General features: G+C 48.3%; 40 protein-coding genes and 1 tRNA gene (2 of these 41 cut by a window edge). 26 read left to right on the top strand and 15 right to left on the bottom strand.

Going from position 1 to position 57671, the window contains the following annotated elements; all coding sequences use genetic code 11:
- Positions 1 to 2712, bottom strand: the 5' portion of a protein-coding gene (locus A3193_RS05945; RefSeq protein ID WP_162272469.1) for an EAL domain-containing protein. Its footprint begins 153 nt before the window's first position; the window shows 2712 of its 2865 coding nt (coding positions 1-2712); the start codon lies at positions 2710 to 2712; the stop codon falls past the left edge of the window.
- A 204-nt stretch (positions 2713 to 2916) separates the two neighbouring features.
- Positions 2917 to 3954 (bottom strand): ABC transporter substrate-binding protein, encoded by a 1038-nt coding sequence (locus tag A3193_RS05940; RefSeq protein ID WP_069014308.1) that lies wholly within the window; start codon positions 3952 to 3954, stop codon positions 2917 to 2919.
- 560 nt (positions 3955 to 4514) lie between these two features.
- Here A3193_RS05940 and A3193_RS05930 point away from each other — a divergent pair.
- The 3 genes from A3193_RS05930 (at position 4515) to A3193_RS05920 (ending at position 7182) form a co-directional block, all read left to right on the top strand.
- The gene (locus A3193_RS05930; RefSeq protein WP_069014306.1) at positions 4515 to 4994 is read left to right on the top strand and encodes a hypothetical protein; all 480 of its coding nucleotides are present in this window, start codon (positions 4515 to 4517) and stop codon (positions 4992 to 4994) included.
- A 209-nt stretch (positions 4995 to 5203) separates the two neighbouring features.
- Complete coding sequence (locus A3193_RS05925; RefSeq protein WP_069005243.1) at positions 5204 to 5878, top strand: response regulator transcription factor; 675 nt, start codon at positions 5204 to 5206, stop codon at positions 5876 to 5878.
- 68 nt (positions 5879 to 5946) lie between these two features.
- Positions 5947 to 7182 carry a sensor histidine kinase gene (locus tag A3193_RS05920; RefSeq protein WP_162272468.1) on the top strand — a complete coding sequence of 412 codons (1236 nt, stop codon included), beginning with the start codon at positions 5947 to 5949 and terminating at the stop codon, positions 7180 to 7182.
- 9 nt (positions 7183 to 7191) lie between these two features.
- Here the strand turns inward: A3193_RS05920 and A3193_RS05915 are convergent, their stop codons facing one another.
- Together A3193_RS05915 and A3193_RS05910 are read right to left on the bottom strand one after the other, a co-directional pair.
- A complete protein-coding gene (locus A3193_RS05915; protein WP_235614911.1) occupies positions 7192 to 8553 on the bottom strand; it encodes a deoxyguanosinetriphosphate triphosphohydrolase in 1362 nt (453 codons plus the stop codon).
- Between the two features lie 235 nt (positions 8554 to 8788).
- On the bottom strand, positions 8789 to 9676 hold the full coding sequence (locus A3193_RS05910; RefSeq protein ID WP_069014305.1) for a DMT family transporter: 888 nt from the start codon (positions 9674 to 9676) through the stop codon (positions 8789 to 8791).
- Positions 9677 to 9829: 153 nt separating this feature from the next.
- Between A3193_RS05910 and A3193_RS05905 the strand changes: the two genes are divergently transcribed.
- The 5 genes from A3193_RS05905 (at position 9830) to A3193_RS05885 (ending at position 17608) form a co-directional block, all read left to right on the top strand.
- Entirely contained in the window at positions 9830 to 10483 is a 654-nt protein-coding gene (locus A3193_RS05905; protein ID WP_069005240.1) for a DUF2959 domain-containing protein, read from the top strand.
- Between the two features lie 126 nt (positions 10484 to 10609).
- Positions 10610 to 12181, top strand: coding sequence for an inorganic phosphate transporter (locus tag A3193_RS05900; protein ID WP_069014304.1), 1572 nt, complete (start codon positions 10610 to 10612; stop codon positions 12179 to 12181).
- 445 nt (positions 12182 to 12626) lie between these two features.
- Positions 12627 to 14558: a TonB-dependent receptor plug domain-containing protein gene (locus tag A3193_RS05895; protein ID WP_235614910.1), complete on the top strand. Its 1932-nt coding sequence runs from the start codon at positions 12627 to 12629 to the stop codon at positions 14556 to 14558.
- 217 nt (positions 14559 to 14775) lie between these two features.
- Positions 14776 to 15363: a YfiR family protein gene (locus A3193_RS05890; protein ID WP_069005238.1), complete on the top strand. Its 588-nt coding sequence runs from the start codon at positions 14776 to 14778 to the stop codon at positions 15361 to 15363.
- Positions 15353 to 17608 (top strand): putative bifunctional diguanylate cyclase/phosphodiesterase, encoded by a 2256-nt coding sequence (locus A3193_RS05885; protein WP_069014303.1) that lies wholly within the window; start codon positions 15353 to 15355, stop codon positions 17606 to 17608. Before A3193_RS05890 ends, A3193_RS05885 begins: the two co-directional genes overlap by 11 nt.
- Positions 17609 to 17729: 121 nt before the next feature.
- Here the strand turns inward: A3193_RS05885 and A3193_RS05880 are convergent, their stop codons facing one another.
- On the bottom strand, positions 17730 to 18263 hold the full coding sequence (locus A3193_RS05880; RefSeq protein ID WP_069005236.1) for a hypothetical protein: 534 nt from the start codon (positions 18261 to 18263) through the stop codon (positions 17730 to 17732).
- 662 nt (positions 18264 to 18925) lie between these two features.
- Here A3193_RS05880 and A3193_RS05875 point away from each other — a divergent pair.
- From A3193_RS05875 to A3193_RS05865, 3 genes are all read left to right on the top strand, one after another.
- Positions 18926 to 19002, top strand: a tRNA-Asp gene (locus tag A3193_RS05875).
- A gap of 481 nt (positions 19003 to 19483) precedes the next feature.
- The gene (locus tag A3193_RS05870; RefSeq protein ID WP_069014302.1) at positions 19484 to 22333 is read left to right on the top strand and encodes a DUF1800 family protein; all 2850 of its coding nucleotides are present in this window, start codon (positions 19484 to 19486) and stop codon (positions 22331 to 22333) included.
- A 25-nt stretch (positions 22334 to 22358) separates the two neighbouring features.
- Complete coding sequence (locus tag A3193_RS05865) at positions 22359 to 23990, top strand: DUF1501 domain-containing protein (protein WP_083218584.1); 1632 nt, start codon at positions 22359 to 22361, stop codon at positions 23988 to 23990.
- Positions 23991 to 24054: 64 nt separating this feature from the next.
- Here A3193_RS05865 and metA read toward each other — a convergent pair whose 3' ends face one another.
- Together metA and A3193_RS05855 are read right to left on the bottom strand one after the other, a co-directional pair.
- On the bottom strand, positions 24055 to 25122 hold the full coding sequence (gene metA, locus A3193_RS05860; protein ID WP_069005234.1) for a homoserine O-succinyltransferase MetA: 1068 nt from the start codon (positions 25120 to 25122) through the stop codon (positions 24055 to 24057).
- Between the two features lies 1 nt (position 25123).
- A complete protein-coding gene (locus A3193_RS05855) occupies positions 25124 to 25969 on the bottom strand; it encodes an ATPase (protein ID WP_069005233.1) in 846 nt (281 codons plus the stop codon).
- Positions 25970 to 27087: 1118 nt separating this feature from the next.
- Here A3193_RS05855 and A3193_RS05850 point away from each other — a divergent pair.
- Together A3193_RS05850 and A3193_RS05845 are read left to right on the top strand one after the other, a co-directional pair.
- Positions 27088 to 28146, top strand: a complete 1059-nt coding sequence (locus tag A3193_RS05850; RefSeq protein WP_071932404.1) for an HD domain-containing phosphohydrolase — start codon at positions 27088 to 27090, stop codon at positions 28144 to 28146.
- Positions 28147 to 28253: 107 nt separating this feature from the next.
- Positions 28254 to 30062, top strand: coding sequence for a response regulator (locus tag A3193_RS05845; RefSeq protein ID WP_141694591.1), 1809 nt, complete (start codon positions 28254 to 28256; stop codon positions 30060 to 30062).
- An 87-nt stretch (positions 30063 to 30149) separates the two neighbouring features.
- On the opposite strand, the gene A3193_RS05840 is transcribed toward A3193_RS05845, so the two are convergent.
- From A3193_RS05840 to A3193_RS05825, 4 genes are all read right to left on the bottom strand, one after another.
- Positions 30150 to 32576, bottom strand: coding sequence for an ATP-binding protein (locus A3193_RS05840; RefSeq protein WP_069005231.1), 2427 nt, complete (start codon positions 32574 to 32576; stop codon positions 30150 to 30152).
- 155 nt (positions 32577 to 32731) lie between these two features.
- Complete coding sequence (gene hrpB / locus A3193_RS05835) at positions 32732 to 35242, bottom strand: ATP-dependent helicase HrpB (RefSeq protein ID WP_069014300.1); 2511 nt, start codon at positions 35240 to 35242, stop codon at positions 32732 to 32734.
- Between the two features lie 6 nt (positions 35243 to 35248).
- Entirely contained in the window at positions 35249 to 37144 is a 1896-nt protein-coding gene (locus A3193_RS05830; RefSeq protein WP_069014299.1) for an AAA family ATPase, read from the bottom strand.
- Positions 37141 to 37338: a nodulation protein E gene (locus tag A3193_RS05825; protein WP_069005228.1), complete on the bottom strand. Its 198-nt coding sequence runs from the start codon at positions 37336 to 37338 to the stop codon at positions 37141 to 37143. Before A3193_RS05825 ends, A3193_RS05830 begins: the two co-directional genes overlap by 4 nt.
- 279 nt (positions 37339 to 37617) lie before the next feature.
- Here A3193_RS05825 and A3193_RS05820 point away from each other — a divergent pair, with 279 nt between their 5' ends.
- The 4 genes from A3193_RS05820 (at position 37618) to A3193_RS05805 (ending at position 42559) form a co-directional block, all read left to right on the top strand.
- Positions 37618 to 38211 carry a TetR/AcrR family transcriptional regulator gene (locus A3193_RS05820; protein ID WP_069005227.1) on the top strand — a complete coding sequence of 198 codons (594 nt, stop codon included), beginning with the start codon at positions 37618 to 37620 and terminating at the stop codon, positions 38209 to 38211.
- Positions 38212 to 38308: 97 nt separating this feature from the next.
- A complete protein-coding gene (locus A3193_RS05815) occupies positions 38309 to 40591 on the top strand; it encodes an efflux RND transporter permease subunit (protein ID WP_069014298.1) in 2283 nt (760 codons plus the stop codon).
- Positions 40588 to 41367 (top strand): outer membrane lipoprotein-sorting protein, encoded by a 780-nt coding sequence (locus tag A3193_RS05810; protein WP_069014297.1) that lies wholly within the window; start codon positions 40588 to 40590, stop codon positions 41365 to 41367. The genes A3193_RS05815 and A3193_RS05810 overlap by 4 nt, the downstream gene beginning before the upstream one ends.
- A 13-nt stretch (positions 41368 to 41380) precedes the next feature.
- Positions 41381 to 42559 carry a hypothetical protein gene (locus tag A3193_RS05805; protein ID WP_235614909.1) on the top strand — a complete coding sequence of 393 codons (1179 nt, stop codon included), beginning with the start codon at positions 41381 to 41383 and terminating at the stop codon, positions 42557 to 42559.
- Between the two features lie 21 nt (positions 42560 to 42580).
- Here A3193_RS05805 and A3193_RS05800 read toward each other — a convergent pair whose 3' ends face one another.
- On the bottom strand, positions 42581 to 42988 hold the full coding sequence (locus A3193_RS05800) for a GNAT family N-acetyltransferase (RefSeq protein ID WP_069014295.1): 408 nt from the start codon (positions 42986 to 42988) through the stop codon (positions 42581 to 42583).
- Positions 42989 to 43182: 194 nt separating this feature from the next.
- On the opposite strand from A3193_RS05800, the gene A3193_RS05795 reads away from it, so the two are divergent.
- Together A3193_RS05795 and A3193_RS05790 are read left to right on the top strand one after the other, a co-directional pair.
- Positions 43183 to 44820 (top strand): DUF1800 domain-containing protein, encoded by a 1638-nt coding sequence (locus A3193_RS05795; RefSeq protein WP_069014294.1) that lies wholly within the window; start codon positions 43183 to 43185, stop codon positions 44818 to 44820.
- Between the two features lie 11 nt (positions 44821 to 44831).
- Positions 44832 to 45989, top strand: a complete 1158-nt coding sequence (locus A3193_RS05790) for a DUF1501 domain-containing protein (RefSeq protein ID WP_069014293.1) — start codon at positions 44832 to 44834, stop codon at positions 45987 to 45989.
- 72 nt (positions 45990 to 46061) lie between these two features.
- Here the strand turns inward: A3193_RS05790 and A3193_RS05785 are convergent, their stop codons facing one another.
- From A3193_RS05785 to A3193_RS05775, 3 genes are all read right to left on the bottom strand, one after another.
- Positions 46062 to 48497: a putative bifunctional diguanylate cyclase/phosphodiesterase gene (locus A3193_RS05785; protein WP_069005220.1), complete on the bottom strand. Its 2436-nt coding sequence runs from the start codon at positions 48495 to 48497 to the stop codon at positions 46062 to 46064.
- A 467-nt stretch (positions 48498 to 48964) separates the two neighbouring features.
- Positions 48965 to 49498 (bottom strand): hypothetical protein, encoded by a 534-nt coding sequence (locus tag A3193_RS05780; protein ID WP_069005219.1) that lies wholly within the window; start codon positions 49496 to 49498, stop codon positions 48965 to 48967.
- Between the two features lie 82 nt (positions 49499 to 49580).
- Entirely contained in the window at positions 49581 to 51392 is a 1812-nt protein-coding gene (locus A3193_RS05775) for a ribonuclease catalytic domain-containing protein (protein ID WP_069014727.1), read from the bottom strand.
- A gap of 196 nt (positions 51393 to 51588) precedes the next feature.
- On the opposite strand from A3193_RS05775, the gene ygfZ reads away from it, so the two are divergent.
- The 7 genes from ygfZ to A3193_RS05740 all read left to right on the top strand — a co-directional run.
- A complete protein-coding gene (gene ygfZ, locus A3193_RS05770; protein ID WP_069005218.1) occupies positions 51589 to 52587 on the top strand; it encodes a CAF17-like 4Fe-4S cluster assembly/insertion protein YgfZ in 999 nt (332 codons plus the stop codon).
- 88 nt (positions 52588 to 52675) lie between these two features.
- The gene (locus A3193_RS05765; protein ID WP_069005217.1) at positions 52676 to 53506 is read left to right on the top strand and encodes an HDOD domain-containing protein; all 831 of its coding nucleotides are present in this window, start codon (positions 52676 to 52678) and stop codon (positions 53504 to 53506) included.
- Between the two features lie 24 nt (positions 53507 to 53530).
- On the top strand, positions 53531 to 54409 hold the full coding sequence (locus A3193_RS05760; RefSeq protein WP_069014292.1) for an ABC transporter ATP-binding protein: 879 nt from the start codon (positions 53531 to 53533) through the stop codon (positions 54407 to 54409).
- A gap of 320 nt (positions 54410 to 54729) precedes the next feature.
- The gene (locus tag A3193_RS05755; protein ID WP_069005215.1) at positions 54730 to 55728 is read left to right on the top strand and encodes an ABC transporter permease; all 999 of its coding nucleotides are present in this window, start codon (positions 54730 to 54732) and stop codon (positions 55726 to 55728) included.
- A 7-nt stretch (positions 55729 to 55735) separates the two neighbouring features.
- Complete coding sequence (locus tag A3193_RS05750; protein ID WP_268803171.1) at positions 55736 to 56209, top strand: nucleoside deaminase; 474 nt, start codon at positions 55736 to 55738, stop codon at positions 56207 to 56209.
- 42 nt (positions 56210 to 56251) lie between these two features.
- Positions 56252 to 56725: a (2Fe-2S)-binding protein gene (locus tag A3193_RS05745; protein ID WP_069014726.1), complete on the top strand. Its 474-nt coding sequence runs from the start codon at positions 56252 to 56254 to the stop codon at positions 56723 to 56725.
- Positions 56725 to 57671, top strand: partial view of a xanthine dehydrogenase family protein molybdopterin-binding subunit gene (locus A3193_RS05740; RefSeq protein WP_069014290.1) — the 5' portion only. It continues 1153 nt past the right edge of the window; only the first 947 of its 2100 coding nucleotides appear in the window; the start codon lies at positions 56725 to 56727; its stop codon lies beyond the right edge, outside the window. Before A3193_RS05745 ends, A3193_RS05740 begins: the two co-directional genes overlap by 1 nt.

The following is a 57671-nucleotide window of genomic DNA, read 5'->3' as shown; positions in this document are numbered from 1 at the left end:
CTTTCTGAGTTTTCCATACTGCTCTAAATGACCATACTTGAAATATCCAGCGCCGTGGAACCAACGACCAAAGGAACAACTGTTACTGTCCGAAAATATCCAATTGGAATGGGATTCAGTGTTGGTTATTGTTTCAATAGATTGTGATAACCACTGTTGATGGGAAGCAATTACTGTTTTGATATCAGTATTACTATCAATCTCAAGTCTCTTTTTTAAATTTTGCCAATCTGTGTCGTCATGCCATTGCTCTATCCAGTTCGCTACACTCTCGGCAGGCATGGGTCTTGCGATACCATAGCCCTGTCCCAACTGACATCCAAGCCGTAATAAGGCAGCTCCATGTTCAATACTTTCAACTCCTTCAGCAATTACCGGATGATGAAAGGCTAGTGCCAACCTAACGACACTCTCGACTATGGCCAAGTCTTGAGGATCCTCCAACATATCACACACAAAACTTTGATCAATCTTTAGCGTGTTAACAGGTAAACGATGAAAATAGGTCAGTGAGGAATAACCAGTACCAAAATCATCCAGGGTTATCTGAACACCCATTTCCTGACAATGTAACAAAGGTTGAATTATACGGCTTAAATCCTCGATGGAAGTTGTCTCCAAAATCTCAAGCTCTAATTTGTTCGCAGCCACAGAGTCGTAATTTATAAGCGCTTCCTTAACATGATGAACAAATCCGGAATGTTGAAGATGATGCGGGCCGATATTTACACTCACGCTTAAGTCCATTCCTTTGGATTGCCATACTTGCAATTGCTTCAGTGCCCTGTCTATTACCCATCTCCCCAACTCTATCTCCAGATCAGTATCCGTCAGGATGTGCAGGAATGACCCCGGTGCAAGCATACCCTGCTCTGGATGCATCCATCTCAATAAAGCCTCCATACCAATTACCTGACCATTGTACATATTAACTTTTGGCTGATAATAGAGGACAAATTCACCATTTAAAATGGCTTCTTGCAGACGTTCATAGTTTTCACGATAGGCTTTCACTTGTCGATCCTGTTCTGGATCGAACAGATGGATACAGCTCTTACCCCGTTCCTTTGCCACATACATGGCTTGATCAGCATGTCTTAGCAGCAAATCCGCATCTGAATCATCTGAAGGATAAAGTGTATAACCGATACTGGCGGATACAACTAATTCTACATCCTGAAGTATTATGGGCTCTTCAATCACCTGCATTACACGTTGCAGAATGAATTCACAACCGTCCTGGCTTTCAAGCTCCGTCAATATAATGACAAATTCATCACCACCTATTCTTGAGACAGTATCTCCGCCTCTGACGGTATGTTCCAATCGTTGGGCGACTTCAACAAGCACCAAATCTCCAGTGTCATGACCATATGTATCATTTATTGGTTTGAAGCCGTCGAGGTCCAGATAACAGACGGCCACCAGGCTCCCCCTTCTTTTCGCTCTTACAATGGCCTGATTCAATCGATCTGACTTCAAGAGGCGGTTTGGAAGTCCGGTCAAAGAGTCATAATGTGCGATTCTGTCTAACTCAGCTTCGGCCTTTTTTCTATCGGTAATATCGTGGATTATTGAGTAAAGTACTTGTTTGCCTCCCCAGTCTATCGGACCTGAGTGCACTTCAACGTCTCGAATCTCACCACTTGCCAATGCGTGTTGAAAGTAGAAATGATTTCTTTCTTCACGTTCTGCCAAATCCATCTCATGGGCTATTTCAGTATCGGTCAACACGTTGATATCACCGATATTCATCTTTAACAATTGCTCGATATAGTAACCGTAGTAGATTTCTGCAGCATGATTTGCGGCAAGAATTGCACCATTTCCTGGATCAATCGTTAACATGATCGCTTTGCTTTTTTCGAACAACATCCTGAAGCGCTCTTCACTGTTTCTAAGCGCATCGGATAGTTTTTTTTCTCTCTCTAGAGCTTCACTGAGTCCATCGTTACTCTTTTTCAGATCCTGATTGATATCGGCCAACTCTTGAGTTCGTACCTCAATACGTTGTTCCAGTTCACGCCCGGATTTTTTCAGTTCTTTTATCTGTTTTTGTAGAATTCCACCCATTTCATGCAATGAATACGACAGCCTTCCAACCTCATCTTTACTGCGAATTGTTGATTCAGAATCAAATTTTCCATTAGCAATGGATTCGGCATACCCAGAAAGCTGTTTAACTGGATCAATGACAGAACGTCGTAAAAACAGATTAAGCAAAATTGCTATAACAAGGAAGGTAACCAGAACATTGATTATTATTTGCGCGATCGCCTCTTCCACCTTTCGATCAACAATAGACGATAGAAACCCGAGCCTTACAACACCGACATAATTTTTATCATGATCAAACAGCGGTATTGAAACATCATAATATCTTTCACCATCAAATCGATCATAAATCTGCCATATTGGTCTCTTCTCGTTGAGAATTTTTCGTGCTACCGAATCCGCAAAGTGATGTCCGACTAAACTGTTATCGCTATGGAAAAGCACAATGCCCAGCTCATCTGTTACACCGGCATAAGCAATATGACTATTTTTCTCTACCACTTCCACCAGTTTATTATCCATACCTGAAAGCGAATCGAGCGGTAGCCCTAAAGCCAATAATTCTGTTAACAGGCTTTCAATACTATATCCGATGCCAAAACTGCCTGTTAACAATGCATCTGTATACTTACTTCGAAAGCTAATTACATTAAGCATGGAACTGACTAACAGTGATATAGCCAGTATACCGATTGTGATTATAAGAATTTTTCTACTTAGACCCATAACGAGTGACTTGACTATGCCCTGATATATGCCATAGAAAAACCCAACTCAGAGATCAAAGCGTCTACTCGTGGCAATCTATTGTATGAAGCAATCAAAATTTTCATGATTTTTAGATGCTCTCCTTAAAGATAGTCATCTAATAATATTTTTTCCTGCAAGTTGCAAAATACCTACCGGTACATTTATTCCAAATTGCTGTGTTTTATTTAAATCAACAGCATAACCAAAATGCGCAGGCCATTTAGGTTCGATAAATTCAATTGGGACACCATCAAACAGTTCATATACCATTTCGCCCAGTTGACGTCCCATACTCTCCAGACATGGAAATACAACGGCTGTCGCACCCCATTCAGAAACTACATCTTTCTTAACCAGACCAATCAACGGCTTTTTTCCGTATGTTTTGACAACCTCTGCAAAATGCTGTCTTGCCCCTAACTGGTCATTGGGCTTTAAAAAAGCATCCACCTGATTATTCATCTGCTTGATAATGGGGATTGCCAGCTTTGCCATCTGTTCATCTCCATCATCACCAGTTATCAACGGTAATGGATGAAAAATAACTTCAATGTCATGAAAGGCAGGATCATCCATCAGAAGCCTTTTTATCCATCTATTGTAACTTTGAGACTGAGGCATATCGGCATAGATCAAACCAACTCTGCGTAATTCAGGCATTAGTTGACGTAGGAACAAAAATCTTGACTTAACTGGAACAGGATAACTGACACCGGTGAAATTCACTTTTGGCGGTTGGTCAAAGCTGTCAATAACACCAATACCGATAGGATCTGTAGGTGCACCAAATACTACAGGCACATCACTTTCGAAGAGTGCGTTTTTAGCTGATATTGTGGCTACTGTTCCTCCGACATACACCACATCATAATTTTCCGTTATTTCACGCTTTAAAATATCCACACCCAAAGTCACACTGTTGTCGATATAGTGATGAGTGATCTCCAGGTTATCTCCTTGCCGATAACCTCTTTCCATCAGCGTCTCTATGAGTGAATTTCGAACATCCTCATAGGGACTTCCAGCCTGAGAATCCAGAATAAGCAGACGATAAACTTTATCTATCTCGGATGAAGGTATGGCGGCAACCGGGCTAAGACACCCTAGAATTGCTATCAAGACGACAAGAATGGATTTTTTATTACCCATCTACCTTCTACCAAGGCAGATGCCATTGCTGGACAGACGGGTACTGAACCTGGCAATCTCAAAATGGATCATCTCTATCTGCTCCAAGTATCTCTAACCAATCACAAGCACTTGCTGATAACAATTCTCAACAATTTTTCCTGCATGATCAGTAGGCTGGGCCAACCAGCAAGCTCCAGATACGACGGCATTCCTGATCCAATGGATTGCCAGTTAAAAAATGAGCAGCAAAAACAGGTTAAAGGCATACTCATGATGTGAATTATACCTCACCCTAGCGACTTTTCACCTGAGATAGCCAGCTAATTGATTCAATCCTAAGCATTTACTAGCTAAATATTCTACCAGGTCAGTTTCTTTGCATCTGGCAACAATCCTTTCATCATAAAATATTATTATAGACTAAGAATTTTATTCCTATTACAAATACGAATTTTTCACCCTCTAGACTAAATCTTCCGTTACAACTTGTTACATCGGGTTACATCTCAGATAGGATCTTTAACACGCCTTAAACCAGAATATTGACTGTAACTCATAACACCTATCTGGAGATTATCATGAGTAAAACAGTAATTATCATCATCAGCTTGCTTGTACTTTTACTGATCAGTGGAGTTGCAATTGCACGCTACAAGGGCTTTTGTAGTAACTCAGAGGCAAGAATTGGCTGGATGGCAGAGAGACTGGATAAACATTTGGAACTCTCCGATAACCAGAGAGTTCACCTGGACAAGTTTCGCGTAGAAATCATTTCAATGGCTGAAACTTTACGTAGCGACCGGGAGATGTACGCTAACGAGGCAGCCGACCTACTTAATCAATCAAGCCTCGACCGGGAACGAGCTCATACCCTGCTGATGCAAAAACAGGCTCAACTGGCCAGTATCAGCAGTGATTTCATCGATGCATTCGCTGACTTTAGCGACAATCTTGAACAGCATCAACGGGATAAATTACAAAGCATGATTCTACACCATAAAGCTCACCGGCATTGCGGACCCGGTTGTAATAGCCCTACAAAGTTAAATCAGGAATAGTTTGTCAGGACAATAACCACGGATTCAGTCGCCCTGCTCTATGCCTTTGTAGGGCGATTTGATCATCTATACGGCTGATAATTACTCCTGACAACCTGTCTTGAACTAGGGCCTGTTAACACTAATCCAATAGGCCCTAGGATAGAGAGTGTTTGGGCGGTCATTACCAATTAAGTTATGCTAAACCTTTCAGATACCAGGATCGCTTGATGCCTCAGATACTGCTTATTGATGATGACCAGGAGCTGGCAGCACCTCTCAGCGAGTATTTCTCCCGCTACGGATTGAGCCTGAAATCCGTAATCACCCCATCCCATGGCTTCGACTATCTCCGAACTTCCAAACCTGACCTGATCGTACTTGACATCATGCTTCCTGAAATGGATGGATTTGAGGTCTGTCGTCAGATTAGAAAAAGCAGTGATATCCCGATCCTCATGCTTACAGCCAGAGGAGAAGTGATGGATCGTGTTATCGGCCTTGAAATCGGTGCTGATGACTATCTGTCTAAACCCTTTGAGCCCAGAGAGCTGGTTGCCAGAATTCAGAATATTCTCAAGCGCAGTCTGTCTCACGCTACCACTTCAGAGATCCAGGAACTCGGCGACATTCAGCTAAACCAAGTGCAACAAAGTGCCTCGATTAACAACCGAAACTTAAATCTGACACATCTGGAGTATCTACTGCTTGAGCTATTTGTCTTACATCCAGGTCAAGTCTTCAGTCGAGATGAGATCTTAACTGCGATTAAGGGTGTCGAAGCAGATCTTTACACCAGGTCAGTTGACATACTGGTCAGCCGTCTACGACAAAAAATCCAGCCACTGGACTATATCAAGACAGTTTGGGGTTCCGGTTACCGTATGGTAGAACCTACACAATGAAATTTCGGCATAGACTCAGTATCCGCTTGATAATACTCTTTATTATAATCAGTATTCTGATTATTTTCGTGCTCAACACTGGCTTCCGCTATGGTATACGTGATGAGTTCAAGCGACTGGCGGAACCCCATCTGGTCGAGTATGTCGATCACCTGCAACAACAGATTGGAGCACCACCCGATATTCTTGCTGCTTCAGCATTGGCAGAAAGACTCAGCATCGATATACAGATTAATTCACCTGTAGACCGCTGGTCCAGTAGTGGTGTTATCCTCGATGAACAGAGCCTGGATTTTCATCAACACCAACTATCAAACGGACGTATTGTTGAGGTTAGTCATCAAGCCAGCCGTTTCATAATGCGACTGCAAGAAGGTAATGTCACAGCCTTGTATATTACCAAACAGAAGTTCACTAGTTCTCAAATACCATGGATTGCTTCTATCACAATTGCTGTCGTACTGCTTTTGATCGCACTGACCTATCTCTTTGTTCGACGTCTTTTTCTGCCAATCGAGACCATTCGTCAGGGTGTGGCAAATTTCGGTTCAGGAGACCTGAAATACCGCATCAAACTTCAGCGTAAGGATGAGTTGGGAGAGTTGGCGCACAGCGTCAACAATATGGCTGATGAAATACAGGGAATGCTGGAAGCAAAGCGCCAACTTTTACTCGCAATCAGCCATGAGTTGAGATCCCCTCTAACCAGGGTAAGGCTCAATGCTGAGCTTATTGACCATGGTGAGCCTAGGGAACGTATCATCCAGGACTTGAAACTGCTGGAACAACAGTTAAACGAACTGTTGGAGACCGAACGACTGGAGTCCAATCATACCAAACTGGATCTTCAGTTGGCTGATCCACGGCAATTGATCGATTCGGTTACAAAGGAACATTTTGCTGAAAGCCAGTGGCAAAGTCACATTGATGAGAGTGGCGGACTAATCCTGTTGGATATAGCACGTATCAAGCTTTTGATCAAAAACCTGCTGGACAACGCACAGCGCCATACAAACCTACGGCGAGGAGAGGTGGAGATCCATAGTCATCTGACCAATGATGGCTGGCATTTTCAAGTCACAGACTTTGGAGCAGGCATTGCTGAAGAACATCTGACACACTTGACTGAACCATTCTATCGAGTCGATAAGGCCCGCCAGAGATCCACCGGGGGATATGGACTGGGACTCTACTTATGCCGGGTGATCACTGAAGCCCATGGAGGAGAGTTGACGATTGAGAGTCAACTGGGCAAAGGTACTCAAGTCTCAGTTACCATACCCCATACTACGCCAACGAATTAACCAATACGCTTAACCGGGCAAGGAGATTCCGGTCACTTTTTTGTACAGTGAGACGGCATAAGAATCAGTCATCCCTGAAACAAAATCAGTCAATCGTAACAACCTGGTATAGTCATCCTGCACCGGAATGGCGTCATCTCCGATAAACTGTTCTGGTATCAACCGAATCATCATCTGACTTCTAGGCGTGGCGTTGGTGCCATGCTCGGCGACATCATCGATTATTGGAATAAACCGTTCAAGCAGTTCACTGATGACTTGAAAACCAGCAGTCTCTATCTCGATTACCTCAGGTGCGATATAGATTTTCTCCCCAGCAACCTGAATCAAACGATCCATCTCCTGGCGATGGGGAATAGAGCTCATCAATGGATCATCGAATTCACCTTTGAGAATTGCCGGCTCATGGTCCAGAAAACAGCTTAGAATCTCACTGATTGCTTTACTGATGACCTTCGCCCGTAAAAACTCAACTTTCTCCTTGTTGCCCCCAATACGTTTCAGTCTGGATGTTTGAATCGAAGAGTCAGCCAAAATATCACTGTAGAGATCAAGCGCCTGCTGATAACTGAGGTGCCCGAGACGAAAACCATCCTCAATATCTATTACCCGATAACAGATGTCATCGGCAGCTTCAACCAAATAGGAGAGCGGGTGACGATGCCAGATAGACAACACAGGGTCCCTTCTGATCAAGCCGACCGCCTTGGCTACGGTTTCGAAGTTTTCCTGATCCTCTGCTGTGAACCCTGGTTTTTTGGCACTGACCCCATCAAAACGTCCTTTACCGATACAGGACTCTCTTGGGTATTTGGTGAATGCCGCCAGGGTTGCACAGGTCAATTGCAGCCCCCCCGGGTTGTCACGATTCTGCAATCTGGTGATCACCCGAAAACCCTGAGCATTACCTTCAAAATTCAGAAAATCCTCCCGTTGACTGCCATTGAGCACCGCGACGCGCTGTCTGCCGTAGTCAGCGGTTTCCGCCCAATGACGAATTGCATCTTCACCTGAATGTCCGAACGGTGGATTACCGATGTCATGCGCCAGACAGGCTGCGGCACAGATATCCCCAAAATCCGATGCCTCGTATCCTTTCAGTTTGTGTCTGGCGATAATCTGTTCCCCGACCAAGGTACCCAGAGAACGACCAACGCTTGATGATTCGAGACTATGGGTTAGGCGGGTTCGGACATAGTCGATTTTAGAGAGGGGGAAGATCTGCGTTTTGTCCTGCATACGCCTGAAGGCGGATGAGAAGACAATACGATCGAAATCCCTTTGAAAATCTGTGCGGGATGTTGTACTGGTCGGTTGATCTTTCGATCCAAGACGTTGGCGGGATAAGAGTTGTGACCAATTCATCGACATGGGTCGATTCAATCCTTAAAAGTAATGCTAATTTGATTGTTATTTGGCTGTGAATGATAACCACAGCTTACGAGAGAATCACCCCAGTATATGGGATTTCCGCTGAAATAACCTGTTTCTGCGAATAAGCTTAAAAAAACGCCAGGCAACCCTCAAGATCTCAGCCGAAACAGTGTACCGGACACCAGGCACGTATATTCAAAACCTAAAAATAATCTATTATTTTCTATTTTATTCAATTACTTATCGCATCATTAGCCAATCTTTCATTGATTTCCCTGCCACCCTTAAGTGCGATAATTCCAGCCAATCCGATCAGTAATGCGCCAAATATAAACTGCAGACTCAGGGTTTCTCCCCAGAACAGATAGCCATAGGCGGCTCCAAACAGGACAGATGTATAGGTGAATGGGCTTACTCTGGCTGCTGTCGCTATAGCATATCCACGAGTCAATAACAGTTGGCCTAATGTGCCGAACACTCCCAGCAGTGCAAATAACCACCACTCAGTGACTGTAGGTTGTTGCCAATTCCAGCCCATCGGTATTGCGGAGATCAATGAACTCAACAGTGCGAAGTAGAAGACCACTCTGACTGAGGGCTCGGTTTTACCCAATCTACGCAGGCTGACTTTGGCCAATGAGGCGAAAACACCCCCTAAAAGTCCGATCAGGGCGATTTGATTGAACTCTCCACCTGGATTCAGAACCAGAATGACACCGACGAAGCCGATTCCAATCGCCAGCAGGACAGTGCGATACATAGGTTCACTCAGCCAATACCAGGCAATCAACGGCATGAATAGTGGTGACGTCATCTTCAGTAGCATGCCATCGGCCAGAGGTAGATTGGCCAGTGCATAAAAAAAGCAGTACATGGCGGAAACGCCAGCGACAGATCGCAGCAGATGAAGGTGAAACACCTGGGTTTTCAAGCTGACAAAGCCACTGCCCCAGACCAGAGGCAGCAGTAGCGCGACTCCAAAGAGATTTCTCATGAACACAGCCATTTCGCTAGGCAGGCTCTGTGTCAATTGCTTTACAACAGCTCCCATAGAGGCAAACATAAATTCAGAGAGCAGGATAAACAACGCCCCCAACAGTATATTTTGCTTATATATCATTGACTTATATAATTTGCAATTTAATCGCGGCTGGCCTGGCGCAGAGTATTAAATTTGTTTAAATTCCTGTAAATGAGTACAAGTGGCATCGCTTCAATCGTATAGTCTGTGGCAGAATTGCCAATCTAACAGATTCCGAGAGGATAAGTTCAAATGTTTGACCAATATCGCAGCCCGTATATCGCTCTGTTACTGATTCTGCTCACCGGCTGCTCCAGTGTCTATTACGATACGATGGAGAGCGTCGGCTATCACAAACGGGATATACTGGTTGATCGGGTTGAAGCTGCCAAAGATGCCCAAACTGATGCCCAGGAGCAATTCAAGTCAGCACTTGACCAGTTTGCATCGGTTATCCGGCTTGAAGAGAGCGATTTAAAACGGGCCTATGACGATCTAAACCACGAATTTGAATCGAGTGAGAGTGCGGCTCAAGAGGTCACTGACCGGATTGACAAGGTCGAATCTGTTGCAGAGGATCTGTTTGAAGAGTGGCAGGAAGAGTTAGAACTCTACGAAAATCAAAAATTAAAAGCCGCCAGTAAACAACAGCTGAGCAAAACCAAGAGCCGCTACAGGAGCATGCTCAAATCCATGCGTCAGGCTGAGAAGACCATGCAGCCCGTACTCAATAACTTCCGTGATAACGTACTCTATCTGAAACATAACCTGAATGCCCAGGCCATCGGCTCCCTACGTGGAGAGTTCGGCAATCTGAAAGCGGATATCACCAATCTGATCAATCGAATGAACCAATCGATAAAACGTTCAGACGAATTCATACGTGATATGCAGAGTGCAAACTAGCATATTGTCTTATCGCTTTAACAGTCAGCTGATCCGCAGTAACTGCTACAGCCAAGACATTCTCTTGCAGCTGACCCAAGTACCGATAATCCGCGATGTTAACAGGCTTTTACAATACCGATTAAGATGATGCAGTACTTTCGTGGCAAATCGCTCTCATCCTACCATCCGCTTTACTATCTGCATCATCTGATTGCGGTAGTTTTTTTTGTTGCGATTGCCTTCTCTTCCCACCTTTTTTTCAACGGCATGGGTGGACATGACCTGATACTGATGACCGCCATAATCTGTGGCTACATGGCACTCAATATTGGGGCTAACGATGCCGGAAACAATATCGGTCCGTTGGTTGGCTCTGCGGTAATCACTCTTTCCGGTGCTGTTGTATTAGCGGCCATATTTGAGTTTTTCGGAGCGTTCCTCGCGGGTAGTGAAGTTATCAGTACAATCAAGCACGGCATTGTAGAGCAACAGCAACTTGGAGGCGCCAGAGAGATTGTACTGGTGATGATCAGTGCTCTGCTTGCCAGTGGTCTCTGGCTGAATATTGCGACCGCAACAGGTACTCCGGTATCCACTACCCATACGATCGTTGGCGCTGTACTCGGTGCCGGCATTACTATTGGCGGAGCGGCCGTTGTCAACTGGCAAGCGCTGGGGACAATCACCATCAGCTGGATCCTCTCTCCCCTGCTGGGTAGTGCAATTGCTGCACTACTTCTCTATCTGATCAAGCGCAATATCACCTACCATACTGATATGTCGCGCGCTACAGAAAGGCTGGTTCCGGTGTTTGTGGGTTTAATGGCCTTCACGTTTACCACCTATCTACTTACCAAGGGATTGAAAAGTAGTTGGCGGACGGAGTTAGATATCGCTCTGCTTTGTGGTTTGAGTGTTGGCTTGGGTATTTTTTTGATTATCAAACCAATCATCAAACAACATGTAGCACTCCTACCCAATACAAAATCCGCTGTTAACCGTCACTTCAACATTCCACTTCTCATCGCTGCAGGATTATTGAGCTTTGCCCATGGTTCCAATGATGTTGCCAACGCAATAGGTCCTGTCATTGCCATAAAAGAGGCATTGGTTTCTGACCAGAGTATAAATCATTCAGCGTTACCTACCTGGGTGTTGCTGATTGGTGCAATCGGAATTCCCTTGGGAATCGTGTTGTATGGAAAACGTATGATCAAAACCATTGGTTTTGAAATTACTGAATTTGATCAAATCAGGGCATTCTGTGTTGTCACCTCTGTAACTATCACGGTTCTATTTGCCAGCCTCCTGGGTATCCCTGTGAGTAGCACCCATACTACCGTTGGTGCTATTTTCGGAATTGGCTTTCTGCGTGAAAATCTGAAAAAAAGATATGCAGTCTCCATGGAAATTTTAAGGCGCCATGCAACCAAACAAAATCAGCAGGAGATTGACAAGTTCATTCATCAGTTTAAAGAATCGTCATTTCACGAAAAGGGTAAGCTCCTCAAAGGACTCAATGAAAGTGACATAATCTCGAAAATCACTGAAAAAGACAGAAAGTCACTTAACAAACTCCATCGTAAAGAGCTGGTCAAACGATCGACATTTATACGCATCCTCATAGCATGGGTAATCACACTCCCTGTTGCCGGACTGCTTGCTTCACTCATCTACACACTATTGAACTCAACCAATCTACTTACTATCGGTTAATCACGTATCCATAACCAACTATTTTTGTACGAAATTGGTATCCAGAGTGACCGTCATGAATATTGCAAATACCCTACCACCTGGTTAACTATGGTTTCCTACCATCCTACTGTAGGAATTAAAGAAATTCCCATAGTAGCAGATTTCAATATCCCTCCTTTCGTGCCATAATCTGATTGAAATAGTGGAATTTACAGCACACCAATTTATAAACTGCGTTTATATCAGTACTGTTGCTGTCAGCAGGACGTGGTTAGTTGGTCTCTGAAGGTTATTTACCTGTTTCATGACTACTTCCTGCCCAAGCACTAAGACACAGTTTAAGTCAACATCCGCGCGAACGAGATTCATACATTTTCCATCCTTCCTACCTCGTTGTTTCAGCACTCTGCTCATTAGTTACTGCAGTCAGGCCAGCGGCTCTGATGCCAGTGAAGAACAGGAGATGCGTGATTTACTCTCCTTGCTGGACAGTCAGACCGAATTGGCTACCAAAAGTAGAATGAACACTGACTATATTCCCGGATTGGCGAGCATTCTCTATGGGGATGAACTTTTGGCTCGCGGAGCCAGAACTGTTTGGGAAGCGCTCGGACTAGTACCCGGTATCAGTTTAGGAATGGAATTCACAGGTGAGAAACAGATGCTCAGCAGAGGAGTTGGACATGGGTATGCTTCAGGAAATGTAAAAATACTCGTCGATGGAGTTTCGTTGAATTCCACTCTACTGGGAACGGCCAATCCGGCCCTCAACATACCGATTGAACAGATAGAGCGTATTGAAGTAATTCGCGGTGCTGGGGCATCCGTTTATGGTGAGTATGCCTATGCCGGTGTTGTCAATATCCTTACCAAGCAAGCCTCAACTGGTTTACATACTCATTATGAAGATGATTCTCACTCTGGTTTAGGTGGTTACTGGTACTGGCACGACAGCAACAACGATCTGACTGCCTCAATCAATATCTCAGGGCTTGAAGGCGATGGTCATGATGTGGAGGTTGAAGAGGATGCCTGGTACCACACTGGTCAGAGAGAACTTTCGAATGCACCTGGACCAACAAACGAAGCAAAAAAATATCAGGGTATATTTTTTAACTTGAAATGGCAGGGATGGTTTGCCTCTGCAAAACTACTTGATGATGCCTATGGTGATCATTTTGGGATAAACCATTTCCTTCCTCCTGCAGACGGCCGCCTGGCATCCAAACAGACATACAGCTCTTATCGTTTCGGTAATCAACACAAACTCACTGATAAAATTCACACAGAAATCACATTTGAGATTCTGGAACATGAACGTGACAGGGATCAACTCTATATCTACCCTGCAGGCTTTATTACTCCCTACCCTATTTATCTAGATTCCCATTACAAAGAGAGAAAATATGAAATTGCTGCCGATATCTATTGGCAACCGAACACTCAACATGAAATGTTTCTGACTGTTAAATCCACAGACACCTCGATTCAGGAAGCTGGCTGGGAGTGGCCTGACCTCCCATTTGAGCTATCCCCTAACTGGATTGATACTGAGCGGGAAAGGCACATTTTCACTTTGATAGCACAGGACCAGTTTCGTTACAGTGATGCTTTTACATTAACGGCCACCTTACGTTACGACGACTACAGCGATCTCGACAACCCAACGAGCCCAAGATTAGCCGGTGTCTGGCGGGTTTCACCTGATAACATCATAAAACTGCAGTATGCCAGAAGTTTCCGCCCCCCCACTTTCTATGAATTACAAAACCCGGGAAAAGGTAAAGTTTCGCTAAGCGCAATCAACAGCACTGAAATTGCCTATATCATCAAAAAAAATGACTGGCGCAGTAATTTTATATTATTTCAATCAGATCTCATTGATCCAATAGTCTTTGATGAAATCAATTTCGGTGGCTACATCAATGCTGAAAATGCACGTCTTAAAGGCTTTGAATTTGAGTATCAACAACGCTTTGGAAATAACTTGAAATTGGACGGTAATCTCTCCTTTGTAGATGCCCACTTTAAGGACAGTGGAGAAGATCTGCCTGGTGGTGCCGAGTGGCTGGCTAATTTGGGAATAATCTGGAAACCTATAGAGAACTGGTCAACCTCACTGCAAATATCCTATGTAGGTGAACGTAGCCGAGCTAATCTCGATTCCCGCTCCAGCTTATCAGCTACCACACAATATGATCTAACCATAGGTCACTATGGCTCCATAGCTGGTTTGAAGTTTCTTTTTGGCATTAAAAACCTGACTGATGAAACAGTCAGATATCCTCAACAACTGACGACCAATTTTGAAGGAGATGCATTTTTACCCTACCCCGATGACTATCATCGTCCTGGACGACGCTGGTGGTTATCTTTGAATTACGACATACAATAAACGGGCCTTTTAATACTGCACTGTTGCGCCCAATTGCTTATGAAAACTTGCCAATCAAGGCACAAGGAGAGAGATTTGATTATTTCACAGGGTCGAAGAGCAGCACCGGATGGCCTGTTTTCGATTGCTACCTACCAGGCTGATAATAATATTACAGCCAAGCTGTTTGTTTGGGTCAGCGGTAACGAACCCTGAACTTATCCATTGACTGGTTATCATGGAGACTAAAACTACCAGCAGTGAAAAGATACACTCCCTTTGGAGAGGTTTTCTTTTACTCATACTGTTGCTTTCCAGGATTTGTTTTGCAGATATCCTCTGGTCTGAAGATAAGCAACGACTTAATGTTGCTATCAATCTTTTGCCTGCTTGTCTCGGAGCAGATCTCGCTCTGGCTGACAAATTATCAGTAACTGGAAAACTACGTATTCTTGTTCTTCATGATAACCAGCAACATGTCGCTCTGGCTGTATCCGCAGGACTGCTGGCACTGAAAACAATTTCCGACTTTCCTCTGGAAGTCGAAATTGTCTCTACCTCTGACAGAAAAAAGCCGGATCTCTCCCCAATTGCAGCACTTTTTGTAGCCACACCCGGTATTAAATCCGAAATCTTCAACAATTGGGTTGAAAATAAACGAACCACGGTATTCTCACCCTTTTCCGGCGATGTTGAACGTGGCGCTGTAGCAGGTATTTATGTTACAGACCGAATCCTGCCTTATATCAATTTGACCCAGGCAAAAAAAGCCGGAGTGGTCTACAAACCTTTTTTTCTACGAATTGCAAAGCAATATGATGAATAGGAACAGGCTCTATAAAGGACCCTCAATACTGGCTAAAAGTCATGGCCTTATACTGGTATTTACAATCCTTGGTATTACTCTCGGAATTTTGATAGGAACCTATTGGTATTTGACGCTTGAACCTAGATTAGTGGCTCATGCACAATCCCAAGCAAACACCTTGGCAGAAGCCCAGGCAACCCTTCTAAGCAAACCATTGAGCATCACAAATCAAGCTCTGCTTGAATTGAAGTTGACGCAGGCTATGGATAGCATCTTACTGATTCGTGACCCATCACTCGCATCACCATTGATCCAAAGGATCGAAATTGAAATAGATTATACAATGGTCAATGTGGCACCCGACAGTTTCCCCCTGAGCAGAGGTAAAGATGAGTGCGTAGACTGTTTCATATCAGAAGTACCACTGTTTCATGAGTACTCACGTTCATTGATCGGTATAGCACGTATTTTTACCGGCCGGGATTTTATTGATAATTTAATTGATAATGTCCAACAAAAACTGTTGCTCTCTAGCATTATTCTGATGCTGCTACTTATTATTGCATGGGCTACTACTGAATGGCTGTTATCGAAGTTACGTCAGAGTCAGTCTTATTTACAGTTGATAATAGATGCAGTTGCCGATCCACTTTTTGTATACAGCACAGAAAGTGATCTAATCTTGAAAAACAAGGCTGCTGAATCATTGGCTTCTTCAGAATTAATGATCGATGGAGACAAGGGAAATCCAGACTATTTACCTCCCCGGGAAATGATATCCAGCGTAATTATCAAAGGCCGACCGATAAAGTATATTCACACCGTAAAACAATCTCATGGAAAACCACAACGCATGGAACTGCAAGCCAGCCCCCTCTCGATAGACGATACTATTGCTGTTGTCATCACTTACCGGGATATTACAGAACATCTCGAAATTGTGGACGAACTACAGATAAAGAAGCAACAGCTGCAACAATTAGCCGAAAAAGACTCTCTGACACAACTGCCCAATCGATTTCTGTTTACCAAATTACTCAATCAGGCAATCTCACGAGCAGACCGTACAAGCAGTTTATTGGCAATCCTTTTTCTAGATCTTGATCGTTTCAAGGAGGTTAATGATAGCCTTGGACACGATGCTGGAGATGAGCTGCTGATCACCACTGCCAATCGACTGCTCCATGCCATACGTTCCGGCGATGTGGTCGCTCGCCTGAGTGGTGATGAATTTGTCATATTACTGGAAAATACCAAACGTACTGAGGATGCCTCTTCTGTAGCCCGTCATATCATTAAAACCATCCGCCAACCGGTCACCCTGCAAGGCAAACGGTTACAACCGGCTGTAAGTATCGGAATCAGCATATACCCGGATGACGGTAAAAGCGGAGAACGATTATTGCAGAATGCCGACACTGCAATGTACCGGGCGAAACGTCAAGGCAGAAATACTTTCAGACTTTATAATTCAAGTATGACTGCCTCTATTCAGGAACGTATAAATATCACCGGAGAACTCGAAACAGCAACCGAAGAGAATAATTTTGTCATGCTCTACCAGCCACAGATTGACCTCTATTCCAAAAAGCTAATCGGTGTCGAGGCCCTACTGCGTTGGAAAAGAGCAGACGATGACCTTGTTTCACCTTATGATTTTCTTGAACTCGCAGAAGAGATGGGGCTAACACATCTGATAGGTCAATGGGTTTTATACAATGTCTGCATCCAGACAAAGCAGTGGCATAACGACAATCTGGCACCTCCAAGAGTGGCCATCAATATCTCTGCGAGTGAGCTCCTGCACGATGATTTTATAGCCAATGTGGAGAATATCCTGCTCACAACCGGTTGTGTCGGTGAGTGGCTGGCAATGGAAGTGACCGAAAACCTCTTTATACAGAGGTTGGATGAAGCTGCACATCGTCTACAACGACTGAAAGAGATGGGAATTTCAATCGTTATCGATGATTTTGGTATTGGTTACTCATCATTGGCACGATTAAAAAAGCTACCGATCGATCTGCTCAAGCTGGATAAAGTATTTTTAGAGAATCTCAATAAAGACAGTGGCAACCTGGCAATCGTTCAGACTGTAATTGATCTGGGCCAGCGGCTAGGAATCGAAGTTCTTGCGGAGGGAGTAGAAACAGCCGAGCAGGAAACTCTTTTAATCCTGTCAGACTATCGAATTGCTCAAGGGTACCGCTACGGTAAACCCATTCCCGCCGAGCATTTCCGCGATAAGCTGTTGCACTCATAATCTGCTTTTATTGCAGATGATGAACAGGTCAGGTGTATTGGTGTGTGGCGTCCCAATAGATAGACACCTATAGATCAACCTCGATTTGAAGCTCAACTGATAGCAGTTATTGATTCGTTATTTAACTCTCAGCGACCGATGGTTTCGCAGCCTGAATAACCGGCAGGTCATCAGGAGCTGGCAGACGTTTCACAATACCGTCAGGGACTTCACCTCGACCTGCTTGATATATGGATCCTGACTCAAGCACAAAACAGATCATCACAGTCAACAGGGTCGGTACAACCGCAACCCGAGAGATCGCCACCATCATGATATCCCCTTTGGAACTGCCGGATGTAGCCATCATGGCCATGCCAAGAATAACTGCACTGATAGTGTAGCCAACCATCAGTATCCGGGTGCGGTTGGCTGACAATCGCCAGTGTGCAGCCACGAACCAGGGATCCTGCTGCCGGGTCTGCCCAGCTTTGAACCAAATGAAACTGATCACCAGTAGCGATAGCGCCAGCGGTATCAGAAAACCCAATAATCCCACATCGAGTACGATTGAAGCCGGCGCGGCAATCAGATGACAACCCACTAAATTCAGCATCGACAGCTCATGAGGGGTTTTGGCTTGTTTGCGAATCGCTTCATCTACATCAAATTGCATAATTTAAATCTCTACTGGTCCAGCAAAATCCAATGCCAAACAGATCAAAATTGTTTCTAACTATCTGTATTATAAATAATTACAGAAATTATCCGGTCAGATTCACTACCAGATGACAAGCTGATCGATCACTCCGGCTTACTGTAAGAACACCATAACAGGATACCTGTTAAATATGACATAGATCCCACTTTACTATCCTTGATATTACGCAACGGAGAGAAAGCCTCTCGACCTGGTTCGATATAAGCATATCAAGTAATTTAGTGGAAATTATCCTTATGGTTCTGTTAGTTAGGCTCGATAGATACTGCTCCATTCTTCCCGGTTACCTGTGATAAAGCGTCTCGGGAGGTCCGAGAAGAAGACGCTTGGATGGTTATGCTGCAGGATGAACGAACCAGAGTGGTGACATTTCAGTTCTCAGTCAGGGACGCACCATTTGGGTTTCAGGTAAATTTTCACTCAGCCTCATCTCCTTCGTTGATACTGAGTGGCGCCCTCTTTAGTTGTGGATTATTGGACTGATCACCGCTCCTGCCTGGGTGATTGGAATGGTGTTAACAGGCCATTGTTAATCGATTCAACCCAAACTGACATATTTTCTTAATTTTTGGTTGACCTGGGAGAAATTTTCCTTACACTATCGCGCTCTTGTCTTCGGAGCGGTAGTTCAGTTGGTTAGAATACCGGCCTGTCACGCCGGGGGTCGCGGGTTCGAGTCCCGTCCGCTCCGCCACTATCCCGCTGATTTTTCCAATCGTCAGCAATACCTATTCCAGTAAACACCCTTGCCTCCTGAGCCTCATTGAGCAAAATGGATCCTCTCCTCTAACCAGTTAGCAACGTGACCTTTGATACCTGTATGAAGACCAGGCTGTCTACGTCCCGGGCAAGGGCGGATTGCTGCTTAAATCGAGACCATTTCCATAATGGCAAGCCCCTCATGAAACAACTTCATACTGCTTCTGTATATATAGAATCCCTAGTAGGCATTTATTTCCTTATTCTATAGGATTGTTGGTTTGTTACTAATTTTGATCAGATTCTAAATCTGTCGTCTGCTCGTATATTTGTTGTAAGACCCTGTTGCTGTGAACTCCTTTATCATATTTTTTGATACAAACCACAGTATTGCGGGTGAGAACTACCTAACCTTCTTTCCAATCACATAATCATCCTCCATCTGTCATCATGACATTAGGGACCAACACAGCAAAATGGATGCTTTAAAAAAGTTTTCAAACAACAATATCCTATATCTACTTCTCTCTCTGTTGTTGACCGGTTGTATAGAAGAGAATACCGCCCCTGAAGCAGAAAATGATAGTGCCACCCTGACACAGGGGGAGAGTATTCTCATCAAAGTGCTGGACAACGATAGCGATGCCAACAGTGATCCCCTGGAGGTTACCAATCTCTCCTTACCGGAGAAAGGCAGGGTTACCCTCCAGGCGGATGGCTCGGTGCTCTACCAGCATGATGGAAGCGAAACAGCCTATGACCAGTTTACCTATACCGCCTTTGATGGTGCCGTAGACTCTGCACCAGCGACAGTGACTCTGACCATTCAAAGCAATGAAGACAGTCCAGATGAGAATTCAGAGGTCCCACCAACCCCAGCAGCTGTCAATCAACGCCCCATTGCTGCTGATGATCAGTTTGAAGTCGATTCGGGAGTACAGATCTCACTGAACCTGCTACAGAATGATCAGGACCCTGATGGTGATCCACTGCAAATCGCCCACCTGACAGACCCCCAGTATGGATCCCTGCAGCTCTCAGTCGATGGTACCAGTGTGACCTATCGTCACAATGGCTCGGATGCCGAGCAAGATCAGTTCAGTTACACTCTTTCGGATGGCAGTAACCAGTCCCAACCCGCACAGGTTACGATTCGAGTTAACACCTCAAACCAGGCCCCGCAATTCACCCAGTCAGGCCAGAGTCGTTCGATTGCCATCGATGAACTCTATACCTTGGTATTTCAGGCAATGGACCCGGATGGTGACGACTTGACCTATCGTGTGACGGGTCTCCCCTACTGGCTGGTCTATACAGCAGAGACAAGAACCATTTCAGGTTCGCCTTCCTGGGAGGAGCTGGGTAACCGATATCAGATCATCATATCGGCATCTGATGGCATCAACGTCACTGACAACCAGTTCACTCTGAACATAGAACAGACACAATCCGTTACCGATGAAATGGCTCATCGCTTGTTGCTGCAATGCACCTTCGGCCCGGTGCAGAGTGAGATAGAAAGGGTGAAAAGCCTTGGCATCAGCGGTTGGATTGACCATCAACTTAGTATGAATTCTGCCTATACCAGCCCTACGGATGGTTGGAAAACCAACCTGGAACGAACACAAGAGATTGCTTTGCAGGCTGAACCCGGCGTTGATTGGTATCAGAGTAATCAGATTTTCAATCAACAACCCCACAGCAGCTCTGTCAAGGATTATCAGATGGCCGCCTGGTGGGAGAGCGCATTGGGTGCTACCGCGCCAAATCGTCAGCAGATCGGTACGGACCAGCTGCGCCAACGCATCGCTTATGCTCTGAGTCAGCTACTCGTTGTTTCCACCAGCAGCCCAGCGATGATCTCCCGTGGGGAATCCCTGGCGGTCTACTATGATCTGCTGGCGAAATACGCTTTCGGTAACTATCGACAGCTGTTGAAAGCGATCTCCATCAGCCCTGCCATGGGAGTCTATCTGTCCCACCAGGGCAATCGCAAAGCCGATCCGGATACGGGTTCACGCCCCGACGAAAACTTTGCCAGAGAGATCATACAACTGTTTACCATTGGACTGTATGAGCTGAATCTGGACGGTTCACCAAACAGGGATGGCAATCATACAACTTATCCGGATCAGGGCAGCCATACCGTTGCCACTTATACACAGTCCGATATTGAGGAACTGGCTAAGGTGATGACAGGTTGGGATCTCGCTGATAATAATAAATTCGGGCAGCTCCACTCCAGCAGTGGTAACTATACGGTACCGATGGTTTTCAATCCTTCGATGCATGAGGATGAGGCAGCAGAAGGTGGCGATGGCAGGATCACCCTGATGGGACAAACCCTGTCACTCAATGCCGGTTCGGATCAGAGCGGCCTGGACAGTGCCCTCGACAGACTGTTTGCCCATCCCAACGTTGCCCCCTATGTCAGCAAACACCTGATCCAGAGATTGGTAACCTCCAATCCCTCGGCAAACTATGTAGCTCGCATTGCCCATATCTTCAACGATAATGGACAGGGTGTAAAAGGAGATCTGAAGGCGGTCGTCCGTGGAATCCTGCTCGACCCAGAGGCACGTGATGAGAGCTATCAGTCAAACCCGGCCTATGGTAAAGCCAAGGAACCCTTACTGGCAATCACCCAGTTGCTCCGTGCAGCTCATGTTGCACCACTGAATGGCTGGTCGAGCAAGCAAAATGTTGCCATGAGTCATGTCTATTGGTATCGGGAGCCTGAAAAACAGATCAACCAGGCAGCGCTGCGTGCACCTTCCGTATTCAACTTTTACAGCCCCGGCCATGTGCCGAGTGATCCCTACTTCACCAGCCATCAACTGGTTGGGCCGGAATTTCAGATCCAGACCTCACAAATGCTTGTGGACTATAACAACCTTGTGGTTTACCTGATCTCAAATCTGGAGAAAAACAGGATCATCAACAATAGTGGAAAATCCCTCAATGAATTTGCCAGCTCACGTAAACACTACAGCCTGTCACTATTGACGAGTTTCGATATTGAACTCAGGTTGTTGGAACAAGCCCTTGAGAACGACTCGAATGGTGATTATTCAAGCCTCAATGATGACACCACAGATATTAATGGCGATACGCCAAAATCCAGAGGAATCGATGCGCTGATAGACCATTTGGATCTACAACTGCTTGGCAGGAAGATGAGCGACGAATATCGTGATGCTCTAAAACACTACCTGATGACCAGCAGTTATACCAATTCAGGCAATAACGTCGAAAGTGCCAGGCGAATCGTTCAGGAAGCTTACACTTTCATCACTACCTCCAGCGCCTACATGATTCAAAAATAGGCACCCAGTAAGGAAGCAGATTAATATGGCAATGCATCGTCGTGAATTTTTGAAATCACTGGCCAGCCTTGGTTGTATCGGCAGTGTAGGTAGTCTGGCCATTCCCAGGCAGGCCACCGCGGCAGCACCGGATTTCAATGACTATAAAGCCCTGGTTTGCATCTTTCTGTATGGTGGCAATGATGCTTTCAATATGCTGATTCCCACCTCGACAGATGCCAACAAAGGATATGAGCCTTATGCTGACGCCAGGGGAAACCTGGCAGTCAACAACACTGATCTCGGTATTGCCCAGGTAACCACCAATAGTGGCAATCTGAATCAAGGGGTGCTCGGGGCGGGACAACAGAATCCCTACAATCAGAATCTCAATCAGAGCACGGCGTATACTCGGGGTATCTACCCGTTGAGCGGGAAAGGTATTGATCTGGGTGTCAACGGTGTCATGCCGGAACTGGCTCAGTTGATCATCGATAACAGAACCTCAATTTTGGCAAACAGCGGTACCCTTGTCAGACCTGTCACTCGTGATGAAATTATTGATAATAGTGCGGAGCTCCCTGTCTATCTCTTCGCCCACAACCATCAGCAGCGCATTCTGCAAACCGGACAGGCGAATAATCTGAACGATATCGGCTGGGCGGGAAAGATCGCGGATCAGTGGCACAACATCAATCAGAACAGCCCACTGGGCCTGAACATCTCTTATGCCGGTAATGACCGCATGTTGATTGGAAACAGCTCTTCCCCCCTGGTTCTTAATCCAGGTAATGTTCCAAAAATCCATCACTTGAGCGGCGACAGCAACACCAATACCGATCGCCGGGCACTTTTTAACGCCCTGGCAGGTATCGAAGGTTCCACAACAAGACTCGATTTCGGAGCCGACAGAACAGATAGCGTATCAGACCCATTCAGAACGCTTTATAACAACAAGGAGATCAATGCTGTCGCAACCTTTGATCAACTGAAGCAGAGTTGGGACAGTTTGGATATCAACTATGCAACAACCGGCTCCTATGGAGAAGCACTGTTCGATATTCCTACCGCGCAGCAAATTGGCTTTAGCCAGTCAATTCGTGGCAACCTGATCCGCCAACTGGAAGCTGTAGCCAAAATGATTCATCTTGGCGCATCAGGGAATCTGGGTGCGGAGTTCAATCGACAGATCTTTTTTGTTGAACTCGGTGGATTTGATACACACGCCACCCAGGCATCTCAACACCCTCTGCTTCTCAGGGAGTTGAGTCTTGGTCTGTGGAAATTCCAGAAAGCGATGGAGGAACTCGGTTATGCGGATAGTGTCACCAGTTTCACCATGTCTGATTTTGGCCGCACGTTGAGTTTCAACGGTGATGGAACCGACCATGCCTGGGGATCACATCAGCTGGTCATGGGTGGATATGGCAGCGGTGAGTCCGGAACACTCCGTGGTGGAGCGATGATTGGCGATTTACCAGAGATGTTATTGTCAGGCAATGATGACTACAGTAACAAAGGACGGATGATCCCTACCCTCTCCCAGGATCAGGTCAACGCACCACTCACACAATGGTTTGGTGTCGACCAGAGCCAGATCCCAACTCTGTTTCCGAACATCAGGAATTTCCAAACCGGAGGTGGAATCGAAACTGCCTTTGCACCAATCTTTGTGTAGAGCATGCAGGCTCATTCTCCCAGACAGAATGAGTTTGCACCAATCTGATTCCGTTACCTGTGGACTATTTCAGTCCGAGGGGATTCTCTGGATTGACGCCTTCCATAAATGGCTGATTTCTTAACCGGTGAGTGACCTGGTAAACCAGGCCTATCCAGTTGCCGATAACCGCTTCCGCAGTGTCATGCCAGGTATTATCCAAGCTGTCGATGACCAGTGACTCAGGAAACTCGGGGATCTCTTTCCCCAGTTTTTTTGCCAAATCGATCCTCTCATGATACTCGTCGAAGATGGCCTGGCTTCTCAGACTGAAGTAGTTTTCAGGGAATGGAGGATAGTCGCTACGTGTCCCTGAAATATAGAGATTGACCTCACGCTTATACTCTTTGAGTAAACTGATTGTGTCATATTCAGGATGCCCCTGAAAATAGACCACTCGTAGTCCGTCACTACTGACCGCCAGGTGTACCCCAGCGTCTTCGCTCTCGGCCAACACCTTCAATCCCGCCTGGTCAAATTGTTCTCTTGATATTTGGTTAAAGCGCGAATGTGGCACATCGAAACGGGTATTGACATCATTCACCAGTGGGTGGGATGTATCCTTGACACGATGGCTGAAAACACCCCAAAGTTTATCACCCATATGAGTCCGTTGCTTACCGTGATGCGACTGCACCACAGCATGAGTCGCAAGACAGGAACAAAGCACTGAAGTTACGTTCTCGTGGGCCCAGTCGACAACCTCAGTCAGCGGTTTCCAGAAGTCCTCTTGAGCCAGGTCTGGATGGGTAACATTGGCGCCGGTAATGATCAAGGCATCCAACCCATCCTGTTTGATCTGTTCAAAGGATTCATAGAAAGCATCGATATGCGCTTTTGCTTTTTCACCACGGGGTAGTACGTCCAAGGTAAATGGATGAATAAAGAACTGGGCAATCGGATTCGCCTCTCCTACCAGACGAAAAAACTGCCTCTCTGTGGCTTCAATCGCAGCATCGGGCATCATGTTCAACAGACCGATATGCAACTCCCTGATATGCTGGTGAGTCGCCCTGTCAGGTGAGAGAACATTCTGACCCTCCTCTCGAAGACGATCAAAAGTCGGTAATTTAGTATGTGCAACCAAAGGCATTTCAGGACTCCCGCTCGATTACTTGTTCCAGAAGCGTGAGAAAATCGGCTTCGCTGTTAACTTGTGCAAGCTCATGGGTGTTTACTGTGTAACCATACTTAGCTGCAATCGATTCATAGCGAGGTATTCTGGCTCTGAACAGTTTTGGAAATACCCACCGGGTAAAGTCATTCGGTTTGATAAGCGAGACATAGTCCACATCATTGATTTCCATGTACTCTGCCAACTGCTGATCGAGAAAAGCTTCCCTGTAGTAGAGTGGTTTCGGGTGTGATACCGAGCGGGCAATCAATGACTGTTCATCCTTCTCACTGGCTCTTATATAGAGTATGAGTGAATGCTCATCAATAAACTCCAACAGTCCCGGTTCATCCAGCTCGCACAAACTGCCACCCACATCATTTATGAAGTGGTTATAGCCATAAATTAGTTTTGCCTTACGCATAAATGCAGGCACATCGTACATGGCTGCAATCTCTGCCTGTCTGTGCAGGTTCTGACGCCTTTTGAATTCGGTCAACGAGAGCCCACCAAGTTCAGGATCACCCAACATACCGAGAAAGGTAGAGACCGGATTCAGATTATGAAATGTGACATTACTGCGGATAAAGATCGAATCTGAATGGAGCAGATCTCTAAGCATAGGCACACTCATTGCCTGCTCTTTGATGGTATCCAGAATAGCCTCATCAAGATAGCGGGTACCGATTCGATAGTCTCCGGAGTAGTGAAACCAATCACTTCGCCGCAACAGATTAGATAGCCGTGTCTTCCCGACGCCAGACATGCCCATCAGGGTGACGCTTTTTCTATCCCAATTACGGAATTGTTCCGGACTCAATCTCACTGCCAATTTCTCCTATCGCAAGAGGCGCACATTCTACGGAGAAGCCAGGTTGGATGAAAGTAATAGAGATAAATTCAATATAATGAGAATCATTATCAATTTATTCTCATATTTTTCGGTCCTGCTGTGTCTCATCTGAACAGGGTCCTATGAGAAGTTGGATGAAGAGAGTCATACAGAATCATCTGTTTTTGAAAACAGATGAGGTATCTATTTTTTAGTTTATTTTCATGATGTTAAAAGATATTTTCAGGATCATGCGATTAATCTTGAGTGGCTAATATCCCATTTTAAGTATCGCCCCCATTACAATAGGCTCTTCTGCTTGGCAAACTTGAACCAGGGCTAAGCGGAATGATTCGCTTCACACCCCATTCAGGCGGTGAATTAAAACAAGCTGTCAGTGACTTGATTGATTTCTGGCCGACATCTTTATGACCACCCTTCAAGATGCCTGGCCGGCTCTCTCTGAGTTGAGCTATTCCAAGTAGTCCATCACCCATTGATCTCCTCATGGCGGTTTCTGAATTAAGCCTGTATCAGCTGTAAGATTTACATGAGACATCTCTGCCAACCAACTGTTTTTACGATATATCAGCTTATGCCAAGGCAACTTCAAGATGGCAGCCAGGTAGTGGCCATTCTCTTCTCTTCAGTGAATCAGAGTGCTTCTGGTAGCGGAGTGACATCAGCAGATCTCTTTACCGGAGCGGGATACTTCTCACTGAGTCAGAGCTTGTTCTATGAGAGCACACAAACTTGAAGCGATGAGTAGTGAGCTGCCCTGTTGCCAACAAGCTATTTTCATTGAAACAGTTAAACAGAGTTGATGCGTAAGCCGGATCTGTATCACTGATCAAAGTCGTGTTAAATTGTAAAATAAGTTAACATTTCGGGAAGTTAATTCACTCTCATTGTATGGCACTTTTACTCTGTTTATCAGACACAAAGTCCATACCAGTCAGCAAATACGGTGAAAGGAGCGCCAATTTCAATGACTGTTGAGTTTCTGAATGAAATTCAGCAAACAATCAAGCATCGAGCCTGATAGCCGTTATTGGAACAGACAGGGACAAGCGAACACAGAATCCACCTATTGACTGCAGACACCTATCACTATGCCCCATGTACTTATCATTGATGACCAATCAATAACCCGTATGATTCTTCAAGAATTGGTCGGTTCAATTGATGCAGATGTCTCGTCTACCTGTTTTGCTGATCCAACTGAAGCGTTGGATTGGGCCAAAACCCATGAAATAGACCTCGTGATCACCGATTACAAAATGCCTCAGATGGATGGTATAAAGTTTATAAAGTGGTTAAGGCGTATTCCAGGTTGCAGCGATGTGCCCGTTATGATTGTAACCTGCGTGGAGGATCAGTCTGTTCGCTACTCTGCTCTCGAATCCGGCGCCAACGACTTCATCACCAAACCAATCGATCACACTGAGTGTAAAGCCCGCTGCAACAATATGTTGACCATGAGTCATCAGCGGAAAATGATCAAAGATCGAGCACTTTTACTGGAACAGGAGATACGCAAAACCACCCAGGAGCTTCACGACCGGGAACAGGAAACCCTGATGCGTCTTGCAAAAGCTGGTGAATACCGGGATGAAGATACCGGTAATCATATTTTAAGAATCTCCAGGTATTCTCTACTGATCGCCAAAAAACTGAGATTATCTCAAGAACGATGCGATTTGATTGCCCAGTCAGCTCCTATGCATGATATAGGCAAAATCGGTATACCTGACGCAATCCTGCTCAAACCCGGTAAATTGACCGCGGAAGAGTACAAAATCATGCAACGACACACGCTACTCGGATACGAAATACTCAAAGACAGCTTATCGAAGTATATTCAAACTGGCGCGATCATCGCCCTCAATCATCATGAAAAATACAACGGAACGGGCTATCCGAACAATTTGAACGGCGATAAAATACCTCTTGAAGCCAGAATAGTGGCAGTTGCTGACGTTTTTGATGCCTTGGTCTCAGATAGACCCTATAAAAAAAGCTGGTCAATTGAAAAGGCCATTGACTATATTAGCCAAGAGAGAGGATCCCATTTTGATCCAGACTGCGCAGATGCATTTCTCAGCGAAATGCAGGAAGTGGAGGCGATACACTATGCTCTGCGTGGAAACCTCGAAGGAACGCATTCTTGAACGAGCAAACAGTAACCACACAGAGACCTGACACCACCTCACATAAGAGTGACCAGTTCTATTACAGCCTGAGCTTATTTGTCAGCTTTGTCGCATTGGTTGGTTTGGTGTTGACCTATCTCTGGTCCACATCGACCCTGGTTAACCTCACTACACTGGTATTGGCCTGTCAATTCCTGTTGCTCCGTTTTATTGAGCACTATAAATGCCTCTATTCCTCCAGCCAAATCAAACGCAGTTCATCAATTGTTCTCGATCAGCTCTATCTCGGACTGATCACCTTTGCTGGTGGTTCGGCCCTACTGCTGTTACCTCTCAGCAGTGTATTGATTTTTGCTTCACGCTTTTTTGGCAGATCATATCTTTGGGTAGGAATTGGTACAGCGTTTACAATGCTGACCACCACACTTCATCTGGCACTTCAAATGGAGTTGCTACAGACATTACTACTGAGCGTTCTTGCTCTGATACCCCCTGCCCTTGTCTCCATACGGAGATATGGTGCTTCGAAAGAGGACAACCAGGACAAAGAAGAGTTACCCACATTACCTGAACTTGAAGAGGAGCCCCCGGAACATACTGAATCAACTGCGGATAGACAGCAATTTACCGGTCAGCGAGTGAAACGCAATATTCAGCGCATTTTGATATTATCCCGAAACAAAAGCAGCACGACACTTCTCACCCGTCAACTGTTCGATTGGGGACATGAAACAACAACCTGCAGTAACAGCCTGCAGGCATTCAAACACATGCTCTCTCGTAGTCAGGGTGAGGTCTTTACCCCCTACTCTTTTCTCATTGTTGATGGAGAAAATCTGGATATTGAGCCACTGTCATTGGCACGCCTGATCAAGAATGAACCACTACTTGATGATGTTCGACTGATCTGTATTCAAACATCTTTTTACAATGAGAAGTATGCGCACAGATTGCTACGCGCAGGCTATCACACGCTACTCGAATCCCCATGGAGTAAAGAGCAGCTGTTCAGCATCATCAGTTACGACAGCAAAACATACTCCTCCTGTGATAATGTTGTAAGCTTGGTTAAACACCGTACTACCAAACAGGCCTACACTCGCCAAAAAGAGATATTACTGGCAGATACTCCTTCACATGAGCGTGATTCACTAAGCCACGCCTTGACACAGGCAGGATATAATATTCATTTGGTTGATAATGGTGACCAGGCACTGGATGCACTTGAAGAACACTTTTTTGATTTAGCCATCATCAATCTGCAACTACCTATCATGAGCGGCACTCAGGTAGTCAAGCTTCATCGATTTACCACTCCGTACAAACAGTGGGTACCCTTTATCTTTGTGGAAGATGAAGAGAATCCCGAAACGCTCAATCTCTGTCAAAGCATCGGGGTGGATATCTGTCTGTTTAAGCCGATCACACCGCAAGAGGTACTTCTCTCAATTCTTGCAGCACTCGATAAGGGCGATTTGCAGAATTTGACCTATGTCTCACGTAAAACGGATCCGATACAATTTAAGAACAATAAAATTCAGGATGCCATGCTGCTTGATCATATGACTCTATTGAGACTTGAGAAACTGGACAGCGGCATCTCATTCATCAATGATCTGTTCAAGATATTTGAATCTGAAGGCCGTTCTATTTTACGTGAGATGGAGCGAGCTGTGGCCGCGCGTGAGCTTGGTAAATTTCTTGATCAGGCCCAAATACTCCTGGATAGTGCTGGTCAACTGGGAGCTGTACTACTCTACGAACTCAGTCAACAGGCCTCAAAACTCTCTGCCCGAGAATTTGAATATAAAGGCTCAGATCTGCTAAGTGAATTGCAGCAGACATTCAATCTGACCTTGCATGCTTATGCTCACTATCTATCTCAAAGAGCATCAGCCATTCAATTGGAACCAAACAGCACACCCTCCAAATAGCAGATACATCATCGGACTTCAGCAAGCTCAATAGAACCATCCACTCTATACACGGAGTTTGCTTGACCGGTTCTGGAAAATATGACTCTATTCAGGATTCTTGATATTCAGATAATGACGCAACGCCTGACAGGTTAAGCTATAGGTTGTAGAGATCTGACTCATCTGCTTAACACCTTGATCATTCAACTCCGGCTGTTCAATACGGGAAGCTGAAGCGCAAATCGTCATCAGAGAGTAGGCCCCGATACCAGAAGCGTTATCTGCTAATGCATGGGCACAATCCTTATAACCTCTTACATCATGCAGCTCGATTGCTTGATGCATTGCGGTCATCAATGCTTCAGAATCATGTAGAAAACTATCCGCCAAGTGCGACATGAATTCCGGATCCTTACTCAATCTCTCGAGACCTTGCAGTGTGTTTACATCGAGTATTCTTCCACTCTTTTCCTGATTGGCAGCACGAATCGGCAGATCGACTATGGTATCGGTTATCACTTCAGTGGAGTCACCGCCCAGGATCCCTTTCACCACATCCAATAGATGTGCTGACCTGACTGGTTTGGTGAGATAAGCTTCGACACCAATAGCCTCACACTCTTCTGCTGCTTCCCGAGTGGCATTTGCGGTAAGAATGACGAAGGGTATGGCAGCCCCCTGCTTTTGCATCAGACGATAGGCCTTAATGATATCAATCCCTCCAATGTCCGGCATTTGCAGGTCAAGTATTGCCAGGTCAAATGTTTCACTTTTCAATAATTCAATGGCCTCCTGACCATGACTGACCACCTCAATCTGATGCCCTTGTAACTCAAGGATCTTTTTCACTACCTTCTGATTGATCGGATTATCCTCAGCAAGGAGGATTTGGGCATGTTTGGCAATGCTATGTTCAGCAGAGGTGAAAATCCTGGGTGGTAAATTGGTGCTGATTTTGCGCTTTAAGGCATACTGCAGAACATGGCGTACCTTGTCTGGAGTAATCGGCGTGGTTACCACCGCACTGAAGCCTTCATGACACAATCTGTTCTCATTTTGCAGATTTGGGGAGTAATTGGTAACACAAACCAATCCAAGATCGTCCAGACTTTTTTCAGCACGTATGGTATGAACCAACTCCTCATCATGCAGATCGCTATGAGTCTCATCCAGGATTGCAATGTCATAGGGTTCCTTAACCTTAACGGCATTGATCAACTCCAGAAATCCCTCTGAAAGGTTAGAGTAGACTTTCACGTCCAACTGCCACTCCTGCAATCCGTCCAGTAAATCCTGCTTTTCAGATAGGAGGTCGGTGAACAATAACACCCTGGCATCCTGAAAACGCTCTATGTCAATAGGAGTATCACTGGAAACAGCTGGTATCTGAAACCAGAATCGACTGCCTTCCCCCAAACGACTCTCCAGGCCTATGGTCCCATCCAATAACTCAACCAGTTGTTTGGTAATTGTTGTACCGAGGCCACTTCCGGTATATCGACGGGTGGCAGAATCATCACCTTGTTCAAACCATTCGAAAATCCGTTTCTGTTGGGCTTCAGAAATGCCGATACCCGTATCTATGACTTCAAACATCAATCTGGGTACACCATCCTCACTTTCCGCTGATGTGTATGGCGTTACCTTCAGCACGATACCGCCCTGGTCGGTAAATTTAATCGCGTTGTTCAACAGATTGATCAGAATTTGCCGAAGTAGCTTGGGATCAGTTTTGATCACCGGAGAGATATCCAGGTCTATCCAGCAATTCAGCTCAATACCTTTGGAATCGGCTGTCGGTTTCATCATCGATATCACACTGTCTGCAAGCTCGGATAGATCCTGGTCAACAAGTCTTACCTCAACCTTACCCGCCTCAATCTTGGAAAAATCGAGAATCTCCTCGATAAGATTGAGTAGAGTCTCAGCCGATGCCTGAATGGTCGACATGATCTCCCGTTGCTCCAATCCCATTGGCGTTCTTGCCAGCAGATCGGTCATCCCGACCACACCATTCAGGGGGGTGCGTATTTCGTGACTCATGTTGGCCAGAAAACGACTCTTCGCCTGACTCGATGCTTCAGCACGCTTTTTTTCACGCTCTATACGCAGCAGTAACAGAGCAACATAGAGTGTTGTAATCAACAATCCGAGTAACAGTCCAATACCCAGAACCTGCTGCTCTTTCCAAAAGTCGCTGATCAAGATCACCGAAGCAAATCCAAGTGTGGATAGAGTACTTGTGAAATAGAGAGATGGGGTACCAAAACGAAATCCGTTTCCGAGACTGATCCAAAGATAGAATACGTAGAGCATCGAGGTGGTTTCACCACCAATCCACATCGCAAGGGTAATCATACTGACATCGAATGACATGGTGATTGTACGACGGATTGTGAAAACATGGGGCTTCCATGCAATCACCATCATGATTATCAAGCTGCAGAGGGTATAGAGCAGCGCCAGAGGCAGTAGTCTGGAAGCACTCTCCGAAGGAATGAATAGATAGACGTAGAAAATATATAGGCACATTACCAAAGCGATTATCAATCTGACAATCGACTGCTCAGACTCCCGGTCGGGTGCCTGATTGAACTGGCCTCTATATCTATTCCAAAATTCTGACCACATCTTGTGCTTTTCCGACAGCGTAATCCATAAACCAAGCGTAACTTGACATTCAACCACTACCCCCCCGACTTACGGGGCTTCGCCTTGTGAGTCGCTTCAGCAAGCAGTGGATTATCTGGCCAATAATGTTTTGGATATCGACCTTTTAGCTCTTTTTTTACCTCAGCATAGGTTCTTTGCCAAAACCCGGCAAGATCATCAGTAATCTGTATCGGCCGATGTGCCGGAGAGAGTAGGTGTAACATCACAGGCACCCTACCCTGACATATCTTTGGGGTGTCATTCAGCCCAAACAGCTCTTGCAGTCTTACTGCCAACACCGGCGCTTCATCGGCGCTATATCGTAACGGGATTTTTGAACCACTGGGAACGGTAAGATGCGTTGGCGCCATTGATTTCAGGGTTTGCTGCTGATCCCAGGAAAGCCGGGCCAATAGAATGGCTTGCAGATCCAGACGCTGTAGCTGCTGTTTGCTCTGAATCTTTTCCAGCCATGGTGTCAACCAGCTCTCAAGATTTTCAAAAAGCCATCGATCCGATAGATCCGGCCATGCCGGATCATCCAGTCGGGCCACCAACCAATTGACTCTGAGTTGCCATTGACGTACGGCCTTGGACCAGGGCAATGCTCCGATCCCCATAGTCCGTACCCCTTCTATCATCGCGGCCCTGACGGCTTCAGGATCGGGATTGATGAGCTTTTCCCGGCTCAATACCAATGCTCCCAGGCAGGTCTCAGATGAGGTTCTTACCCGTTCTTCCTTACGCTCCCAGCAAACAACCGATCGCTCTTCGAGTGTGATTTCGGGCAGTCCATGCAACGCTTTCAAACCAATGGATGCAGCCAATCGGATACGCCCTTCATTTAGCCCGGCATCTAATTGAACAGCGACCAGATACTCCTCCCCGGCAAGTGGATCATCCTCTGCAAGCCGCACCGCACGACCGGTGACCAATCTGTAACGACCATGTGCGGAACGTTGTGCTATACGATCAGGGAATGCCAGAGCCAGCAGCTCCCCTGCCGATAACAGACCATTGGAATCGGTTCTCCCGCTGATCCGCAATCGTCTCAACCAATCCCTACTGATCCGGTCAATATGACGGCAGGCACTTCGATACCGGGATTCGCTAAGGCTCTTTTCCCGCCACTGCTGCAACAGAGTGAGCCGTAAGGCTAAATCACTGCCATCCTCCCGGATCGATAAAGGATCCCGCTCAGTAATCAACGCCACGAGATCACTGACCAGTTGCAACTGATCTCCCGGAGCATGAATCAGCATATGCGCCAACCGCGGATGGGTTGGCAATTCAGCCATGCGTCTTCCCAGCCGCGTGATCATTCCCTGCTGATCGACCGCACCGAGTCTCTGTAACAGCGTCACCGCCTGTGCGAAGGCTCCCTTTGGAGGCGGATCAAGCCACTGCAACTGAGCTGGATCTGCAATACCCCAGCTGGCCAGTTGCAGCGCTACTGGCGCCAAGTCGGTCTGCAGAATCTCCGCCGGGTGATGAGATAACGATTGGTTATGGGCTGATTCGCTACAGATCCGATAACAGACCCCGGGCCCTAAGCGCCCCGCCCTACCGGCACGTTGATCTGCAGCGGCTTTTGAGACCGGAACAGTCTCCAGCCGGGTCAACCCGATCGCCGGCAGAAACCGAGGCATGCGAGACCAGCCACCATCGACCACCACGGTGATGCCCTCGATCGTCAGGCTGGTTTCCGCAATCGAGGTAGTCAGTACAATACGGCGTCTTTTGTGTGGATCGGGGAGTATGGCTCGGTCCTGATCGTCCTTTGAAAGATCGCCATACAGGGGCGAGATGAGAACAGGCTGGTTTTGGTTTTTCATCTGCGCTTCGAGCAGTTTTTGAGCACTACGGATTTCACCGACACCAGGAAGAAATACCAGTAAATCGCCCTGCTCATTCTGCCAGGCCCTGATGATTGCTTTGACGGCCTGCTCGGCAATTTTGGTTTTGTCTAAAGCCTGATCAAGGTAATGGTGTGTTATCGGATGCTGCCTTCCCTGCGCCTGAATCACCGCAGCATCACGCAGTAGCCTACTGACAGCGTGCTGATCGAGGGTGGCCGACATGACCAACAGACGCAGGTCTTCACGCAAACCCTGCTGGGTATCCAAAGTCAGGGCAAGTGAGAGGTCGCTGTGCAGATTACGTTCGTGAAACTCATCGAAGATCACCAGCCCTACCCCGGGCAGTTCTGGATCCTGTTGTAACCGGCGGGTCAAAATCCCCTCGGTCACCACCTCGATGCGCGTGTTGCGGGAAACTTTTCGTTCTAGCCGTATTGAATAGCCGACTCGTTCACCTATCTGCTCACCCAGCAGACTGGCCATTCTGGCGGCAGCCGCCCGAGCGGCGAGACGCCTTGGTTCGAGTAACAGAATTCCGTTTCCGTCAAGCCAGGGGCTGTTCAGCAGTTCAAGAGGTACCAGGGTTGTTTTACCAGAGCCGGGCGGCGCACTTAACACAGCCCGGCCCTGAGTCGCCAGGGTTTCAGAAAGTTCGTAGATGACCTGTTGTACTGGTAGCTCTGTCACTCAACTCTATGCCACCGGCAGTTGATCCATATCCCGGTCGCATTGAATATGCAGATCAAATTTCAGATCATCGGCAAAATCCTGCGCCACGATCCAGATCTGTTTAAGCTCTTCACTCAGAGTAGGCAGTACGGTAAGTGAACTGCGGGTGCGTTTTTCATCAAAGAAGGCGAACGGCTCATCGAGAAACAGAAACTGCCCCCCTTTGACGGCACGAGCGACCAACTCCTGGGAGAGTGCCAATCTGACTGCCAGCATGATTTGTCGTTGGGTTCCGCTGGAGATCTCATCCAGATCCATGAAATCCCGCTTCTCGCTGGAGAAGGCTCGCACCGTCAGGTCATCATCGATCTGCAGATGTTCATATCGATTCTCAGTAAACAGAGGAAGCGTCTTACTGACCAATCCCCGCAGTTTGCGATTAAACTGGTGTGAAACTTCCCGTGTGGTTCCCCGAATCAGCTCATCAGCCAGATTGCAGGTCTGAATGTAGTGCTGTCGCTCATCGATCTTCTCATTCAGGCTGGCCATCATCTCTTTGAGTCTTGCCGCCCTATCCAATCGCTCCTGCTCTATGCCAATCGCCTGATTGAGCTCATCGGCACGTAACCGCATCTGATCCAAATTGCTATTCAGCTGATCCAACTCACCGGCAACACTATCCCGAACTTCCGCAACCGTTGCTGACCAATCACTGATCCTGGTGACCAACCGGCTACGCGCGGCACGATCAACAATCGCGGGAGTTTCATCAACGCCTGAGGTATCGGTAACGGTTTCTTCCTGATCGGTTTCAACCTCTGACAATTGGGCATCCTGCGTCTCATCAGCAGCAACTTTTGATGGCCCTTCATCCAGCCGGTTGAGAACGTCAGCCAGGGTTGAAGCAGTCTCTGAATAGGCTGCCACTCGACTCTTCAATGCCCCCCGGCGGATCAAAAAGACCAAAAACAGCAGACCAGCGCCAGCTGCTGCATATAATAACCAGGGAAGTGTTGCCTCACCCCAGTCAGGAACCATCTGCACAAGCCACTCATTCAAGCGGACTGACAATTCATGTTCAGGCATGTTGGTCAGCATATACCAGGCACCACCGGCAACGGCAGCAAGCAAGAAAAAGATCAGGCTGAAAAATCCTGCACTGCCAGCCTTGGAAGCTGATTTGGCACGGATCGGCATGGCATCCTGGTAGGCGGTGGACGCCGTATCCAACTCTTCCATCAGCTGTTGGGTATCATCGAGTTGCCGGGAAATAGTCTGACGCTCACTCTCGAGTCCCGGCATCAGTGACGGGTCGATGTCCAGCTCAACCATCTGTTGCTGCAATCCACCAAGCTCCTGCTGTCGTTGGCTCAACGCCTCTTCAGCATCATCCCGATCCTCCTGACAGGCCGCATCACAATACTCCAGGGTCACCAGGCCAGCCATGGTTTTGACGGCATAACTGTGTGGATGAGGGGTCGTGATCTCCCGCTGAGCCAGGTAGAAGGATTCAACAAACTCTTCATATTCAAAGCCGATAAGCTGATAGATCCGGTCAGCCACCTGCTCAATCCCGCGTACCACCTGATCATCATGGTTTACACCGGCCGGGGCCAGGCGGGCACTATGATTTCCGGCATCATCGAGAAAACGTTCCAACCTGTAGCGGACACCATCTCCGCAGGTAAATTCAAGCTGTGCTTCGCAATGGGTCTCCCCCCAGCGTATGACTTTTGTCAACTCTTCAGGCCCCAATGAAAAGGTCCTGCCGAAGAGCGCAAAACAGACGGTCTCACCGATCGAGCTTTTGCCTGATTCATTGGCCCCGGAGATGGCAATCAATCCTTGCTCAGGGATCTCCGGTAATTTCAGACTGCTGTATTTCAGAACATTACTGGCATTGATTGAATGTATGATCATGACCAACCCTCATCAGCCAGAACCCGAAGTTTTTTCAACACCATCTCAATGGCCTGATCAAAGGTCTGTTCGTCAAATGACTCCCCTGAATTCAAGCGACGCTCCCGTTCAGCATTGCAATAGTCCAAAAACTCTCTCGCAGATGGGCCAATTTGCATCATTTCATCCTGGGTTGCCTGTTCAGACGTAGACATACGATCCCCCTTTATTGTTGTATACCGTCAGCCCCCCGCATCCTGATAGCAGTGGCCATGCCAAGTATAGGGAGTTCTGGGCAAGAGGTCATCATTCAGGCGTTACAACTTGTTACACTGGGTTACTCCTCAGAAAAGATTTTTCGGGATCAGGCCTGCACAATCCCCTTTAGATTGTGATTCGGACCGGCAAACAACAGTACATTTCGTAGGTTTGACAAATATAACGAGGACATACATACTGGTCGGTATGTTAATTATCAGCGAGCTGTGAAAACCATGGCAGATGCCGATAAAACCCGCCAAGCCCTACTCGAAGCGGCCTACGAAGAGATCTACCGGAATGGATTTCAGGCAGCCAGCCTGAACACCATACTGGAGAGAACCGGCGTGACCAAAGGTGCTCTCTACCACCACTTCAGCAGTAAACAGAAGCTGGGATATGCGGTAATCGATGAGATAATCAGCCAGAAACTGGACCGGGAGTGGCTCACTCCCATACAGCAACCCGGACACCCGATCGACGTCATGATCGATGTTATCCAACTGGCCGGGCAACAGATCACCAGCCAGCAGATTGACCAGGGGTGCCCTCTCAACAATCTGGCACAGGAGATGTCACCGATCGACCCGGGGTTTCGCCAGCGGATCGATCACCTCTATCGAAAATGGCAACAGAGTATTGAAAAACTACTTCGTGATGGCCAACAGGACGCTACGGTAAAAGCGTCGATCGATCCTGCCGATGCCGCACTCTTCATTCTGGCATCGCTTGAGGGTTGTATGGGTATCGCAAAGAATGCGCAAAGCATCGATGAGTTGAAACGCTGCGCACAGGGTTTGTTTGGCTATCTCGACAGCCTGCGTTGCTGAGATCCGTCCAGCATGACTCAGCAGTCAAGCTTTCGTAAAAGTAACCAAGGATTGAACGTCATAATATCAACAATATTTCATCGACAGGGTGTAGATCATGAGTGAGTCCTTTTTCAGGTTTGTCCTAAAGCACAAGATCCTAGTGATTCTATTGACTGTTGCAGTCAGTCTGATGATGGGCAGTGGTGTACAGCATCTACGCTTCAATAATGACTACCGAATGTTTTTCAGTGAAGAGAACCCACAGCTGAAAGCATTTGAAATGTTGCAGAATACCTACACTAAGAATGACAACGTGTTGTTTGTCATCGAACCACAGGATGGCAAGGTATTCACTCGTGAAAACCTGACTGCGGTAACGGAATTAACCAAGGAAGCCTGGCAGATCCCCTACTCCATCCGTGTAGACTCGATCACCAATTTTCAACACACCTATGCCGAAGGGGACGACCTGATCGTCGAGGATCTGGTGCTCGATCCAGCCTCACTGAACGATGAAGAGCTGGCCACAAAGCAACAAATCGCCACCAATGATCCTCTTCTGAGGAATCGACTGATCTCTCCCACAGCCCACACAACCGGGGTGAATGTCACCGTACAGCTGCCGGGTAAGAAATTGACCGAAGTCCCGGAGGTGGCAGCAAAGGTCAAACAGATGGCTAAGAACCTGGAGGCCAGCTACCCGGATATCAAGGTGCACCTGACCGGCATGGTAATCATGAACAATGCGTTTCCAACCGCTTCCCAGGATGACATGAAGAGTCTCTATCCGATCATGTTCGGAGCGGTAATCCTGGTATTGGTGCTGATGTTGAGGTCGATTCCGGGTACCATTTCCACCCTCATCATCATTCTACTGATGATAATCGCCACCATGGGACTGACCGGTTGGTTAGGCATCAAGATGTCACCCCCGACCACCACGGTACCGATCGTCATCATGACCCTGGCAATCGCAGACTGTGTTCATATACTGGTCAACTTTCTCCATTTCATGCGAGAGGGTGAAGCTAAATATCAGGCCATGATGGAGAGTCTGCGTATCAACCTGCAGCCGATATTTCTCACTACCCTGACCACTGCCATCGGTTTCCTCAGTCTCAACTTCAGTGATGCGCCACCATTTCGGGATCTGGGTAATATGGCAGCCATGGGTGTTGTATTGGCTTTCCTGTTATCAATCACCTTTCTCCCTGCCATGATGATGCTGCTACCGGTGAAAGCGCTGAGTGGAGATACCATGGGCAGTCTTGCCATGGTCAGGTTCGCTGAATTCGTGATCCGAAATAAAAAGCAACTGCTCTGGGGGATGGGCATACTGATTCTGTTCCTGATCGTCCAGATACCCAGCAATCGACTGGATGACAGATTTGTCGAGTATTTTGATGAGACCATCGATTTTCGCCAGGACACCGATTTTGCCACCGACAATCTTACCGGCATCTATCTGATTGAGTATTCATTGGAGAGTGGTGAAACCGGTGGCATCAGCGATCCAGATTTTCTGCGTAAAGTTGATGGATTTGCCCAGTGGTACCGGCAGCAGCCTCATGTCCTTCATGTCAACACGATCACCGATATCATGAAACGCCTCAATCGTAACATGCACGCTGACGATGACAGCTGGTATCGCCTGCCTGAACAGCGGGATCTCTCGGCTCAGTATCTGCTGCTCTATGAATTTTCCCTGCCGTTCGGCCTTGATCTCAACAATCAGATCAATGTTAAGAAATCTGCTACCCGGTTCACCGTCACTCTGGAGAGCATTTCGACCCAGCAACTGCTGCAGATTGAAGAGGACGCGCAGCAATGGCTGTTGGAAAATGCACCTGAGATGCGCAGTGATGGCGCCAGTCCCTCAGTGATGTTCGCCCATATCGGTAGCCGTAACATCATTGCGATGCTCAAAGGTACCACCACCGCTCTGATCATCATCTCCCTGATTCTGGTGGTTGCCTTGCGCTCATTGAGAATCGGCGGCATCAGTCTGATCCCGAACCTGGTGCCCATGGGCATGGCCTTTGGTCTTTGGGGATTGACCGTGGGTGAAGTGGGATTGGCGCTCTCTGTCGTCAGCGGCATGACACTTGGTATCGTTGTCGATGATACCGTCCATTTTCTCAGCAAATACCTAAGGGCCAGGCGCGAAAAAAATATGTCCGGGGAAGATGCGGTGCGTTATGCCTTCTCTACCGTGGGAACGGCACTCTGGGTAACCTCCCTGGTACTGATGGTCGGATTCGGCATCCTTGCCTTCTCCCACTTCCAACTCAATGCCGGCATGGGATTGTTGACTGCAATCACTTTGGGCCTGGCTCTGGTTGCCGATTTTCTTTTTCTACCCCCGCTACTGATCTATTTCGGAGGAAAAAAACCATGAAGCTCAGCTTGATACTTGCAACGCTTTTGCTCACACCGGCAGTCACCCTGGCAATGACAGCCGAAGAGCGGGGCCTTGAGATTGCCAAAGAGGTGGATACCAGAGATACCGGTTTCCATGATTTCAAGGCCAGCATGACCATGCTGCTGAAAAACCGGCATGGTGAAGAGAGCCTGCGCGATATGCGCAATCAGACCCTCGAGGTGGAGAACGACGGAGACAAGACTCTGGTAGTCTTTGATGAACCCAGAGACGTTAAGGGCACTGCACTGTTGAGCTTCTCGCACAAAGTCGGTGATGATGATCAGTGGCTCTATCTACCTGCACTCAAACGGGTTAAAAGAATCGCTTCCAGAAACAAGTCCGGCCCCTTCATGGGCAGCGAGTTCGCCTATGAAGATATCTCTTCCCAGGAGGTTGAAAAGTACACCTATAAGTTTATTGAGGAGAGTGAGCACGAAGGCACCGCCTCGTTACTGCTGGAACGCTATCCGGTTGACCCCAATTCGGGCTATACACGCCAGCAGATGTGGGTGGACAAGGAGCGTTACATACCGATCAAGATCGACTATTACGATCGAAAAAATGTCCTGTTGAAGACCCTGGTATTTCGTGGCTATCAGCAATATCTGGATCAATACTGGCGCGCCGATGAGATGTATATGGAGAACCACCAGACAGGCAAAAGCACCCTGCTGACCTGGAAGCAGTACGATTTCCGTAGTGGACTTACGGATGCCGATTTCAATAAGAACAGCCTGAAGCGGGCCAGATAGGGAGCGTGTTACCGTGAGATTATGGCGATGGATGGTATGTCTGATACCGAGCCTGTTATCGGCCGGTGAATGGAGTGGCTATGCTGAATTACAAGGGCGCTACTTCCCTCAGGATGCCGCTTACGAGAATCAATCGGACCACCTTATCTCACTGGCATTTCAGCCTGAATACTATCAACGTTGGGACAATGGTAATCAGAGTCTGCTGGTGGTGCCCTTCTTTCGCTGGGACAGTGAAGACGAGGAGCGAACCCATGGCGACATCCGCGAGCTGATCTGGACCTATGCCGGAAACCGCTGGGAAGCACAGGCCGGTGTCGGAAAAGTCTTTTGGGGGGTGACCGAAGCCCTGCATCTGGTAGACACCATCAACCAGACTGACCTGGTGGAGAATCCCGATGGTGAACAAAAACTTGGTCAGCCTCTGATCAAGCTCTCACTGGAGCGGGATTGGGGTATCGTCGATTTCTACACCCTGATCGGTTTCCGAGAACGAAGCTTCCCCGCAGAAGAGGGACGTTTAAGATCCCACCCACCGGTCGATCAGGATCATGCAGAGTATGAATCCGACCGGGAAGAGAGACACCTGGACTTCGCTCTGCGCTGGTCACACTATATCGGTGACTGGGACATCGGGCTGGCACATTTTAACGGTACCAGTCGGGATCCCTTGTTGATACCCAGAATCAGTAACCGGGGTGAGATCAGCCTGATACCGTTTTATGAACAGATGCGTCAAACCAGTCTCGATCTGCAGGCCACCAAAGGGGATTGGTTGTGGAAACTGGAGGCGATTCATCGATCCATCGACAGTGGCAGTTACAATGCGGCAACCGGTGGATTCGAGTATACCCTGGTCGGCATTGCCGACACCGATATGGATCTTGGTCTACTGGGTGAATACCTCTATGACGACCGTGGGGATGATGCGACCACACCGTTTCAGAATGACATTTTTATCGGCTTTCGACTCACTGCAAATGACGTGGATGGCAGCGAATTACTGGCTGGTGTTATCAAGGATATGGATGAAGACAGTTGGATGTTCAATCTTGAAGCCAGCCGCCGCATCGGCAGTGATTGGAAAACCAGTGCGCAAATCCGCTTATGGTCGGATATAGCGGAACAGGACCCCCTCTACTCCCTACGCCGGGATGATTATGCGGAGCTCACCCTAACACGCTTTTTTTAGCCGCTGTCAGAACGAATCCAATCAGTGGTCCTGCCCCTCGTAGATCCACATCGACTCCGTGTTACCTGCCCGACTGAATCCGAGCGCCTGATAGAAGCCAACTGCATTTTTGTCCGAGGTCAGCATCTGTTGATGAAATCCCTGATAGATGCTCATCATGGAGTTCATCATCTTACGTCCGATCCCCTGTCCATGATACGCCGGGTCAACCAGCATGTGAGGATAGTAGACCACCAGATGGCCATCTGATATGGCATTACCGATACCCACCAACCTGCCATCAATACGGGCCGTTACCAGGTTATCAGAGTGTCTCAGGGCCGCCAGCAGTTTGTCCGGTTTTTCCGCCGATGACCAGCCATTGGCACGATACACCGCTACCACTTCCTCTTTTCCAATATCCCCATTAATCTCTATCTTCAGCTTCATAACAGACTCTGAGTTTGTCCATCTGTAAACCACGGAAATGTTCAACTAATGACAATATACTGGCTTTATCGTTAAGGAAACTAATGATTATTTCAATTCTTCACCATTAAAGAAGTGTGATTGAATCATCAACACCATATTTTTACAGTTGTAAGAATCAGAACAGTCGTTAATACCTGCAAAAAGATAGCCCCATGTCCAGACGCAAGTCTTTATCAAATCCCAACCTCGATAACATGGTAGCCGCAGCGCCCCTGGAAAAACTACACAACCGTCGAGATTTTCTCAGTCTGATGGTCAATGGACTTGGCTATTCGGCACTGGCGGTCACCCTGCCGGGTTGTGGCAGCAGTGAAGAGGAGGATGACGAACAGAGTGAGACAGATCCCGTAACAGTTGAAACAGAGATTCCGCAAGCCTCTGCAGCCTATACCGTATTGAAGCGAACAAGTTTCGGTGTGCATCGGGATCAACTGGAGAGCATCAACAATCTGGGTATCGATCAATACATCGAGCAACAACTGGACTATCTGAATATCGACGACGCCAGTTTGGAAAGTGAAATTCAAAACCGGTTTCCACTGATATTTGAAACACCGGAAAGACTCTATGCCGGATTTCCAGGCAATATTGAAGCCGTCGTCCGGCAGATGATTGCAGCGACCCAGTATCGACAGATTTTCAGTCGTCGCCAACTCTATGAAGTGATGGTGGAGTTCTGGACCGACCATTTCAATATCCACCTGATCAATGGTCTTGAGCCCACCCTGAAACCGTCAGATGACCTGCAGGTGATACGCACCCATGCCTTGGGTAGTTTTCGTGATCTGTTGCATGCCTCTGCCAAAAGCCCTGCCATGCTGTTCTACCTGGACAACTATAACAACCTCGCCAGTGCGCCAAATGAAAACTATGCCCGTGAACTGATGGAGTTACATACCCTTGGTGTTGATGGCGGCTACACGGAAACCGATATCAAAGAGGTGGCCAGGTGTTTCACCGGATGGACAATTGAGTTTCCAAACAACGGCACAGCTGAATATGGTGTCTTCAGATACAACGATGCAATTCACGATCAGCAAAGTAAAGTCGTATTGAATCAGACGATTGCTGCTGGTGGTGGCCAGCAGGATGGTGAGCAGATTCTGGACCTATTGGCGGAACACCCTTCAACCGCAGACTTTATCGCCACCAAGTTGTGCCGCAGATTTGTCAGTGACGATCCGGACCAGGCGACGATAGACAGGGTTGCCGAAGCTTTCAGCACCAGTCAAGGCGACATCAAGCAGACCCTTCGAACCCTGTTTGCCAGCAATGCCATGCAAGCGAATGCGGATCAAAAGTTGACCAGACCCAGCGAGTTTCTGGCCGGTTTGGTACGCACACTGGCTCCGGATACCGGTTATCCCGCAGACAGTGGGGAGTTGTACTTCTTTGCCCAGGCAATTCTTGGACAGCTTCCCTACTTCTGGTCCACACCGGATGGCTATCCGGATGCTCAATCCTACTGGTCCAGTACCGGGGGGATATTGAATCGCTGGCGCCTCTCTTTTTTCAGTTTTGCCCCGATTTCCCTTTCCAATGACATCATCCGCATCGACTATCTACCGATGCTGAATGGTGCAGAGACCCTTGCCGAGATCACGGACGCCTTGACCGATGCCATACTGATGCGACCAATCTCCTCGGCAGATCGTCGCCATATTATCGACTGGCTGACGACCGAATACCGCTATGATGAAGATGCCAATCTGCCAGATGACGTACCTGAGCAGATTGCACCGTTGGTGGCCGCAGTATTGGTCAGTTCAGTCTATTTTCAGCTTCGTTAAGGGATGACTCCATGAGCGGATACATTGACTACGCCAATAGACTCCCTACTGACAAAGACCTGTTGGTCTGCCTGTTCCAGCGAGGCGCAGCCGATGGCCTGAACAGTCTGGTCCCCTACACCGACCCCGATTACTACGCTCAACGTGCCAACATCGCGGTAGCTGCACCGGGTACGCAGGGTGGTGCTATCGATCTGGATGGCCGCTTCGCACTGCATCCAGCCCTGGCACCACTCAAAACAATCTATGATTCAGGCCAATTGGCGCTCGTGCACGCCACAGGCATTCCCCACAACTCCCGCTCACACTTCGTCGCCCAGGATATCGTGGAAAGAGGCGTGTCAGCCAAGCCACTTCCGAGCAACGGTTGGCTTGGTCGTCATCTCAGCCTGAATAGCACCAACAACGGTTCTGCGTTTCGTATCGTATCCATCAGTGGCAATGTTCCGGTCTCGCTGCATGGTGCCAGCGAGCCGCTTGCGATCAGCAACCTGACCGAATTCGGCTTTAGCCAGGAGATTATCGACTCGGGTTATACGGATGTCTTAGGCAATCTGTTTCATGATCAGATACCCCTTGCAGCACCGGCTCAGGCAGCACTATCCGCTGTAACCGAACTGCAGGCCGCTGAGTTGCAGAGCATATTGCCAGAACATGGCGCACTCTACCCAGCCACCGACCTGGGTAAAAAAATGCAGCAGACAGCTCAGTTGGCCAAATCGAATTTACCCGTCGAGGTCATCTGTATCGATGCCGGAGGCTGGGATCACCATGAGAATTTACCCGGCAACCTGCAGCAATCCCTGACTGATCTGGCTGATTCATTGAGTGCTTTCCAAACGGATATGGCTGATTTAATGCAGCGAGTCACCCTCTTCGTAATGACCGAATTTGGTCGACGCGTTGCTGAAAATGCCTCGGTGGGAACTGACCATGGCACTGGCGGAGTGGCTTATGCCATGGGTGGCGGTGTAAACGGCGGGCAGGTGATTACCGATTGGCCCGGTCTTTCTACAGCGGACCTTCACCTGGGTGAAGACCTGGCAATTACAACCGATTTACGCACCCTGCTTGCAGAGTTGTTGAATAAACGACTGGGTGGTACTGATCTATCGCAGGTTTTTCCCGGGTTTACAGGTCCGACAACTGCCAATCTGTTTTTGGACTGACCCGCTATACTGCACCCATAGTCCGAATAGATAGGCAAGCAGCCAACCCGCTTTACTCACCAAAAAGTATTTTCAGGATAGACTGACCGAATCTTGCAACATACTCGTGAAAGCTTCTGCAGTAATCGGTTTGTTGAAAAGAAAACCCTGGGCAAGATCGCATTGCATATTTTGCAATTGTTTCAGTTGATCCTCCGTCTCCACACCTTCGGCGACCACCTCCAATCCCATGCCATGGGCCATCAACACAGACGCATTGACCAGCTCCCAGTCGGCCGCATCGATCATCAGGTCATTGATAAAGCTGCGATCAATTTTCAACACATCAAAAGGATAATTGCGCAAATGGCTCAACGATGAGTAGCCTGTACCAAAATCATCCATTGCCAGCCCGATACCCTTACTATGCAGCCGGTCCAGGGCCGCAACGATCTCCCGCTGGCCACTCATCAGGACACCTTCGGTAATCTCCAGAATCAGCGCTTCAGCCTTAAGGCCACTGTGCTCCAGTAGGTCCGATATAAACTCCACAAGTTTTACATCCCTGAACTGTCTGGGAGATAGATTGATGGATATTCTGAATTCGTTATCGATCATCTCCTGCCACTGCAGTGCATTGATCACCGCCTGCTGCAAGACATACCGACCGATTTCGAGTATGACCCCGGTCTGCTCAGCGATCGGAATAAACTCGTCCGGTGAAACCATGCCAAGGGCGGGATTGTTCCAGCGAAGCAGCGCTTCTGCGCCAACCACCCGATTGCTCCGCATATCGATCACAGGCTGATATAGCACTGAGAACTCCTGCCGCTTATGGGCGCCCTGGAGCTGCTCTTCGACTTCCAGACTTCGGGAGATGTTCAAATTCATCTCGCTGGTGTAAAAATTGAAAGTGTTTCGCCCCTGTTCCTTGGAGTGATACATGGCTGTGTCTGCGTTACGTAACAGTTCTGTAGGGGTAACACCGTCACTGGGGTAGATAGAAATGCCGATACTGGTGGTTACCACCAGCTCCCGATCATCCAGGGTGAATGGATCTCGAAACTGTGCAATCAGGTTGCCTGCCACAGCTTTGGCATCGGTCAGTTCCGATAAATTGCGTAGCAAGACGACAAATTCATCGCCGCCGAGACGACACACACTGTCCGCATCACGGACCGCCGATTTGAGACGCTCCGCTGCCTGAACAAGCAACCGGTCACCGGTTTCGTGTCCCAGGGTATCGTTAACCCGTTTGAACCCATCAAGGTCGAGAAACAGCACGGCGATCATCTGATGATCCCGATCTGTCTCCTTTAGCAGCTGGGTCAATCGATCCATCGCCAGGAACCGGTTGGGCAGACCAGTCAGCCCATCGTAATGGGCCTGTTTGAGAATATGTGCTTCCTGCCTTTTCTTTTCTGAGATATCCACATGGGTTCCGACGGTACGAATGGCGTTACCTTCAGCATCACGGACCAGAAAGGCACGGGAGAGAATATCCACCCAATGACCATCCTTGTGCCGCATCTTGAATTCGATATGGAAATTATCTCTTTTTCCCTCAATATAGTCAGAAAGCATGACCCAGGATCGCTCCCGATCCTTGTCTTCAATCAGATCCTCCCAGGTTGAAAAATCGTTTGGCAACTCGTCGTCTTCATAACCGAGCATTTTTTTCCAGCGGGGTGAGTAGTAGATCTCGTTGGTCTTAAGATTCCAATCGTAAACCCCGTCATTGGCGCCACGCATGGCCAGCTCAAATCTTTCCTCACTTTTGCGCAGTGCCGATTCTGCCTGTTCCCGCTCATTGATCTCCTTGCTCAGTGCACTGTTTTTATCCTGCAGTTCGGAGGTACGTAAATCTATGGTTGTTTCACGGCTTCTCACCTCTTCACTCAGTTCATCAATGAGTCGTCTGTTCTGCACCTCAAGGCCGATATTTTCGACTAAATTACGATGCACATTGCGGGTAAACAAGGTGGTCATTACCAAGTATACAAAGGTAGCGATGGCCAGGGTGTTGTGAGCGAAATCGCCATAAAACAGTAAAGTGCCGATCAGGGTAAGCAGTTGGGGATAGACATAGACCACGAATGCCGGCAGATAGACCGAAAGAATCACAACCGCGGATGCGACGATTCCGAACAACAGCATGCACAAGCCGATCGCAACGGTGAGATTATCTGTCAAATAGATATGAGGTACGATCAAACTCCATGCCACCCCGACCATGAGACATCCAAACAGATAGGCTCGTTGCCACTGCTTTGTAGTCATTTTCCGGGGATCGCGTCTTCTCAACGCCCAGAGAACCAGCCGAAAAGTCGCTGTTGCAAACAGGGAAATCACCCAGATCTCCACAATCCCCGAATCGATATGAGGAATCAATATGAAGTAAAAAAGAGTGGCAACCGCATAGACCGTAGCATTTGAGATCGGCGCCTGTTGAAACAGAATCCTGGTCTGCTCTTCTGCAATGAGTGTTTTGACACGCTCTGATTGTTTGCTTGTTTTAGTTTTTGACATGGTCCATCTGGTCATGACGCTCATTTATGCAACAGCTGTTATGCCGCCTTGGAGCACTGAGAAATTTATCGATCTATAACTTTCAGGAACAATCTTTTGTTGTTCGAACGAAACCTAATGCACGAACGGGAAAAGCCGTGTTCAAACCCCAGTATCAAAACCCCATGGCTCAATATGATTGTCTCAAGCCGTGGTAATTGCTTACCTGTTATCTAGTTCTTATAGCACACTCTAACAGGGTGCTTTGTGTAAATTCCCTATGATCCTGGAAAAGTCATTGTATAAATAAAAAACCAATGATTTATGGCAGTTTCTGCAGGATAAGCTATCAGACCGTCGATTGAGCTCAACCACAATTTAAGCAGGGTAATCAAAGGGAATTAAAAGCCTCCAATGAAACTACAGATAAAATGGTGTTTTGCAGTTGTTTCAGCTTGTTTGCTTTACCGAACCATGGTCAGTAGAGGCTAGAGCGCCAATTGTATCTCTGCCAAATCACCCATGGTCTGTTGAATCTCGTCAATCGAGGGTGGTTGGCTCGCCCACATATCGTCAAACGCTCCCCGGCAGGAGAGACGAAGAACTTCCGGCTGCTGGGTGGAATCGAGCCAAAAATGGTAACCCTGAGTGACCATCGGTGTACCCTGATCATCCAGGCCAACCGAAACAAACCTGTATTGAGGTAATCTATCGACCACTTCCACCATCAAGCCCTCCACCCGTTTGATGGTGAAAGTTTGAGGTTGTATGGTCTGTACTCCATCCGTCAGCGAGTTGAGCTCGAAGTTGCAATTCGCCTTGTATCGATCGAAATCTTCGAGCTGCATTGTCTCACCCAGCTGTAAAAACAAACGGGTACGATGCGCAGAGACCTCCAGTGCCTGCTTCAGAACGACCATGGAACCGACCGGTATCTGCTGGTAGGGGCTTGCAGGATTGAAACTGGTTTGAAAGTTGGCGCCACAGCCAGAGAGGCAGAGTGCGATCACGATCCATCTCATAGTTAAACACCTCAAGTTATTGAATCGAAACAACTCAGAATCTGACAGCGGCAACCAGCCGCGAACAGATCCCAGCCTGTTTTCAGACAAGTCTGAAATAGCAGCTGAGATCCGGGATATCGATCTCTCTCGGTTTCAGTTTCACACTGTCATTCAGTGAGAATTCACCCCGGATACGCAGCTTGGCTTCATAGGCGATGGATGGGATCAACACAGTTGCCCGTTCCCCCTCCTGTGCAACAATGACGCCCTCACCCTGCCACTCCGGACGATCTCTCAAAAAGATCAATCGCCAGTGGTTGTTCGACACCCTTTCGGTCTTTCTGTTCGCCATACTGCCCATTTCAGACTCTGCGATACGTTGGGAAATCGTCGCCAGATCGAGTAAATCCTCACCTTTCAAATGGGCTCTCAGCTGCTGATGGGTCAGCAGGTCTGAGTAGCGGCGCAACGGACTGGTTACCCGGCTGTAAGCCGGCAGCCCCAATCCTGAATGGGGTTCGGCTTCGGTTTTGACCTGAGTCGGTTTGAACTGACGTCGGTAGGCATACATGGCGGCAAGATCCGCCGGTTGCTGGGCATCATCCGGTGGAGCCTGGGTGGCAAAAGGTATCGGGATATCACGTTGCAGACAGTAATTTGCGATACCCTCCCCGGCCATCAGCATCAAATCGGTCACCATTTCACGGCTCTGCAACTTCTCCAGCGGAGTGATCTCCACCTGATCGTTTTGCGCTTTGATCTTCACTTCAGGCAGCTGAATGGTGGCCGAACCTGCCGCCTTGCGACGGGATCTGTAGCGTTGGCACTTTTCCAACAGACTATTGAAGGGCGCCTCATCCAGGCGATGTTCCGCCTCGCCATAGCTGATTCGTTCTACCTTCAGCCAACTGGGGTGGATCTCCACATCACCGACTTCCCCTTGCTCCGATAGCTGAAAAGCAATCGAGAGCGAGGGGGAGCGCTGCTGTAGGCCCAAACCCAACAGGTCGGTTATTCTGGGTGGCAGCATCGGGACAATCCGGTCGGGCAGATAGAGATTGGCGCCGCGGCTTCTGGCATCGATATCCATCTCGCTATCCGGTTTCACCAGAGCCGCCACATCAGCCACATGCACCCAGAGTCGATCCCCATCGATACTGATCGCGTCGTCCGGGTCCTGATTATCCTCGTCGTCGATTGCAAAGGCTCGCAGATGTGTCAGATCCAGGCGATCCTCTTCCATCAGATCCGAAACCGGATAGTCGGGAATTGACTCGTCAACACCCATTCGCCGGGGATAGGGGTTTTCATTCAGCGTCCAATAACCCGTTTTCACCAGCAGCCGGTGAGCACTAACCGGGTTTTCCTGCAGCTTCAGAGCCTGCAATATTCGGCTGTTATCCCTTTTCAGCAGTGCCAGCGCTTCCACCTCACCAAGAATTTTTCGATCCTCATCAAGGATCTCACCCTGTCGAACACGGGCCATGAAGCTGTCCCAGGCCACCTCTTCAGCTGCCTTTTTATTGCGTGTCTCGATCTCACTCGCTACCGCCTCGGCAGATCTTGGTTGGATCGCCTCCGGCTCTCCCTCAAAGTAGATCCCATCGGATACCAGAACCCAGGTCGCCCAGGCCATGGCCGGGGTATAGTCCCCGTAGACCAGTTCGCTGAGCTCTTTAATGTCAGTCTCAGCCCCCTCCAACAGCTCCCAATTCTCCTCAACCTCTCCTGACATGGGCTGTAGGCTTTTCAGGTCGTCGAGGGGGCCTGGATGCAGCAGAACCACATCCTTGTCCCGTACCCGTTTGCTTTTACCCCCTTCCAGCTCAATGGTGATCTTATCCGCTACTTCCGTCACCTTGGCCGGACGGATCTTATAGAGCACCAGAGCTCCTGCCTTCAAATTACTCATCACTGTTTCCGAATCGTTCAACTCGCTGATTGACATGCCAAGTGTTTAATAAAGTCGTTGTATTGAGCAGCCCGGTCTGCAGCCCAATGGGATTGTCATACAAACCTAAAAAACACATCACCAGGGGGATTTCGTACCCCGTGGGATCGGGTATGATACGCAGAGTTGATCCCCAAACCCAGGAGCTGTTCCTGATATGAACGAAGAATGGACCAAATTTCTGGCATCAAGAACTGATAATGACCAGCAAGGCACAGAATTGAACTGTGCTCTAAACGACCTCTCCCATCTGGGGCTGATCCGCGTATCCGGTGAGGATGCGGAGGCCTATCTGCAGGGCCAGTTGACCAATGATATTCGTGAAGTCACTGGATCTCACAGCAATCTGGCGGGCTGGTGCAATGCCAAAGGGCGTATGCTGGCTAATTTTCGCTGCTTTCGCCGTGAAGACGACTACTACCTGCAGACCCCGGTGGAGAATATTCCCGGCGTGGTGCAGCGGCTCGGCATGTACATCCTGCGAGCCAAAGTCACGCTCAGCGATGTGAGCGACGAACTGATCAGAGTCGGCTTGACCGGAGACTGCTCAGAGGCCCTGCTACAACCCTTTTTCGATGAAATGCCTGAACAGCCCAATGATGTTCAGCAGCAGGATCAGCTGACTCTGATCCGGCTTCCAGGCCAAAAGCCCAGATATGAGATTGTTGGACCGATCCAACAACTGCAGGAGCTCTGGCTGACCGCTGAGGGGCAGGCCCAACCCGCAAGCACCGATTTCTGGGCACTTCAGGAAATCCAGGCGGGTATCCCCACGATCTATCAGGCGACCAAAGAGGCCTTCGTCCCGCAAATGACCAACATGCAGTTGATCGACGGGGTCAGCTTCACCAAAGGTTGTTACACAGGTCAGGAGGTTGTCGCACGCATGCAGTACCTGGGCAAACTGAAGCGCAGGATGTATCTGGCCCATGTGGAGACCAGTACCGTACCTCAACCTGGTGATGAGCTGTTTGCCAGACTCAGTACCTCGGGACAGGGTACGGGTAAAGTCGTCGAAGCCCAGGCCAATGGTGATGGCTACGACCTCCTGGCGGTGATCGAAATCGCCAGCGCCGAAGAGGATCAGGTACTGCTTGGAGAGCAGGGTTCACCCCTGAAAATCGTCAATCTGCCCTACCCTTTTGCTGAATCGTGATCTACGGAACACTCCCATTCTGCATTAAGATTTTGCCGATTCTACCGCTAACGGTGAAAACCTCTGCAGTCCAGGACAAGACAGCGAAATGATCGACGAAAAACAATTTTTAAACGACCTCAACGAAGCGATCGACAGTAACAAGCTGACCCTGCCAACACTCCCTGAAGTAGCGCTGAAAGTGCGGGATGCGGTAGAACAGGAGACCAGTAGCGCCAACGAAATTGCAGACATCATCGCTTCGGATGCCGCACTCTCAGCCCGCCTTTTACAGGTAGCCAACAGCCCGCTCTACCGGGGAAGAGTACCGATCGATAACCTGCAGATGGCGGTTGCCCGCCTGGGTGTTCGACTGGTGCGCAGCCTGGTGATCAGTCTGATCATGCAACAGATCTTTCAGGCCACCGATGACCTGCTTGACGCCAAATTCCACCAGATCTGGGAAGAGAGTGTGCAGATCGCCGCCATCAGCCGGGTACTCTCCTACAATCTGGATCATCTGGATAAGGAGCAGGCGATGCTGGCCGGTTTGATCCATAACATCGGAGCCTTGCCAGTACTGGCGATGGCAGAGACCCGGGACGAACTGGTTCAGGATGCAACAGAACTGGATCGGGTGATCGATATACTGAGCCCCCAGATCGGACAACGGATTCTTGAGATGTGGGATTTTCCTGAAAGCCTGATCAAGGTACCGGCAAATTTTCTTAACCTTGAGTACGAAAGCGAAGGGGGTGGGGATTACTCGGATATCGTGCTGGTCGCCCGCCTGCAGGCCAATCTGAACCAGAATACGGATTTCGAGATGCCGAATGTGCCCGCCATCAAGAAACTGGGGATGGAACCTGAAGTCAATATCATCGAAATCGAAGGTGTTGCCGAAGATATTCAGAACATTGAAGTCATGTTCCACAACTGATCCGTGGTGAGCGGCTAAATCGAGATGATTGAGGCACAAAACCTCTGTAAACACTATCCTGGCGTGAAAGCGGTCAACGGGGTGAGTTTTCGTATACCCCGAGGCGTCTGTTTCGGACTGCTTGGTCCGAACGGGGCGGGTAAAACCACAACGGTGGAGATGCTTGAAGGCATCATCACCCCCACATCCGGAAACATTCTCTACAAAGGCGAACCCCTGGGGCAGAAATTCCGCAATGAGGCTGGGATCATGTTTCAGCACACCGCATTGCAAGAGTTTATTCAGGTGGATGAAGCTCTGCGGATGTTTCAGCGCTTCTACCCAAACCCGAGGCCGCTGGATGATCTGGTTGAAGCCTGCGCCCTGGAAGAATTTCTGACCCGGGACACACGCAAACTCTCCGGTGGCCAGAAGCAGCGATTGCTGCTGGCGATCGCACTGATCAATAATCCCGAGGTGGTTTTTCTGGATGAGCCGACAACCGGACTCGACCCCCAGTCCCGACGCAATCTGTGGAGCCAGGTACGTCGTATCAAGGCTGAAAACAAGACCTTGGTACTGACCACACACTACATGGAAGAGGCCTTCGAGCTGTGTGATGAGATCATCATCATGGACCATGGAGTGATTATCGCCCAGGGCAATCCCAAAGCACTGCTGGCGGACCATTTCGACAACTCTGTCATCACCCTTCCCCGCGACGTATTTCCGGAAACATTCACGCTCAATGACGGCGCTTCGATACATCCACAGGGTGATGTGGTTGAGATCATGTCGAAGGATGTGGATAGCACAATCCGTCTGCTGACGGCCAATCAGATTCCACTGAGACAGCTCCAGGTACGCACCCCTACCCTGGAGGATCTGTTCCTGGAGCTAACAGGACATCATCTGCGCAGTTAGACTCGGTGCGTCGAATTCAAGGCGTCAAGACCGAAGTGAACTCATAGTTTTTGGATTTGTCGACAAAGGAGTGAAAGCGAAAGCCGTCACTCGTCTACTGGCCGTTACCAATGCATGAAATCTGCCTGATGCCAGGCCATTTGCCGCCAGATGCGTGTCGCAGGCAATGGCCAACCTCTGATATCGCGCATTGGTATGAGACAGCACACAGAAGGTATAGTGATGCCATATCATGGGCTTGGGGTCACGGGAAGCCAATCCAATCAATCCTGCCCTGCCAAATAATCAACCAATCAGTTTGCGACCTAATCCTGAATACTATGTCAATACGCCGTTTTCTCGCCGCCCTGCAAGCACGCAATCTGGAGTTCCTGCGGGATCGCACCGCGCTGGGCTGGAATCTGATCATGCCGGTGCTGATCGTGATGGGATTTGCCTTTGCCTTCACTACCGGCCAGGAGGAGCTCTACAAGGTGGGACTGTTTGGTGAAACCGACACCGAGCAGCCGATCCATAGCTTTCTGCAGACCCGTTATGTGGAGTTCATCGAGACCGAGGAACTGGACAAAACCATCGACAAGGTGGACCGACATCAGATCGACCTGCTGCTCGACCTGAAAAACCAACGCTATTGGGTGAACAGCACCTCACCAAAGGGTTATCTACTGGAAAAAGTCGTTGCCCCCTACCAGTTTGAACGGGTAGCCCTGTCCGGTTCGGAGATTCGCTATGTGGATTGGGTAGTGCCCGGCGTACTCGGCATGAACATCATGTTCAGTGCACTCTTCGGTGTTGGCTATGTGATCGTCCGATACCGTAAGAACGGGGTACTGAAACGGCTCAGAGCGACCCCATTGAGCGCGTTTGAGTTTATCTCTGCACAAATCGCCTCCCGCCTGCTGATGATCGTCACTGTCACCACACTGGTCTATCTGGGTACGGATCTGCTGGTGGATTTCCGCATGGTCGGTTCCTACTGGCTGCTGTTACTGATCTTGATTGTCGGTGCCCTGAGCATGATCAGTGTTGGCTTGCTGGTCGCAGCCAGGATAACCAGCGAAGAGGCGGCTAATGGTTTATTGAATCTGATCAGCTGGCCGATGATGCTGCTATCCGGCGTCTGGTTCTCGCTGGAAGGCTCCCATCCATTGGTACAGAATCTGGCTCTGGCACTGCCATTGACTCATATGGTGGATGCCGCCCGAGCGGTCATGATTGAGGGTGCGGGCATCAAAGAGGTTGCCGCTCCCCTGTTGTCCCTCTGCCTTTTTACTCTATGCTTTGTCACAATAGGTTCGAAAAGCTTTCGCTGGGAGTAGTCAGGCAGTGGATCAGGATCAACGATTCATGGAACAGGCACTTGAACAGGCACAGCAGGGCCTGGCGCTGGGACATGGTGGTCCTTTTGGTGCCGTAATCGTGGTCGAGAATCAGATCATCGGAGCTGGCTGGAATCAGGTTGTACATCTCAATGATCCCACCGCCCATGCTGAGATGCAGGCAATCCGAAAGGCCTGCCAGCATCAGCAAAATTTCAATCTGGCCGGTGCGGTGCTCTACACAACCTGTGAACCCTGCCCGATGTGCCTCAGTGCCGCCTACTGGGCTAGAATTGAGCGACTTGTGTATGCCGCGACTGGTGAAGACGCCGCAGTCAGTGGTTTCGACGACAGTCTGATTGCAGCGGAAATGTGCAAACCATCAGGTGAACGCCTGATGCCCAGCCGACAGATCATGCGTGATGCAAGCCTGCAGCTGTTCAAAGCCTGGCAATCCAGTGATCAACGCATCGATTACTGAATCTAAATAAAAATGACAACCAATCAGGGAGAATCGGATCTGATGGCAGTCACACTTCACATCAATGGTTCAGCAACCCGGGTTGAGGCAGACAACGATATTCCATTGCTCTGGGTATTGAGAGACCAGCTTGGCCTGACCGGCACCAAATACAGCTGTGGTATCGGCGTTTGCGGCTCCTGTATGGTGTTGCTCGATGATATGCCAGCAAAAGCCTGCCGGGTCAAAGCGACAGAGTGTGCTGGCAAAAAAATCACCACCATCGAGGGGCTGGCAGATCAGGCTGATCATCCGCTGTTGAAATCCTGGCTCGAGTTACAGGTTCCTCAGTGTGGTTACTGCCAGTCCGGACAGATCATCACCGCCTATGCCCTGCTCAGTAATAAGCGTGATCCGAGCGCGGATGAGATTGATCAGGCCATGTCTCAAGTGTTATGCCGTTGCGGCACCTATCCACGCATACGCCAGGCCATTCAGCAGGCGTCCGAATTGATGAGAGCAAAGGACCCATCCTGATGAAGCCGTTCGATCCCGAGAGAAGAGATTTTCTGAAGAAGAGCGCCCTCACTGCCGGCTCTGCACTGGTGCTGGGCATAGCCTGGAGTGGCAAGATTGCAGCCGCAAACGATGACTCGCCAAGGTTCAAGCCGAACGCCTGGTTGAAAATCGATACGGACGGGGTGGTTACGCTCTACATCGCCGAGTCGGAGATGGGACAGGGCCCCTTCACCTCACTCTCGATGCTGATTGCCGAAGAACTGGAAGTGGATTGGCAGAAGGTTCAGGTGGAACATGCCCCCCTCGACCCGGCCTATGGTTTTCAGGGAACCGGTGGAAGCCGCAGTGTCAGAAGAAACTGGAAGACCCTGAGAGAGGCAGGCGCCGTTGCCAGGCAGATGTTACTGGCTGCCGGAGCCGAGTATCTGAAGGCTCCGGTCGACAGCTGTCAGGCACAACACTCACGCATCACCCATCGCCCATCTTCAAAGTCGGTAAGCTACGCAGCAGTGGTGGGGCGGGCGGCCGAGATGCCGATACCGAAAAACGTAAAACTGAAACAACCCGAGGATTACAGACTGATCGGCACCCCGGTCACCCGATTGGACCTGACGGACAAACTGAATGGCAAAGTTCGTTACGGCATCGACATCAAGTTGCCCGATATGGTCTATGCGACTATCGCCCAATCCCCGGTGTTCGGCGGGAGCGTCAAAAGCTTCAATGGCGCAGAGATCAAACAGCGATCCGGCATCATCGACTGCTTCGAACTTGAAGAGGGCGTGGTGGTGGTTGCCCAGGGTACCTGGCAGGCATTCGAGGCGAGAAAAGCTCTGAAAATCGAATGGCAGGAAGGCAAAACCGCACAGCTGAACAGCGACAACATCATTCAACGACTGAGTGGCGAATCCTCAGAGAAACCCAGTCTGATCCTGCAACGTGGAGAGCCCATCGCTCAGCTTGG

The organism is Candidatus Thiodiazotropha endoloripes (genome assembly GCF_001708965.1).
GTDB classification, from domain to species: Bacteria; Pseudomonadota; Gammaproteobacteria; order Chromatiales; family Chromatiaceae; genus Thiodiazotropha; species Thiodiazotropha endoloripes.
This window is presented reverse-complemented; position numbering and strand designations above follow the sequence as displayed.

Bases quoted from the DNA above. Each gene is read 5' to 3' on its own strand.
- A3193_RS05885 (WP_069014303.1), top strand. From the start codon at position 15,353: ATGATGAATAGGAACAGGCTCTATAAAGGACCCTCAATACTGGCTAAA.
- A3193_RS05800 (WP_069014295.1), bottom strand. From the start codon at position 42,988: ATGAAGCTGAAGATAGAGATTAATGGGGATATTGGAAAAGAGGAAGTG.
- A3193_RS05865 (WP_083218584.1), top strand. From the start codon at position 22,359: ATGGCAATGCATCGTCGTGAATTTTTGAAATCACTGGCCAGCCTTGGT.
- A3193_RS05880 (WP_069005236.1), bottom strand. From the start codon at position 18,263: ATGCAATTTGATGTAGATGAAGCGATTCGCAAACAAGCCAAAACCCCT.
- A3193_RS05765 (WP_069005217.1), top strand. From the start codon at position 52,676: ATGATCGACGAAAAACAATTTTTAAACGACCTCAACGAAGCGATCGAC.
- A3193_RS05915 (WP_235614911.1), bottom strand. From the start codon at position 8,553: ATGTCGATGAATTGGTCACAACTCTTATCCCGCCAACGTCTTGGATCG.
- A3193_RS05775 (WP_069014727.1), bottom strand. From the start codon at position 51,392: ATGAGTAATTTGAAGGCAGGAGCTCTGGTGCTCTATAAGATCCGTCCG.
- A3193_RS05930 (WP_069014306.1), top strand. From the start codon at position 4,515: ATGAGTAAAACAGTAATTATCATCATCAGCTTGCTTGTACTTTTACTG.
- A3193_RS05785 (WP_069005220.1), bottom strand. From the start codon at position 48,497: ATGTCAAAAACTAAAACAAGCAAACAATCAGAGCGTGTCAAAACACTC.
- A3193_RS05940 (WP_069014308.1), bottom strand. From the start codon at position 3,954: ATGGGTAATAAAAAATCCATTCTTGTCGTCTTGATAGCAATTCTAGGG.
- A3193_RS05850 (WP_071932404.1), top strand. From the start codon at position 27,088: ATGCCCCATGTACTTATCATTGATGACCAATCAATAACCCGTATGATT.
- A3193_RS05815 (WP_069014298.1), top strand. From the start codon at position 38,309: ATGAGTGAGTCCTTTTTCAGGTTTGTCCTAAAGCACAAGATCCTAGTG.
- A3193_RS05870 (WP_069014302.1), top strand. From the start codon at position 19,484: ATGGATGCTTTAAAAAAGTTTTCAAACAACAATATCCTATATCTACTT.
- A3193_RS05795 (WP_069014294.1), top strand. From the start codon at position 43,183: ATGTCCAGACGCAAGTCTTTATCAAATCCCAACCTCGATAACATGGTA.
- A3193_RS05760 (WP_069014292.1), top strand. From the start codon at position 53,531: ATGATTGAGGCACAAAACCTCTGTAAACACTATCCTGGCGTGAAAGCG.
- A3193_RS05910 (WP_069014305.1), bottom strand. From the start codon at position 9,676: ATGATATATAAGCAAAATATACTGTTGGGGGCGTTGTTTATCCTGCTC.
- A3193_RS05745 (WP_069014726.1), top strand. From the start codon at position 56,252: ATGGCAGTCACACTTCACATCAATGGTTCAGCAACCCGGGTTGAGGCA.
- A3193_RS05755 (WP_069005215.1), top strand. From the start codon at position 54,730: ATGTCAATACGCCGTTTTCTCGCCGCCCTGCAAGCACGCAATCTGGAG.
- metA (WP_069005234.1), bottom strand. From the start codon at position 25,122: ATGCCTTTGGTTGCACATACTAAATTACCGACTTTTGATCGTCTTCGA.
- A3193_RS05840 (WP_069005231.1), bottom strand. From the start codon at position 32,576: ATGTGCCTATATATTTTCTACGTCTATCTATTCATTCCTTCGGAGAGT.
- A3193_RS05780 (WP_069005219.1), bottom strand. From the start codon at position 49,498: ATGAGATGGATCGTGATCGCACTCTGCCTCTCTGGCTGTGGCGCCAAC.
- A3193_RS05890 (WP_069005238.1), top strand. From the start codon at position 14,776: ATGGAGACTAAAACTACCAGCAGTGAAAAGATACACTCCCTTTGGAGA.
- A3193_RS05895 (WP_235614910.1), top strand. From the start codon at position 12,627: ATGCGTGATTTACTCTCCTTGCTGGACAGTCAGACCGAATTGGCTACC.
- ygfZ (WP_069005218.1), top strand. From the start codon at position 51,589: ATGAACGAAGAATGGACCAAATTTCTGGCATCAAGAACTGATAATGAC.
- A3193_RS05790 (WP_069014293.1), top strand. From the start codon at position 44,832: ATGAGCGGATACATTGACTACGCCAATAGACTCCCTACTGACAAAGAC.
- A3193_RS05900 (WP_069014304.1), top strand. From the start codon at position 10,610: ATGATGCAGTACTTTCGTGGCAAATCGCTCTCATCCTACCATCCGCTT.
- A3193_RS05925 (WP_069005243.1), top strand. From the start codon at position 5,204: ATGCCTCAGATACTGCTTATTGATGATGACCAGGAGCTGGCAGCACCT.
- A3193_RS05905 (WP_069005240.1), top strand. From the start codon at position 9,830: ATGTTTGACCAATATCGCAGCCCGTATATCGCTCTGTTACTGATTCTG.
- A3193_RS05830 (WP_069014299.1), bottom strand. From the start codon at position 37,144: ATGATCATACATTCAATCAATGCCAGTAATGTTCTGAAATACAGCAGT.
- A3193_RS05810 (WP_069014297.1), top strand. From the start codon at position 40,588: ATGAAGCTCAGCTTGATACTTGCAACGCTTTTGCTCACACCGGCAGTC.
- A3193_RS05820 (WP_069005227.1), top strand. From the start codon at position 37,618: ATGGCAGATGCCGATAAAACCCGCCAAGCCCTACTCGAAGCGGCCTAC.
- A3193_RS05825 (WP_069005228.1), bottom strand. From the start codon at position 37,338: ATGTCTACGTCTGAACAGGCAACCCAGGATGAAATGATGCAAATTGGC.